This window comes from Sinobaca sp. H24, from assembly GCF_023845525.1.
Window position 1 is genome coordinate 1 of record NZ_JALBWT010000028.1, and the last position, 57,671, is coordinate 57,671.

The 57,671-nt window shown below is 46.6% G+C and carries 54 protein-coding genes, 9 pseudogenes and 3 riboswitches (1 of these 66 running past the window's edge); of the genes and pseudogenes, 58 read left to right on the forward strand and 5 right to left on the reverse strand.

The genetic code is table 11. From position 1 onward, the window contains the following. From liaF to MMY81_RS24505, 3 genes are all read left to right on the forward strand, one after another. A partial coding sequence (liaF, locus tag MMY81_RS24495; RefSeq protein ID WP_252314882.1) for a cell wall-active antibiotics response protein LiaF occupies positions 1-599 on the forward strand: 599 nt, incomplete at its 5' end. After that, on the forward strand, positions 596-1,642 hold the full coding sequence (locus tag MMY81_RS24500) for a sensor histidine kinase (protein WP_252314883.1): 1,047 nt from the start codon (positions 596-598) through the stop codon (positions 1,640-1,642). The genes liaF and MMY81_RS24500, both read left to right, overlap by 4 nt. Next, positions 1,635-2,276: a response regulator transcription factor gene (locus MMY81_RS24505; RefSeq protein ID WP_252314884.1), complete on the forward strand. Its 642-nt coding sequence runs from the start codon at positions 1,635-1,637 to the stop codon at positions 2,274-2,276. Before MMY81_RS24500 ends, MMY81_RS24505 begins: the two co-directional genes overlap by 8 nt. Before the next feature lie 34 nt (positions 2,277-2,310). On the opposite strand, the gene MMY81_RS24510 is transcribed toward MMY81_RS24505, so the two are convergent. Then, the gene (locus MMY81_RS24510; RefSeq protein ID WP_374562741.1) at positions 2,311-2,595 is read right to left on the reverse strand and encodes a DUF6176 family protein; all 285 of its coding nucleotides are present in this window, start codon (positions 2,593-2,595) and stop codon (positions 2,311-2,313) included. Positions 2,596-2,723: 128 nt separating this feature from the next. Between MMY81_RS24510 and MMY81_RS24515 the strand changes: the two genes are divergently transcribed. Both MMY81_RS24515 and MMY81_RS24520 read left to right on the forward strand, forming a co-directional pair. Then, complete coding sequence (locus tag MMY81_RS24515) at positions 2,724-3,911, forward strand: patatin-like phospholipase family protein (RefSeq protein ID WP_252314885.1); 1,188 nt, start codon at positions 2,724-2,726, stop codon at positions 3,909-3,911. A gap of 18 nt (positions 3,912-3,929) precedes the next feature. Then, complete coding sequence (locus tag MMY81_RS24520) at positions 3,930-4,112, forward strand: hypothetical protein (RefSeq protein WP_252314886.1); 183 nt, start codon at positions 3,930-3,932, stop codon at positions 4,110-4,112. 8 nt (positions 4,113-4,120) lie between these two features. On the opposite strand, the gene MMY81_RS24525 is transcribed toward MMY81_RS24520, so the two are convergent. Continuing rightward, on the reverse strand, positions 4,121-4,480 hold the full coding sequence (locus MMY81_RS24525; RefSeq protein ID WP_252314887.1) for a hypothetical protein: 360 nt from the start codon (positions 4,478-4,480) through the stop codon (positions 4,121-4,123). Beyond that, a complete protein-coding gene (locus MMY81_RS24530; protein ID WP_252314888.1) occupies positions 4,477-4,773 on the reverse strand; it encodes a hypothetical protein in 297 nt (98 codons plus the stop codon). Before MMY81_RS24530 ends, MMY81_RS24525 begins: the two co-directional genes overlap by 4 nt. A 203-nt stretch (positions 4,774-4,976) precedes the next feature. Between MMY81_RS24530 and MMY81_RS24535 the strand changes: the two genes are divergently transcribed. From MMY81_RS24535 to MMY81_RS24630, 23 genes and pseudogenes are all read left to right on the forward strand, one after another. Beyond that, positions 4,977-5,126: a hypothetical protein gene (locus MMY81_RS24535; protein WP_252314889.1), complete on the forward strand. Its 150-nt coding sequence runs from the start codon at positions 4,977-4,979 to the stop codon at positions 5,124-5,126. A 144-nt stretch (positions 5,127-5,270) separates the two neighbouring features. Then, a complete protein-coding gene (locus MMY81_RS24540; RefSeq protein ID WP_252314890.1) occupies positions 5,271-5,720 on the forward strand; it encodes a PAS domain-containing protein in 450 nt (149 codons plus the stop codon). Positions 5,721-5,746: 26 nt separating this feature from the next. Next, positions 5,747-6,928 carry a sigma-54 interaction domain-containing protein gene (locus tag MMY81_RS24545; protein WP_252314891.1) on the forward strand — a complete coding sequence of 394 codons (1,182 nt, stop codon included), beginning with the start codon at positions 5,747-5,749 and terminating at the stop codon, positions 6,926-6,928. A gap of 260 nt (positions 6,929-7,188) precedes the next feature. Beyond that, entirely contained in the window at positions 7,189-8,334 is a 1,146-nt protein-coding gene (locus MMY81_RS24550; RefSeq protein WP_252314892.1) for an acyl-CoA dehydrogenase family protein, read from the forward strand. Between the two features lie 77 nt (positions 8,335-8,411). Further along, a pseudogene (locus MMY81_RS24555) lies at positions 8,412-9,476 on the forward strand (AMP-binding protein); the annotation flags it as partial. A gap of 254 nt (positions 9,477-9,730) precedes the next feature. After that, entirely contained in the window at positions 9,731-9,970 is a 240-nt protein-coding gene (locus tag MMY81_RS24560; protein WP_252314893.1) for an AMP-binding enzyme, read from the forward strand. A 28-nt stretch (positions 9,971-9,998) separates the two neighbouring features. Continuing rightward, positions 9,999-10,832, forward strand: a complete 834-nt coding sequence (locus tag MMY81_RS24565) for a 3-hydroxyacyl-CoA dehydrogenase family protein (RefSeq protein WP_252314927.1) — start codon at positions 9,999-10,001, stop codon at positions 10,830-10,832. 31 nt (positions 10,833-10,863) lie between these two features. After that, a pseudogene (locus MMY81_RS24570) lies at positions 10,864-11,627 on the forward strand (enoyl-CoA hydratase/isomerase family protein). A 12-nt stretch (positions 11,628-11,639) separates the two neighbouring features. Beyond that, on the forward strand, positions 11,640-12,101 hold the full coding sequence (locus MMY81_RS24575) for a PaaI family thioesterase (protein ID WP_252314894.1): 462 nt from the start codon (positions 11,640-11,642) through the stop codon (positions 12,099-12,101). Next, positions 12,046-12,899, forward strand: a pseudogene (locus MMY81_RS24580) (3-hydroxyacyl-CoA dehydrogenase family protein). Before MMY81_RS24575 ends, MMY81_RS24580 begins: the two are co-directional and overlap by 56 nt. Next, positions 12,896-13,054, forward strand: coding sequence for a hypothetical protein (locus tag MMY81_RS35800; RefSeq protein ID WP_374562747.1), 159 nt, complete (start codon positions 12,896-12,898; stop codon positions 13,052-13,054). Before MMY81_RS24580 ends, MMY81_RS35800 begins: the two are co-directional and overlap by 4 nt. Then, a pseudogene (locus MMY81_RS35805) lies at positions 13,051-13,304 on the forward strand (acyl-CoA dehydrogenase family protein). Before MMY81_RS35800 ends, MMY81_RS35805 begins: the two are co-directional and overlap by 4 nt. Positions 13,305-13,338: 34 nt before the next feature. Next, positions 13,339-13,500: a hypothetical protein gene (locus MMY81_RS35810; protein WP_374562749.1), complete on the forward strand. Its 162-nt coding sequence runs from the start codon at positions 13,339-13,341 to the stop codon at positions 13,498-13,500. A 40-nt stretch (positions 13,501-13,540) separates the two neighbouring features. After that, a complete protein-coding gene (locus tag MMY81_RS35815; protein ID WP_374562751.1) occupies positions 13,541-14,035 on the forward strand; it encodes an acyl-CoA dehydrogenase family protein in 495 nt (164 codons plus the stop codon). Continuing rightward, entirely contained in the window at positions 14,035-14,811 is a 777-nt protein-coding gene (fabG, locus tag MMY81_RS24590) for a 3-oxoacyl-ACP reductase FabG (RefSeq protein WP_252314895.1), read from the forward strand. The genes MMY81_RS35815 and fabG overlap by 1 nt, the downstream gene beginning before the upstream one ends. Before the next feature lie 11 nt (positions 14,812-14,822). After that, a complete protein-coding gene (locus MMY81_RS24595) occupies positions 14,823-16,010 on the forward strand; it encodes a thiolase family protein (RefSeq protein WP_252314896.1) in 1,188 nt (395 codons plus the stop codon). Positions 16,011-16,048: 38 nt separating this feature from the next. After that, the gene (locus MMY81_RS24600; protein ID WP_252314897.1) at positions 16,049-17,683 is read left to right on the forward strand and encodes a TRAP transporter permease; all 1,635 of its coding nucleotides are present in this window, start codon (positions 16,049-16,051) and stop codon (positions 17,681-17,683) included. Beyond that, positions 17,659-18,018 (forward strand): hypothetical protein, encoded by a 360-nt coding sequence (locus MMY81_RS24605; protein WP_252314898.1) that lies wholly within the window; start codon positions 17,659-17,661, stop codon positions 18,016-18,018. Before MMY81_RS24600 ends, MMY81_RS24605 begins: the two co-directional genes overlap by 25 nt. A gap of 51 nt (positions 18,019-18,069) precedes the next feature. Beyond that, positions 18,070-18,552: an AMP-binding protein gene (locus MMY81_RS24610; protein WP_252314899.1), complete on the forward strand. Its 483-nt coding sequence runs from the start codon at positions 18,070-18,072 to the stop codon at positions 18,550-18,552. A gap of 20 nt (positions 18,553-18,572) precedes the next feature. Beyond that, positions 18,573-19,664 (forward strand): AMP-binding protein, encoded by a 1,092-nt coding sequence (locus MMY81_RS24615; RefSeq protein ID WP_252314900.1) that lies wholly within the window; start codon positions 18,573-18,575, stop codon positions 19,662-19,664. A 24-nt stretch (positions 19,665-19,688) separates the two neighbouring features. Next, the gene (locus MMY81_RS24620) at positions 19,689-20,711 is read left to right on the forward strand and encodes a TAXI family TRAP transporter solute-binding subunit (RefSeq protein ID WP_252314901.1); all 1,023 of its coding nucleotides are present in this window, start codon (positions 19,689-19,691) and stop codon (positions 20,709-20,711) included. Positions 20,712-20,902: 191 nt separating this feature from the next. Continuing rightward, positions 20,903-22,288: an acetamidase/formamidase family protein gene (locus MMY81_RS24625; RefSeq protein ID WP_252314902.1), complete on the forward strand. Its 1,386-nt coding sequence runs from the start codon at positions 20,903-20,905 to the stop codon at positions 22,286-22,288. A 159-nt stretch (positions 22,289-22,447) separates the two neighbouring features. After that, positions 22,448-23,389 (forward strand): 2-hydroxyacid dehydrogenase, encoded by a 942-nt coding sequence (locus MMY81_RS24630; RefSeq protein WP_252314903.1) that lies wholly within the window; start codon positions 22,448-22,450, stop codon positions 23,387-23,389. A gap of 1 nt (position 23,390) precedes the next feature. Here MMY81_RS24630 and MMY81_RS24635 read toward each other — a convergent pair whose 3' ends face one another. Together MMY81_RS24635 and MMY81_RS24640 are read right to left on the reverse strand one after the other, a co-directional pair. Further along, a complete protein-coding gene (locus MMY81_RS24635) occupies positions 23,391-24,167 on the reverse strand; it encodes a class I SAM-dependent methyltransferase (protein WP_252314904.1) in 777 nt (258 codons plus the stop codon). 52 nt (positions 24,168-24,219) lie between these two features. Next, positions 24,220-24,609 (reverse strand): hypothetical protein, encoded by a 390-nt coding sequence (locus MMY81_RS24640; RefSeq protein ID WP_252314905.1) that lies wholly within the window; start codon positions 24,607-24,609, stop codon positions 24,220-24,222. 236 nt (positions 24,610-24,845) lie between these two features. Between MMY81_RS24640 and MMY81_RS24645 the strand changes: the two are divergent. From MMY81_RS24645 to MMY81_RS24790, 30 genes and pseudogenes are all read left to right on the forward strand, one after another. Beyond that, a pseudogene (locus MMY81_RS24645) lies at positions 24,846-26,206 on the forward strand (sodium-dependent transporter). Positions 26,207-26,489: 283 nt separating this feature from the next. Further along, positions 26,490-27,455, forward strand: coding sequence for an AAA family ATPase (locus MMY81_RS24650; protein WP_252314906.1), 966 nt, complete (start codon positions 26,490-26,492; stop codon positions 27,453-27,455). Continuing rightward, entirely contained in the window at positions 27,452-28,648 is a 1,197-nt protein-coding gene (locus MMY81_RS24655) for a DUF58 domain-containing protein (protein WP_252314907.1), read from the forward strand. Before MMY81_RS24650 ends, MMY81_RS24655 begins: the two co-directional genes overlap by 4 nt. A gap of 12 nt (positions 28,649-28,660) precedes the next feature. Further along, the gene (locus tag MMY81_RS24660; RefSeq protein WP_252314908.1) at positions 28,661-30,784 is read left to right on the forward strand and encodes a transglutaminase TgpA family protein; all 2,124 of its coding nucleotides are present in this window, start codon (positions 28,661-28,663) and stop codon (positions 30,782-30,784) included. A 69-nt stretch (positions 30,785-30,853) separates the two neighbouring features. After that, positions 30,854-30,953, forward strand: a riboswitch (purine riboswitch). Between the two features lie 129 nt (positions 30,954-31,082). Then, entirely contained in the window at positions 31,083-32,621 is a 1,539-nt protein-coding gene (gene guaA / locus MMY81_RS24665; RefSeq protein ID WP_252314909.1) for a glutamine-hydrolyzing GMP synthase, read from the forward strand. After that, positions 32,618-32,718, forward strand: a riboswitch (purine riboswitch). It overlaps the preceding gene by 4 nt. 130 nt (positions 32,719-32,848) lie before the next feature. Beyond that, complete coding sequence (locus MMY81_RS24670) at positions 32,849-34,162, forward strand: NCS2 family permease (protein WP_252314910.1); 1,314 nt, start codon at positions 32,849-32,851, stop codon at positions 34,160-34,162. Positions 34,163-34,267: 105 nt separating this feature from the next. Continuing rightward, positions 34,268-35,263 carry an NADPH:quinone oxidoreductase family protein gene (locus MMY81_RS24675; protein ID WP_252314911.1) on the forward strand — a complete coding sequence of 332 codons (996 nt, stop codon included), beginning with the start codon at positions 34,268-34,270 and terminating at the stop codon, positions 35,261-35,263. A gap of 241 nt (positions 35,264-35,504) precedes the next feature. Further along, positions 35,505-37,049, forward strand: a complete 1,545-nt coding sequence (locus MMY81_RS24680) for a GGDEF domain-containing response regulator (RefSeq protein ID WP_252314912.1) — start codon at positions 35,505-35,507, stop codon at positions 37,047-37,049. Continuing rightward, positions 37,050-37,304: a hypothetical protein gene (locus tag MMY81_RS24685; RefSeq protein ID WP_252314913.1), complete on the forward strand. Its 255-nt coding sequence runs from the start codon at positions 37,050-37,052 to the stop codon at positions 37,302-37,304. It begins immediately after the preceding gene. Next, the gene (locus tag MMY81_RS24690) at positions 37,301-38,101 is read left to right on the forward strand and encodes a HEAT repeat domain-containing protein (RefSeq protein ID WP_252314914.1); all 801 of its coding nucleotides are present in this window, start codon (positions 37,301-37,303) and stop codon (positions 38,099-38,101) included. The genes MMY81_RS24685 and MMY81_RS24690 overlap by 4 nt, the downstream gene beginning before the upstream one ends. After that, positions 38,098-38,334, forward strand: a complete 237-nt coding sequence (locus MMY81_RS24695) for a hypothetical protein (protein ID WP_252314915.1) — start codon at positions 38,098-38,100, stop codon at positions 38,332-38,334. The genes MMY81_RS24690 and MMY81_RS24695 overlap by 4 nt, the downstream gene beginning before the upstream one ends. Next, a complete protein-coding gene (locus tag MMY81_RS24700) occupies positions 38,319-38,561 on the forward strand; it encodes a glycosyltransferase (RefSeq protein ID WP_252314916.1) in 243 nt (80 codons plus the stop codon). Before MMY81_RS24695 ends, MMY81_RS24700 begins: the two co-directional genes overlap by 16 nt. Before the next feature lie 8 nt (positions 38,562-38,569). Next, the gene (locus MMY81_RS24705) at positions 38,570-39,355 is read left to right on the forward strand and encodes a glycosyltransferase family 2 protein (protein WP_252314928.1); all 786 of its coding nucleotides are present in this window, start codon (positions 38,570-38,572) and stop codon (positions 39,353-39,355) included. 172 nt (positions 39,356-39,527) lie between these two features. Continuing rightward, positions 39,528-39,893, forward strand: a complete 366-nt coding sequence (locus MMY81_RS24710) for a response regulator (protein ID WP_252314917.1) — start codon at positions 39,528-39,530, stop codon at positions 39,891-39,893. After that, positions 39,886-42,714 (forward strand): ATP-binding protein, encoded by a 2,829-nt coding sequence (locus tag MMY81_RS24715; RefSeq protein WP_252314918.1) that lies wholly within the window; start codon positions 39,886-39,888, stop codon positions 42,712-42,714. Before MMY81_RS24710 ends, MMY81_RS24715 begins: the two co-directional genes overlap by 8 nt. A 148-nt stretch (positions 42,715-42,862) precedes the next feature. Beyond that, a complete protein-coding gene (locus MMY81_RS24720; RefSeq protein WP_374562766.1) occupies positions 42,863-43,366 on the forward strand; it encodes a DUF2179 domain-containing protein in 504 nt (167 codons plus the stop codon). Between the two features lie 9 nt (positions 43,367-43,375). After that, positions 43,376-43,531, forward strand: coding sequence for an NETI motif-containing protein (locus MMY81_RS24725; RefSeq protein ID WP_252314920.1), 156 nt, complete (start codon positions 43,376-43,378; stop codon positions 43,529-43,531). A 116-nt stretch (positions 43,532-43,647) separates the two neighbouring features. Continuing rightward, positions 43,648-43,749: riboswitch (purine riboswitch) on the forward strand. A 140-nt stretch (positions 43,750-43,889) separates the two neighbouring features. Further along, the gene (gene purE / locus MMY81_RS24730) at positions 43,890-44,378 is read left to right on the forward strand and encodes a 5-(carboxyamino)imidazole ribonucleotide mutase (protein ID WP_252314921.1); all 489 of its coding nucleotides are present in this window, start codon (positions 43,890-43,892) and stop codon (positions 44,376-44,378) included. After that, on the forward strand, positions 44,375-45,508 hold the full coding sequence (gene purK / locus MMY81_RS24735; protein ID WP_252314922.1) for a 5-(carboxyamino)imidazole ribonucleotide synthase: 1,134 nt from the start codon (positions 44,375-44,377) through the stop codon (positions 45,506-45,508). Before purE ends, purK begins: the two co-directional genes overlap by 4 nt. 31 nt (positions 45,509-45,539) lie before the next feature. Further along, a pseudogene (purB, locus tag MMY81_RS24740) lies at positions 45,540-46,832 on the forward strand (adenylosuccinate lyase). A 22-nt stretch (positions 46,833-46,854) separates the two neighbouring features. Further along, positions 46,855-47,574: a phosphoribosylaminoimidazolesuccinocarboxamide synthase gene (gene purC / locus MMY81_RS24745; protein ID WP_252314923.1), complete on the forward strand. Its 720-nt coding sequence runs from the start codon at positions 46,855-46,857 to the stop codon at positions 47,572-47,574. Beyond that, complete coding sequence (gene purS, locus MMY81_RS24750; protein WP_120193804.1) at positions 47,567-47,818, forward strand: phosphoribosylformylglycinamidine synthase subunit PurS; 252 nt, start codon at positions 47,567-47,569, stop codon at positions 47,816-47,818. The genes purC and purS overlap by 8 nt, the downstream gene beginning before the upstream one ends. Beyond that, positions 47,815-48,496 (forward strand): annotated as a pseudogene (gene purQ, locus MMY81_RS24755) (phosphoribosylformylglycinamidine synthase subunit PurQ). The gene purS and the pseudogene purQ overlap by 4 nt, the downstream one beginning before the upstream one ends. Continuing rightward, positions 48,480-50,704, forward strand: a pseudogene (purL, locus tag MMY81_RS24760) (phosphoribosylformylglycinamidine synthase subunit PurL). The pseudogenes purQ and purL overlap by 17 nt, the downstream one beginning before the upstream one ends. Then, a pseudogene (gene purF / locus MMY81_RS24765) lies at positions 50,680-52,099 on the forward strand (amidophosphoribosyltransferase). Before purL ends, purF begins: the two co-directional pseudogenes overlap by 25 nt. A gap of 19 nt (positions 52,100-52,118) precedes the next feature. Further along, positions 52,119-53,156: a phosphoribosylformylglycinamidine cyclo-ligase gene (purM, locus tag MMY81_RS24770; RefSeq protein ID WP_252314007.1), complete on the forward strand. Its 1,038-nt coding sequence runs from the start codon at positions 52,119-52,121 to the stop codon at positions 53,154-53,156. Beyond that, positions 53,153-53,734, forward strand: a complete 582-nt coding sequence (purN, locus tag MMY81_RS24775; RefSeq protein WP_252314006.1) for a phosphoribosylglycinamide formyltransferase — start codon at positions 53,153-53,155, stop codon at positions 53,732-53,734. The genes purM and purN overlap by 4 nt, the downstream gene beginning before the upstream one ends. A gap of 5 nt (positions 53,735-53,739) precedes the next feature. Next, entirely contained in the window at positions 53,740-55,278 is a 1,539-nt protein-coding gene (purH, locus tag MMY81_RS24780; protein ID WP_252314005.1) for a bifunctional phosphoribosylaminoimidazolecarboxamide formyltransferase/IMP cyclohydrolase, read from the forward strand. 14 nt (positions 55,279-55,292) lie between these two features. Then, positions 55,293-56,549 carry a phosphoribosylamine--glycine ligase gene (gene purD, locus MMY81_RS24785; RefSeq protein ID WP_252314924.1) on the forward strand — a complete coding sequence of 419 codons (1,257 nt, stop codon included), beginning with the start codon at positions 55,293-55,295 and terminating at the stop codon, positions 56,547-56,549. A gap of 251 nt (positions 56,550-56,800) precedes the next feature. Beyond that, positions 56,801-57,671, forward strand: the 5' portion of a protein-coding gene (locus MMY81_RS24790; protein WP_252314925.1) for an adenine deaminase C-terminal domain-containing protein. The gene runs 872 nt beyond the window's last position; 871 of the gene's 1,743 nt are visible here — the first part of the coding sequence; the start codon lies at positions 56,801-56,803; the stop codon falls past the right edge of the window.

Here is a 57,671-nt window from a genome sequence, read left to right on the forward strand (position 1 = left end):
CTTCTTTTTATAGGGAAAAAGGTAATAAAAAGAACGCTGGGAAAAATTTTTTTTGGATAGGGGCTGTGGGCCTTGGACTGTCGGCATTAAGTACGATTTCAATACGATTTGCGATTGTCGCTTTTTTGGTGCTGCTTCTGATTCAAAGTCATAAAACACGAGAGCGTCCGGATGAGCTGTCCCCATCCTTTTTTCAGGAAACGCCGGACCGGCAGAAAGAAACCGAACGGCCGCTGCTGAAAAACAGGTTTCTCGGCCGCGAAAAGACGCTCGAACAGCCTTACGGCTGGAAGCATATTAATATTACCGGAGGGCTCGGGGACCGCATTATTGATACGACAAACACGGTTCTGCCGGAGGAAGCCGTTATTGTTATCAGGCACGGCATAGGAAAAGTGACGATTTATGTGCCGTATGAAGTTAAATTCAGCCTGTACCACAGCGCGGTATTCGGTCATGTGGTTTTACCCGGTAGAGATAAAGAACGACTGTTCAACAAATCGATGATCTATCATTCTGAAGAAAAGGAAACAGAAGCGGTGCATCTGCAGATCTTTACTTCCATTTTGTCCGGAGATCTGGAGGTGAAGCGGAGATGACCTTATTGATAAAGCAGATGGTTATGGGGATGGCGGCTTCCCTTCTTATAGGGCTGCTCATCCTTTTTATAACCTTCCGCGTGTTTGAGCCTGTGTCTCTCCGTATTCTCTGGGAGGCACGAATAGCGGATCTGCCTTACGCATTAATGATTCCTGCGGTACTTGTTACAGCAGGGGCAGCTATTGGCCTTGCTTCCGGCTTATACTGGCAGCATAAATGGCAGAAGGCGATTATAGAGGTCTCTTCGTTAGTCAGAGGAGAAAGGCTTCCGAAACTCGACCAGGAAGCACTGCCTGAATTAAAACAGCTGCAGCAGGCCTACAGGGAGCTCGAAGCACAGGCTGACCTTCAGGCCGAACGAAGCCAGAAGATTGCCACGGAACGAGCGGAAGAACGCCAGCAGAGTCTACAGGAAGTAATTGAACAGGAGCGCACCCGTATCGCAAGAGAACTGCATGACTCCGTCAGCCAGCAGCTGTTCGCCGCGTCTATGATGGTATCTGCTATAACAGATGAGGAAAATGAAAGAACGGACGCTGTTAAAAAGCGCTGGATGCTCGTAGAAGACATGATTACCCAGTCGCAGGTGGAGATGAGGGCGCTGCTGCTGCATCTAAGACCGGCGGCTCTACAGGAACAGTCTCTACAAACGGGAGTCACCAGGCTTTTAGAAGAGCTGAAGGAAAAAGTGCCGCTTGATATTCATGTGAAGACGGAGGAATTTCCGATTGAAAAAGGAGTCGAGGATCAGCTGTTCCGTGTCGTCCAGGAAGCAGTATCCAATACGCTTAGGCACGCGGGAGCCCGGACACTTCACGTTCTGCTGATTGAAAGGGATCAGACGATTATTCTGCGGATCAGCGACGACGGGGTCGGGTTTGAACCGGCCCAGCCTCGTGCAGACAGCTACGGGCTGACGAATATGAGAGAACGGGCAGAAGAAGTCGGCGGACGCTGCAAAATTGTGAGCATTCCCGGAGAGGGAAGCCGGATAGAAGTAAAGGTGCCGCAGCTGCGGAAGGAGGAACAGATCGGTGATTAGAATACTATTTGCAGATGACCATGAAATGGTACGAATCGGTGTGACTGCCTACTTATCTTCACAGCCTGACATGGAAGTAGTCGCCGAGGCGTCCAGTGGAAAAGAAGCGGTGGCAGAAGCGTTTAAGCACCGGCCGGACGTTATTCTAATGGATCTGGTGATGAAGGATATGGACGGCATTGAAGCAACGCAGGCGATCATAAAAGAGTGGCCGACGGCAAAGGTTATTATTGTTACGAGTTTTCTGGATGATGAAAAAGTTTACCCGGCTCTTGAAGCAGGGGCGATGAGCTATATGCTGAAAACATCAAAAGCCGGAAGAATCGCCGAAGCGGTTCGTGCAGCATACAATGGGGAATCCATTCTAGAACCGGAAGTGACCGAGAAAATGCTTCATAAAATGAGACAGCCGGTACAGGCTGATCTGTATGAACAGCTGACGGCCCGGGAACAGGAAGTACTGCAGCTTATGGCAGAAGGGAAGAGCAATCAGGAAATCGCTGATCAGCTGTTTATCGCGCTGAAAACGACGAAGGTCCATGTCAGCAATATTCTCGGAAAGCTGCAGGTTCATGACCGCACCCAGGCTGTTGTCTATGCATTTAAACACGGTCTTGTAAAAGAAGACAACTAACGTTTCGTCATCGCCTCAGCCACACGAGGGGAAATCATAGAAACGTCGGGGACATAGTGGTGGACGGCCAGCTTTCATCGATGCATTCTTCCCAGTATCGCAGATGAACCTGATCAACATAATGGGCGGACTCTTCTACCGGGGTACCGTCTTTTCCTTGTATAGAAAACCAGTATAAGAATTCTCCCTGCATTTCCTGCCCGCGGAAAATGGCCTCTACATACATTTTTTCCTGCTCAAGCGTAAGCAGCACTTCTTCTTTATTGTCCTGCAGAAAAGAAAGCCATTCCTCTACTTTTTGAGATTTTCCTTCCTTCACTTTAAAACACTCCATTCTATTTGCATGCGGATTCCTCCTTTTTGATTCAATGTACCATATTCTGCCTTTTTTTAAACCAGCACTGCTATAATTAAGTTACACACTATCGGTAAAGGAGGCAGCGGCAGATGAAACAGGAGGGGTTGAACATCGGGTTTTCCGGTGGAGGACTTCGTGCATCCTATTATTGTCTCGGCGGCTACCGGAGGCTGGTGGAGCTCGGACTTGATCATAAAGTGCAGGGGATTACGTCTGTTTCCGGTGGAAGTATCACGGCCGGAGCAGTTATGACGGCACTGGCAGAAGGGGCTTTTACAGGGGTGGATGACTTTGACAAAAGAGTAACAAAACCAATGACTGACGTGGGATTGATTAATATAAGACGTAAGCTTTTCTGGAGAATTCTGCGCCATCCCCACAAGCTGTGGGCTCCTCGTCTAAACCTAAGCGCAATGTTCCCGGACGTATTGAAAAAAGAGCTCTATGGGGATATAAAGATGATCGATCTTCCCCGTGCTCCTCTATGGAACTGCAACGCTGCCTGCCTGAATACAATGAAAGGTTTCTATTTTAATTCCTATTCAATGGAAGGAGAAAAGATAGGACGGAGTACAGATATTGATGACATTTCCGTGGCCTTTGCTGTAGCGGTTTCTGCAGCTTTTCCGATGATTTTTGCGCCCGTACGACTATCAACGAGACCGCATTCTTTTATAGATCTGGATGGAACGAGCAGTTACCCAAAAGGACCTCCTGACGAACTGTATCTCACGGATGGTGGGGTTTTCGACAATTTAGGAACAAATAGTATTCTGCAGGAAAATGGGGATTTTATCACGATGGATGCGAGCGACAGGTCACGTGTGTGGCCGTATGGATATAAATCGTCCTTTCCCACGCGAACCCTGAGAATACTTAATATAAGCATGAGCGAAATGATTTACTTACGAAGAGAAATATTAGACAAAGAACACAACAGGCGTGGGATTCAGCTTATTTTGGAACATAAAATGGAACAAGTGCTGAATGAGCAGCTTGGTAAATTGGGGATCCAACGACTGTCATGGGATTATGAGAAATATGAAGTGGTGGAAGAGCGTGCTTCTTATCTGCGGACCGATTTGGATGCATTTAACGAAATAGAAATGGCTGTACTGCGGTGGATGGGAGAAGTTAGAATGGATGCAGCGCTGAAGTCGCTTTATCCAGAGCAGATACCAGCTGACAAACGAAACAAGGTTCCCGTTTTTCCTTACGAAGATCTAAAGGGTGTGGAAAACGTGTTAAAAAAAGGAGAGAAGCGGGTATTCTGGTGATAAAGGGAGGTTATTATAATGCGGAAGCCTTTAGTAATGGCAGCCGGTGCAGTTATGGCCGGAATTGGTTCTGTATATTTATCCTGGAATGAAAAGCGTAAATTCGAACGGGATCTGCAGCACGCCCATAAGAATTATCAAAAGCAGGCAGAAGAAGATCTGCAGGTGATTCAGGAAGAGTGGAAAAAAGAAAAAAAATAAAGCGCCCTTTATTTACGTGTGAACGTAATAACCGGGGCGCTTTCTTGTTCTGTTACATCTATATGATAGGCAGTAAAGAGCTTATGCAGGCCGGTAAATCCTTTCAGCTTAATAATAAATACAATGTCCTGAACCGTTACAGAGGTTCCGGTCACCTTTTTAACCGTCAGGCGCGGCGTCCAGCTTGTATCAAGTGTATCTGCTTCCTCTTTGCTTATATTCTGAAAGGACAGTACTTTTTTAAAATCTTCGGCAAGCTCGCCCTCCACTACAAACCAGGGAGATTTCTTCCGGCGGGCTTTATTTAATTTGGAAGCTGTTTCAGGATGGGTGATGGGTTCTTCTTTCCTCCGGCTGCGCAGTATCATCGATCGAGATACGTATAGAGGCCGGTTACTACATATTTGGACCCCTGTTCGCGCATCTTTTCCGGTTCAAACGCATACACCTTTTTATTCATTTGAATATAATAGGTGGATCCGTAGCGGAGTTTTTCTGAAGTTAGAAAAGAAATCCGGCCGGGAAGCATAGGGCCATCTTCAAATGAAAAAACACCTTCTTCATCAAAGGATCCTTTCTTCTGTGTCTGCGGACGAAACAGTCTTGCTACTACTTGAATTGAATATGTTTTTTCCGGAACTTTAAAAAGCAGTGCCTTCATCGTAAGCCATCTCCTTTGTTTCTATACTATATACTGGTTTCCCTATCTGCCTTTGTTTGTAACCCGCTTCGGTTTATTCCTTTCAGGTTAATGTTCAGAATATTTTGTTTGTAAACAAGAACTGGCCGCGTTAAAATGAAGACAAGAAAATAGAACGTGCGGAAACAAAGCAGGATTTTTTATAAGAGGAGGAATGATTCAAGGTGAGCACCGAAAAGAAGAAGCCGACTCATCCGGACCGCCTGAAAAAGTCAAACAAAGTCCTCTATATGGGAGGGTATACAGACGATCGAAAAGAAACGACCCGGCAGTTGATGGAGAAATACTTTTTTAAAAAAGGTAAACGAATGTAGTGCAGGCACTCCTATGAAAATGGAGTGCTTTTTTATTCTCTGTAAAGGATATATTTGCGGCGGATAGATCAATAATATAAAGGAGTTATTCAATATATACCGAAACGATGTAATAAAGACTACACGTTCAGAAGGAGTCACTATATGATAAACGTAAAGAGTATACCTCTGCCCTGCGCCCTTGTCTCTAAAGATGGAAAAGTTGTGCAGGCCAATGAAGATGCAGCAAAGTGGCTTGAGGAGACATCTGTAGAAAATAAGTTATGGATAGAATTGATGCCTTCTGAAAAAACCCTTGCAGAAAACTGGTCCTTTGGAGAAATCAAAAATAAAAAGGTACTGCTGCACAAAATAAAAAAAAGGGAAGGCTTCACGTATGTTTTGTTTTTCTGCGGAAAAGAGTATACCGCCCTCCTCGAAGAAGCCGAACAGCTGCGCCAATCCAACAGGGCACTGGATGCTATTATAGAAAGTTCATATGACGGAATATATATTACAGACAATAAAGGCAATACGTTAAAAACCAACTCGGCGATTGAGAGAATCACTGGTATTCCGAAAGAATACTACATAGGGAAAATATTAATGACTTAATTAATAGAGGAATACTAAAGGAGTCTGTGAGCGATAAAGTTATTAAAACAAAAGGAACAGTGAATATAGTACAAAAGAATTTTAATAAAAAAGAAACAATGCTGACGGGAAGTCCTATTTTTGATACAGATGGGGAAGTCGAAAAAATCGTCACAAACATTCGTGATCTTTCGGAATTGAATGAACTTCATGAGGAATTAAACAAAGCGAAAGAGCTGAATCAAAAATATGAACAGGAAATTCAAAAGCTTATTCAAGTGTCAAACCGGGATCCCAATATTATTTTGAAAAGCAATAAAATAATGGAGCTTTTTGAAGCGGCGGACAGGCTCGCAGATGTTGACGCTACTATTTTTATAAGCGGAGAAACAGGTGTAGGCAAGGAAATTGTAGCGAAGCATCTTTACAAAAAAAGCGACAGGTCGGAAACAGGGCAATTTATAAAAATAAACTGCGGCGCACTTCCGAAGGATTTGCTGGAGGCTGAACTCTTTGGGTACGAGCAGGGGGCCTTTACCGGAGCAAGCAAAAAAGGAAAAGCCGGCGTATTTGAACAGGCAGATCAGGGAGTGCTGTTCTTGGATGAAGTAGGGGAAATGCCTGAAAACCTGCAGGTGAAAATGCTGAGGGTGCTGCAGGAAAAAGAGGTACAACGAATTGGCGGGACTCAAACACTACAGGTGGATACAAGGATTATTACAGCCACGAATAAAGATTTAAAGCAGATGGTGGAAAAAGGAGAGTTCCGGGAGGATTTATACTATAGGCTGCATGTGATTCCATTGAATGTACCGCCATTAAGAGAAAGAAAAGATGACATTCTTCCTCTTGTTCATCATTTTCTGCATGAATACAATGAAAAGTATCATATGTCAAAAGTGATTTCGAAAGACTTGAAAGATTATTTCTACTACTATCATTGGCCCGGTAACGTAAGAGAGCTGTCCAATATGATTGAGCGACTTGTTTTAACAGTGCCTTTAAAGGAACTAAGTATGAATGATCTGCCGGAAGAGTACCGTAGAGAGATGACCTCGGCACAGACATCAGAAGGAATGTCGTTAAAAGAAGCTGTTGAACAGGCGGAATACCGCGTATTAAAAGAAGCGCTGGATACATGTAAAACGACGTATGATGCAGCCATCTATTTGAGAACCAGTCAGGCGACGATCGTAAGAAAGCTTCAAAAATATAATTTATCCACATAAATAGTACAATGATTCATATTTGGATCTTCATTCATTTTTGAATTATATGTATTGTAAGCGTTTACAAAATAAATGATTCATTTCTGCATTAATAAAAGAATAAAAAAGGAAGCTGGTCTTATCCAGTTTCCTTTTTTGAGTGGAATTAACAAATAGAAATGGCGGTAAAACAGGGATCGCCCACTATTGTCACGCTGATTCTGTAAAGTTGGCATAATAATTGCTTTAGTAAGGAGTAGATAGAAAAAGGAGGGCTTAAATTGACAGTAATTGCTGAAGAGGTAGCGCAGATGAAAGTAATGATTCGTAATTTTGTAGAAAACGAAGTAGAACCACTTGCCCAGCAGATAGAAGATGAAGATCGGATTCCGGATCATTTAGTCGAAAAAGCAAAAGAGCTCGGGTTATTTGGCATCAGCATTCCAGAAGAATACGGCGGCATCGGTCTTAACTCAACAGGTAAAGCAATTATATTGGAGCAGCTCGGACGGACACATAATGGATTTGTTTCTTTAATCAGCGCCCACACAGGGATAGGAAGCACAGGGCTCGTGAAAATGGCAGGAGAGGAGTTAAAACAGAAATACTTACCGCGCATGGCAACCGGGGAGCTGTTAGGAGCTTTTGCATTATCGGAGCCGGGGGCCGGATCGGATGCTACCAATTTATCGACCCAGGCGGAAAAAAAGGGAGATAAATGGATATTAAATGGAATGAAGCATTATATCACCAATGGCCCTATTGCCGACGTAGTAACAGTGTTTGCCCTTACAGATCGTGAAAAAGGAGCGAAGGGCGGCATTACAGCATTTCTTGTGGAGAAAGATTTTCCCGGTTATATTGTTGGCAAGCAGGACAAAAAAATGGGACTCCGCGGCTCTTATACATGCCAGCTGATTTTTGAAGACTGTGAAATTCCAGAAGAAAATGTGATCGGCGAAGTGGGGATGGGATATGTGAATGCTCTTCGTATTCTTGCAGAAGGCCGCATCGGACTGGCAGCAAGAGCGGTAGGCTCCTGTGATAAGTTAATCGAAATGTCCGCCACTTATGCGAAAGAAAGAATTCAATTTAAAAAGCCTATCTCTGAAAATCAGGGCATTCAATGGATGCTCGCTGATATGGCAACGGAAACGGAAGCCGCCCGCCAGCTTACGCTGAAAGCCGCTTCTTTAATTGATGAAGGCAAAAAAGCAATTAAGGAAGCATCGATGGCGAAGATGTTCGGCTCGGAAGTATTTAACCGCGTAGCCGATAAAGCAGTCCAAATTCATGGAGGCATGGGATACATTGCCGAATATCCCATTGAAAGGTTTTACCGGGACGCAAGGATCACCATGATCTATGAAGGGACAAACGAAATACAGCGGATCATCGTAGCGAAGCAGGTACTAAACGAAGTGTAAGGAGGGAAAGCATGGAAGTCCAGCCGTGGCACCGCTTTTATGGAGAAGGGGTACCGGCAGAAGTAGAAATTCCAACGATGGAAGTTTTTAAGCTGCTGGAACGCTCCTATAAAGATTATCCGGAATACACAGCTATTATAGACGGCGAACGAAGGTGGTCCTATAAAGAGCTGTACGAAGAGGCCATCTGTCTTGCGGTTTCTATGAAAGAGCAGGGATTCAAAAAGGGTGGACGGGCCGCTTTAATGCTCCCGAATTCGGCAGAATATATTATTTCCTATTTTGCTGTTCAAAAACTCGGCGGTATTGTTGTGCAGGTGAACCCTATGTATCAACCGGCTGAAATTCAATATTTAATAGAGGATTCCCAGCTGTCCTGGTTTATTTTACACGAGCAGCAAAGGCCAAAATTCTCCTCTCTGGATGCGGCGTATATTCAGTTTGTATATGTTCGTCCGGATGAGAGGGAACCAGCATTCACCGGACATGATTTCCGGACAATGGTGGAACGGCCTTTCCAGCCGGAAGCACTGCCTGATGCGGACATTGATCCGCGGGAGGATGTCTGTATTTTACAGTATACGGGAGGCACGACAGGACGCAGTAAAGGCGTCATGCTCACCCATTACAATATTATAGCTAACGTATACCAGACGTTTACCTTTACAGTAAGAGACTTAAAGATACCGGGAGAAAAAGTACTGGCGGTGGCTCCGTTTTTTCATGTATATGGATTAACTACGGTATTAAATGTAAGCGTATTCAGAGCGGCGGCTATTATTTGTGTAGAACGGTTTGAAGCTGAAAAATTAATCGACATTATTAAGAAGGAGCGGCCGACGATGTTCTCGGGAGTTCCCACCATGTATATCGGGTTATTAAATGAGCCTGAAGCGACCCCGGAAGTGATGGAAAGCTTAAAAATCTGCATCAGCGGGTCGGCGCCTATGCCGCTCGAACGAATGAATGAATTCGAACAGAAAACAAAAGCCCCGATAGTCGAAGGATACGGCCTGTCCGAATGCTCACCTGTGTCGCATCGAAATCCAATGGGGGCAAAAAGAAAGCCTGGCAGCATCGGCCTGCCTATTCCCAATACAGAGGCTAAAATAGTAGACCAGGAAAATCTTCACAGAACACTGCCCGCCGGGGAAGTCGGTGAGCTTCTTGTCCGTGGGCCTCAGGTAATGAAGGGCTACTGGAGGAATAAAGAAGAAACAGCAAAAGCTTTATATGACGGCTGGCTGCTTACAGGGGATCTTGCAAAGATGGATGAGGATGGCTATTTCTACATTGTCGGCAGGAAAAAGGATTTAATTATTGCCAGCGGATTTAATATATATCCAGCAGATATTGAGGCTGTCCTTTATGAGCCCCGGCTGTACTGGAAGTCTGCGTGTTCGGAGTACCAAACTCCTATAGAGGAGAAACCGTTCATGCAGCGGTTATTCCGAGAAAGGACGCTGATTTCAAGAAAGAAGAGCTGCTTGCTTTCTGCAGAGAACGAATGGCTGCGTATAAAGTGCCAAAACAGATCAGTATCCGGGAGGAGCTTCCTAAAACGACGGTAGGAAAAATTTTAAGAAGAAAGCTGATAGAGGAAGAAATAAAAAAAGGAGTTCAACTGAAGGGGTGAGGTAGTGAATATACAACATATCAGCGTAATGGGTTCGGGAGTGATGGGTTCACAGATTGGGCTGGTTGCTGCGTTGGCAGGGTTTGACGTTCATATTTATGATGTGAAACAAGAGCCCTTTGATAAAGCACAGCAGGAACTCTTAAAGCGGCTGGACCGCCGGGTGGAAAAAGGAAAGCTTACCAAAGCAGATAAAGATGCCGCCTGGGAGCGGATAACGTGGACGACTTCTTTAGATGAAGCTGTAGGACAAACCGATTACGTTATCGAGGCCGTAGTGGAAAATGTGGACATCAAGCGTTCCTTGTTTGAGCAAATCGATGGGCTGGCGCCGGCACACGCCATTTTAGCAACCAACAGCTCTACTATTGTCAGCTCTAAAATAGCTGATGCAACCAATAGAGCCGATAAAGTATGCAATTTTCATTTTTTTAACCCGGCTTTAGTAATGGAAATGGTAGAAGTCGTAAAAGGACCGCATACTTCGCAGGAAACAGCAGATCTTTCGATGGAGCTTGCCGGGGCTCTTGGGAAAACGCCTATTCTGCTCAAAAAAGAAATTTCTGGATTTATAGCTAACAGAATACTCGGAAAGTTAATGAATGAGGCGCTGTATTTATATGAAAATGACTATGCTACTGCAGAAGAAATTGATTTAGCCTGCACTAAAGCGTTAAATCATCCGATCGGCCCCTTTGCCCTTATTGATCTCACGGGTCTGGACATCCACTATCATGTGCGGAAGCAGCGTTTTGAAGAATCGGGTGACGAAAGTGACAGGCCGGCCAGAATAATCGAGGAAAAAGTGAACAAAGGAGAACTGGGACGCAAAACCGGAAAAGGATTTTACAGCTATACGTAAAAGGGAGTGGGATATATTGGAACAGTCTAATATGATTCTTTCACAAGAAGGCGGGCTGGCTTACCTTACAATAAATCGCGAATCAGTCCGCAACGCACTGGATCAGCCTACCCTGGAAGAAATGGTAGAGAAGCTGGAGGAAATAAAGAAAAATGATGCAGTGAAATGCGTGATCTTTACAGGAGCCGGGGAGAGATCATTTGCTGCCGGGCAGATATAGGAAAACTGGCTGAAAAAAATGCACTGGATGCGCTGAATCCGGAAAATATGCAGAAAGTATACGATTATATTGAAGCCTTTCCGAAGCCGACAATCGCTATGATTAATGGATATGCACTGGGCGGGGGCTGTGAACTGGCGATGAGCTGTGATATTCGAATCGCAGCCGAACACGCAAAGCTCGGACTTCCGGAGCTGAATCTTTCTATTATACCGGGAGCCGGGGGAACGCAGAGGCTTTCAAGGCTCGTTGGGAAAGGAAAAGCAATGGAATGGATTATGACTGGAAAAATGATTAAAGCAGAAGAAGCAGAACGTTTTGGACTGGTCAGTGAGGTTGTCCCTGCAGAAAAGCTGAAGAAGACGGTCGAAGCCCTTGCTGAAACGATTTTATCCAAAGGCCCGCTTGCTTTGAAAATGGCAAAGCTGTCTATTCACGCAGGATATGAGACAGATCAGAAAACAGGCCTATTAATTGAACAGCTTGCGCAGGCGGTTCTGTTTGGATCTGAAGACAAAAAGGAAGGAACGAACGCCTTTTTGGAAAAAAGGAAACCTGAGTTTGCAGGAAAATAGGAGGCCGTGCGGATGAACAATGTGTCAGCTATCAAACAGCGGTTCAATGAAAGTCCTTTTTTCCAGCACATTGGATGTCATTTAATTACCGGCCGGGATGGAGAAATGGAAATTCATCTGCCGATAACAGCAGAGTTGATTAATACAAATGGCAGCCTGCACGGCGGCGTGTACGCTACGGTGATCGATAATGCTATGGGTGCTGCGCTGCGCCGGGCGGTACCTGCAGATGTTGTAACAGTATCCATGAACGTGCATTTTTTAGCAGGAATTAAAGAAGGAACGTGTATTGGAAAAGGAAAAGTGATTCAACAGGGATATAACCTGGCTGTCTGCGAAGCAGTCATGGAAGACCAAAACGGTACACTGCTGGCTACTGGAAGCGGCACCTTTAAAATGTTAAGAAAGGGGTCCGGGGATGAAAACGATCGCCATAATCGGAGCAGGAACGATGGGGAGAGGGATCAGCTTTGAAGCGGCAAAAGCCGGAATGACTACGATGCTGCATGATGTTTCGGATGCCTCTCTTAAGGAAGCTGCCGACTACATCGAGTTCTATGCCGGCAAGTCAGTGGATAAAGAAATACTGTCGGAATCGGAAGCGCAGGCGCTCCGCTCCAGAATTCATTATACAAGCTCCCTGCAAGAAGCGGTGAAGCATGCAGATATCATTATCGAAGCAGTTCTGGAAAGAATGGATCTAAAAATCCATTTTTCAGCAGGCAGATCAATACGCACCGCCAGAGGCGGTAATTGCCTCTAATACATCAACGATGAGCCCGACAGAGATGGCAGCGCAGACGGGAAGGCCGGAGCAGTGCCTGGCGATGCATTTCTTTAATCCGGTTCCCAAAATGAAATTAATTGAAGTGATCAGAGGACTGGAGACCTCTGATGAAACGGTTCAGAAGGCAAAGGTGCTGGCAGCGGCATTAAACAAAACGCCTGTCGAGGTGAATGAGTTTCCGGGCTTTGCAGTGAGCCGCATGAATTGTCTGATAGGTAATGAGGCAATGACGATGGTCATGGAAGGAGTCGCCTCCATTGAAGATGTGGATACGTCGATGAAGCTTGGTTTGAATCATCCCATGGGTCCGCTCGAACTGGCTGATTTAGTCGGACTGGATACGCGGCTCGCAATATGGAATACCTGCATCAAACGCTCGGGGAAAAATACCGTCCCTGCCCGATTTTAGTGAAGTATGTGAAAGCCGGAGGCTGGGAGAAAAACAGGGCGGGTTTTATGAATACGAGAAAGGAGGGAAAGCATGAACTTCGAATTAGATGAAGACATCCTTCTGTTCAAAAAAAATATTAAAGATTTTATCTCAAAAGAGGTGGACCCGCAGAGCCAAATTATTGAAGAGAATGACGCCATTCCTGACGACTGTTTAAGCAGTCCTGTGAAATGGGCTTGTTCGGAATGAGCATTCCGGAGAAGTATGGCGGGCTCGGGATAGGCATGGTCGGAAGTGTGCTTTATATGAAGAAATAGGAAAAACACATAACGGCTATACAACACTTGTTGGAGCGCATACCGGTATAGGTTCAGTTGGGATTGTGGAAATGGGAAGCGAGGCGCAGAAGGAAAAGTATCTGCCGGATATGGCAGCAGGGACATCCATCGGGGCGTTTTGCTTAACAGAGCCGGCGCAGGCTCCCATGCGACCAATTTAAAAACGACAGCTGTCAAAAAAAGGCAGTAAATATTTTGAACGGCACCAAGCACTATATTACGAACGCTCCTATCGCAAATATTTACGGTAATGGCGGTTACGGATCCTCCAAGGGAGCAAAGGGAATTACCTCCTTTATTGTGGAAAAAAGCTTTCCGGGAATATCAATTGGGTCAATGAGAAGAAAATGGGATTAAAGGGGTCTTATTCGCAGAGGTAATCTTTGAAGACTGTGAAGTGCCTCAGGAAAACGTTCTCGGAGAAGAAGGAGAAGGATATATCAATGCCCTGAAAATTCTTGCCAACGGCCGGGCGGGACTTGCAGCAAGAAATCTTGGGTCCTGCCAGAAGCTGATTGATTTATCCATGGCTTTTACAGAGGAAAGAGAACAATTTAACGTGCCGATTATTGAGCATCAAGCAGTGGCCCATATGATCGCCGAAATGGCGATGGATACAGAAGCCCTCCGCTCTTTCACCTACCGCATTGCGTGGATGGTGGATCAGAAAAAGAAAGTAATAAAGGAAGCCGCTATGCTGAAATTATTCGGATCAGAAGTGTATCAGCGGGTTGCAGACAAAGCGGTGCAGGTACATGGAGGAATCGGATATATGCAGGAGTATCCGATCGAACGCTATTATCGTGACGCCAGAATCACGCGGATCTATGAAGGGACTTCTGAAATCCAGAAAAATATTATAAGCGGCCAGCTTCGAAAGGAATACAGCTGATGGCTTATTCTCCGCGTTATTCATTAGAAGGCCGGATTGCATGTGTGACAGGCGGCGGGAAGGGTATTGGACGCGCTATAGCAGAGCGGTTTGCCAAAGAAGGAGCGCATGTCTGCATCATGGACCGGGATTCCCTCGTCATAGAAGAAGCAGTGACAGCTATTCAAAGTCAGGGGGGAGCCGCCAGCGGTCATCATTTAGATGTAAAGGATCAAAAGAAAGTAGAAGAAGTGTTTCAAGCAGTAGAAGAACGATACGGACGTGTGTCTATATTAGTCAATAATGCAGGAATCACAAGAGATCAGCTTCTTTTCCGCATGAGCCAGGAAGAATGGGCGAGCGTTATTGGAGTGCATTTGAATGGGGCGTTTCATTGTACACAGGCTGCACAGAAGCAGATGGTGAAAATCGGATATGGGAGAATTATTACTATTTCTTCTGTATCGGCACTTGGCAATAAGGGGCAGGTAAACTATGCCACGGCTAAAGCAGGACTTCAGGGCTTTGTGAAATCTGTTGCACTGGAGCTCGGGCCGTTTGGCATTACGAGTAACGCTGTAGCACCCGGCTTTATCGAGTCGGATATGACAAAAGCAACAGCACGAAGGCTGGGTAAGCCTTTTGCAGATTTTGTAGAGGAGAAAACAAAGGTAATTCCAGTCGGACGAAGCGGGAAGCCGGAGGACGTTGCCGGCGCTGCCCTGTTTTTCGCAGGAGAAGAGAGTTCGTTTATATCAGGTCAGGTTCTCTATGTAGCAGGCGGGCCTAAAGCATAAGGAGGGAAAGAATGAAACAGGATCCGGTAGTGATAGTCAGTTCCGTAAGAACGGCAATAGGAAGATATGGAGGCTCCCTGAAATCTCTGGACTCGGGATATTTAGCCTCTATTGTTATTAAAGAAGCGTTAAACAGAGCTTCGGTCGTACCTGAATTAGTAGATGAAGTCATTATGGGGGAAGTGCGGCAGACGACGAAGTCCTCCAACGTGGCAAGAGTAGCTGCTCTGCGTGCAGGTATACCCGTGGAAGCGCCGGCGTTTACGATTAATAGATTGTGTGCTTCTTCCATGCAGGCCGTAGGCTCAGGGGTCCAGCAGCTGATGACCGGACATGCGGAAATAGTCGCCGCAGGCGGAACGGAAAATATGAGCGATGCTCCTCATTACCTTCGCCAGGCAAGGTTTGGAGACGGTCCCCCCGCATTGGTTGATCCCAATTCGGAAAACGGCCAGCAGCCTATGGAAACATACGGTCCGGATTTAGGAATGGGGATGACCGCGGAGAATGTAGCGGAGCGTTATCATATCAGCCGGAAAGAACAGGATGCGTTCTCCCTGGAAAGCCAGAGAAGAACAGCAGAAGCCCAGGAAAAAGATATATTTCAGGATGAAATTACAGAAGTGGAAGTTCCGGGCAGGAAAAGCACGTTTGTATTTAATAAAGATGAACATCCGAGGCCTTCCACAACGGCGGAAGCATTAGAAAAGCTCCGCCCGGCCTTTAGAAAAGAAGGTTCGGTTACGGCAGGCAATGCCTGTGGAAGAAACGATGGGGCCGCTGCCCTGATTATGATGAAGGAGTCTAAAGCAAAAGAGCTCGGATTAAAACCAACGGCTAAAATTATTGACTGGACCGCCGTTGGGGTAAGCCCGGAAATCATGGGGATGGGTCCCGTACCGGCCGTAGAGCGGTTATTAAAAAAAACAGGCAGAACCCTCGATCAGATAGGGCGGGTTGAGTTAAATGAAGCATTTGCCTCTCAGGCACTTGCTGTGATGAAAGAATTAAATCTGCCGCAGGAAAAAGTAAACGTTAATGGCGGAGCGATAGCTCTTGGACATCCTCTGGGAGCGACAGGCGCCAGAATTTTAACCACCCTGATTCATGAACTGAATCGAAGTGAACATTCATTAGGTATAGCGACATTATGTGTAGGCGGCGGCCAGGGAATGGCAATGATGATTGAACGTATGTAAATAAAGCAATCCAATACAGGCATAGAGGGGGGAATAAAATGGCTTCTCACGAAAAAATAGATTTGGATACACCGGAAAAAGAAAGAAGTGATTTAGAGAAAGCATTGGATAAACAAACAGAATGGACTTCTCTCTTTCGGGTGTGGCGTCTGTTTTTATCACTCGTCAGTATAGGACTCGCCGTTTATATTATTTACTCTGCTGCTTTTGGCGGCATGCCGGCCTGGCAGCACCGAGCGGTTTTCACCTCTATTGCACTGTTGTTGTGCTTTAGCTACGTGCCATTCAAGAAAAACGGAAAAGGCATGCACCCTCTGTTTGATATCGTGCCGCTTATATTATCAGGCGCCCTGGTCGTCTTTACGTTTCTGGCCTATCCGGAGATTACGTTTAGAGGCAGTTCCATGCAGTGGTATGACATTACAGCAGGATTTGTCATGATGGGGTTAATTGTAGAAGGAGTAAGGCGGACTATTGGCACAGCCATGGCAGTCATTACTTTATTCTTCACCGTGTATGTATTCATAGGACCGTGGTTTCCCGGTCTTGCAGGGCATCCGGGTTTCGGAACAGATCGATTAATCAATACGATGTTTATTTCTACAAATGGTATCTTCTCGGATCCAATTTATATTGCTTCCACCGTTCTGATTATGTTCCTGCTGTTTGCTTCTATCCTGCTGCGGACAGGAGCCGGCCAGTTTTTTATTGATTTTGCTTTTTCCCTGACCGGCCGTATACGCGGCGGTCCGGCACTTGCTTCTGTGCTGTCGAGCGGAATGATGGGAACGATTACCGGAAATGGTGTAGCCAATGCCACCATGACCGGGCCGTTTACGATTCCGCTGATGAGAAAAGTTGGATATTCCCGGAATTTCGCAGGCGGAGTGGAAGCCGTAGCTTCGCAGGGCGGCCAGATTATGCCGCCGATTATGGGTGCCGCCGCTTTTATTATGGCAGAATACACTGGTATCCCGTTTATACAAATTGCCGCTTATGCCCTGGTGCCGGCTGTTTTATATTTTTTCATGGCAAGTGTAATGATCTACCTGCAGGCCAGGAAGCAGGGTCTTGAAGGGATGTCTAAAGAACAGCTTCCCAACTTTTGGGATGTGATTTTAAAAAGAGGTTATTTAATCCTCCCTCTCGTGCTGATTATCGGAATGATGGTACAGGGTTACAGCCCTATGCGTGCTGGAATGTGGGCTATTATATCCCTTCTTCTGATCAGTCTGATCCGTAAAGAAACCAGATTATCCTTTCTGAAAATGCTCGGAGCCATCGAGACAGGCATTCGAAATTCGATCGCAACGGTTATGGCCTGTGCGGGAGCAGGGATTATTACAGGGTCTGTTATCATGACCGGCCTGGGCACACGGTTTTCAAGAATGGCGGTTGATCTTTCCGGCGGAGAACTGCTTCCAATGCTTTTAATGATCATGGTAGCTTCTATTATTTTAGGAATGGGAATGCCGACTGTATCAGCATATGTCATTCTTGCAACGGTAGCGGTCGGAAGTCTAACGCAGATTGGCGTACCGGTGCTGGCAGCGCATCTGTTTGTATTCTATTTGGAATATTTTCAGGCATTACCCCTCCGGTTGCCATCACCTCCTATATTACGGCGGGGATTGCAGGCGGACAGCCCATGCAGACGTCGTTTCAGTCATTAAGGATAGGTATTGCTGCTTTTCTGCTTCCTTATATGTTTATTTACAATCCTACGCTGCTTCTTGAAGGAGACAGCCTGTTAACGATCATTTTAGGAATTACGACGGCTACGATAGGACTTTTAGCTTTTGCCTGCTTCATCCAGGGACACGCGGTGACCCATGCATCATTATGGCAGCGGCTTTTATTTCTTACTTCAGCTGTATTGCTGGTCGTGCTCGACCCGGTTACAGATGCCATCGGTGTTGTCCTCTTTGTCGGCATTCTCTTTATTCAATGGCCGAACCGTAAAAGCAAAACCATCATCTCTTCAGAAGAAAAACGTGCTTCTTACTGATTCTCATCAATAAATGAACAGCTGGCTGCACACAGGAAGGAGAGGCAGTAAATGAGAACAAAACCCTGGTTAGCCTGGTATCCGGACGATGTGGAACATGAGATAGAGATTCCAAAAAAGTCCCTTTTTTCCATGCTGGAAGAGTCTGCTTTTAACTCTCCCGAAAAAGAGGCGGTGATCGAAGAAGATGTTCGCTGGACATATGGAACGCTTTATCAAAAAGTGATCGATCTGGCGGACAGTTTACAAAAGCTGGGGTTTAAAGAAGGAGACAGGGCTGCGCTTCTCTTCCTCAATACAAAAGAATACATAGTCACCTATTTTGCTGTGCTTTACGCAGGAGGGACTGTGATCCAGGTGAATCCTCTTTATACAAGTGCAGAAACCACCGGGATTTTTAAGGATGCGGAGCCCGAATGGGCGTTTGGAACAGTGGACCAGGAGATTAAAATGGCGGAGGCCTCCGCCGGTTTACGGACAAAATGTATTATTTCAAAAAAAGCACAGCTGGTTTCGGAAGCCTGGAGCATTTAATAGAGAAGGGGAAAGGACCATTGTCTCATCCGCCGGTATATAATCCTGATACAAAAACAGCTGTTCTGCAGTACACGGGAGGCACAACAGGGCTGCCGAAAGCGGTCATGCTGACTCATCAGAATATTTTCTCCAATATATTTCAAAATGTTCATTTTACCGTTAAAAATATCAGCCGGGAAAAGGAAAAGCTGCTTGGCGTAAGCCCCTTTTATCATGTATATGGAATGACGGCCGTGCTGCTGCTGGGGATTTTCAGAGGATCCGCCGTTATATGTGTTCCGCGTTATCAAACAGAATCCTTTTTACATCTGATAAAAAAAGAACAGCCAACGTTGTTTTCTGCTGTGCCAACAGTATATATTGCTATGCTGCAGCATCCTCTCGCTGTGCCGGAGACGATGCAGTCATTGAAACTCTGTATGTGCGGATCGGCGCCGATGCCGGTAGACGTAATGGAGCAGTTTCAGGAGAAAACAGGGGCCGTCATTCTCGAAGGATACGGGTTATCTGAAACATCACCGACCACACACCGCAATCCTGCGAGCGGCAAAAGAAAAATAGGAAGTATAGGTATTCCGATTCCTAATACAGACTGTATGATTGTGAGCCCGGAGGATGAAAAAACAGAGGTAGTGCCTGGAGAAGTAGGAGAGCTTCTAATAAAAGGACCACAGGTAATGAAGGGCTATTGGAACAGAGCAGAAGAAACAAAGCATGCCCTGCGGAATGGATGGCTGTACACCGGCGACTTAGCCAGAATGGATGAGGAAGGCTATTTTTATATCGTTGGAAGAAAAAAAGAGCTGATTATTGCAAGCGGTTACAATATTTATCCGGTAGAAGTGGAGCAGGTGTTATACACGCATTCTCAAGTAAAGGAGGCCGTGGTATTCGGAGTGCCTGACACGTACAGAGGAGAAACCGTATATGCCGCCGTGACGTTAACAAAAGACGCACAGACGACCCCTGAAGAGCTGAGAGAGTGGCTGAAAGAATACGTGGCAGTATACAAAGTACCGGCAAAAATTGAAATTAGAGAAAGTCTTCCCCGAACCAGCGTAGGAAAGATACTGCGGCGCAGGCTGAGCGAGGAAAAGCAGAATAGATAAAAATAAAGAAATGGGGAAAATGAGATGAAAAAATGGAGATACCTTATTGGAATGACGGGAATAGCAGTGCTGACAGGCTGCGGCGGCGGCGGAGACGGTGAAAGTGAAGGGGAAACAGGCGGCGAGGATTTGATGCATTCTCATATATCCGGACCGACGGCGTCCGGGTGGTATCCGTTATCTACACTGATGACGGATATATGGATGGACGATATTGAAGGGGCGAGCGTAACGGTCGTTGAGGGCGGCGCCATCAGTAATATTCGGGATGTGAATGACGGGTCTGAAATGAAAACAGGAATGGCTTTCGCATCCGATTTTGCTGACGCCGTTGAAGGAAGAGGGGCATTCGAAGGAGATCCTCAGGAGAATATTAAGGGAATTGCTGTATTATATCCAACGCTTTGGAACTTTGCTGTCCTGGACAGCAGTCCGTATAATTCCATTGAAGAAGCGCTCGAAGGCGGGGCAGATATCGTGCCCGGCCAGGCCGAGGATGCCAGTTCGCAGACAGCGGAAAGAGTGTTTGAAGCAATGGGCTACACCATTGAAGATATCGAAGCGAATGGAGGAAGCGTCACGTACAATGGATATGGCGATGCAAACAATCAAATGAGAGACGGCGGCATTGATATGGTAGTGCAGGGTGGATCTCCCTATGTGACAGGGCTGAACGAACTCGACTCAACCAATGCGATTAAACCGCTGCCAATTCCGGATGACGCTCTGGAAGAGCTGGGAGCAGGGGATTATGGATATGATATCGACATGAGTATTCCTGCCGGCTCTTATTCGAATCAGGAAGAAGACGCTCCAACGGTATCCACCATGGCGATGCTTATTGTTCATGATGAAGTGGACGATGAAACGGTATACGAACTCACCAGGTCTCTCTGGGAAAACGAAGACCGTTTTGTTGAAGAGCAGCCTAACCGCGGAGAATATTTTGATATAGAAACCGGCTACCACGGCCTTGTGAATCCGGAAGAAAATATACATGCCGGAGCAAGTCAGTATTATGAGGAAGAAGGCGTAGTAGACGAATAAATAATTTTAACAAATCAGTAAGTATTTCTTCAAAAATAGATAAAGATGAAGCGAAAGCGCTCCTGTAAAAAGGAGTGCTTTTTTATGCGTGCAGTTATATTTAATGTTAGATTATCTTCCGTGTTGATTACCTTTCGTAATGGAAACTGCTACAGTAATGAGAACGTTCTATAATAAAAGGGGGAGCATGAATGAATGATCTGACGAAAAAAATAGGGACAGGCTCTATGGCAGTATTAATGAGCCTTCCATTTGCAGCTGGCGTATCTGCAGAGCAGGAAGCATCATTTACAAAGAACACAATCACTCCGGAAGAAGCTGATGGGGATCATTACATACCGTCTACAGTAGAAAATATACAATGGGGGGACCTGCCGAATTTAGATAGTGAAGCAATAAAGACCATTGAATCAGGTGAGACTGTAACGTTTGATACAGTCTCCCATGAAGGAATCATGGAAGATCAGGGAAGGGATCCTGTAGAGTATTTTAAAGAATACGGAATCGAAGAAGATGAAATTTTACAAGAAGCAAAAGACATTGCTGAATCTGATATCGACCATGACTTTGATGAGCACGGCCCTCATGTTGTTACCGGTCCGGTGGCAATTGAAGGAGCAGAGCCCGGCGATGTGCTGAAAATTGAAGTGCTGGACCTGGAACCTCGTGTTCCTTACGGTGTCATATCCAATCGTCATTATAAAGGAGCGCTTCCCGGCGAGTTTCCTGAAAATGAAGGGCCTCAGGAAGGAGCAGATGAGGATAATCCCGAGCTTTACAACAATATATCTACATTTACTCCGATTGAAAAAGTCGATGGGGAATGGATTGGGGAAATTCCGGGTGAAGACGTCACATTCCCGCTGGATCCGTTTATGGGGATGATGGGAGTAGCTTCTGCAACAGAAGAATATGTGAGTTCCGTTCCGCCTTCAGAAACCGGCGGCAATATTGATATTAACGAACTTGGAGAGGACTCTTCTCTTTATCTGCCTATTAAAGTGGACGGTGGAATGTTCTACACCGGCGATCCTCATTTTTCACAAGGTGATGGAGAAGTGGCATTAACAGCGCTGGAAGGGTCCCTTCGTGGAACGTTCCGGCTGACCGTTCTGAAAAAAGGAGAAGATGAGATTCCGGGAGACTCTGAAGATTTCACCCAGCCATTTGGAGAAACGGAAGATTTTTGGATTCCGATTGGTTTGAATGAGGATCTTGATGAAGCAATGAAAGAAGCAACGAGAGAATCCATTGACTTTTTGGACGAAGAATTTGGAATGGACCGTGCCAAAGCACTGGCGTATTTAAGCGCCGCAACTGACTTTGAAGTATCGCAGGTAGTGGACCAGACAAAAGGTATTCATTCATTAATCCGCAAATCGGACTTTGAAAAGAAAATAGCCTTAAATGCTGCAGAAATGGCTGCTGCAGAAGATGAAGAGAATACTGAAATGGAAGAAGGCGGTGTGCTGCCGAATACAGCCTCCAATATGCCGCTGTTTGCTTTAATTGGAGCATTGACTGCTTTTGGAGGAGCGGTGTTTCTGATTAGAAGAAAAAATCGCAGCGTCTCATAAATTTTAAATCACTAAGACTTTCTGAGAAAATCAGAAGGTCTTTTTTATTTAAAAAGGACAAACAAGAATAATAGAGATAAAACAAAAAGCAGGAATAGCGGAAGCGGTTATGGAAAGAGTGCATAGTAACCAGAAATAAGAAAAGGGAGAGAAAACAAAATGCCTACAATTGTAGCCTATACGAAACCGCCGGAGCATGTTCTGGCTTATTTGGAAAAACATGCGGAAGTCAAAGTATACCCTGCCCATGAAGACGAGGACGCTTTTTTGAGAGCGCTACCAGAAGCAGATGGCTTAATTGGGGCGGGGTATCCAATTAACGAAAAGCTGCTGGAAAAAGCGCCGAGGCTGCAGGTAGTCAGCAACGTTTCCACCGGCTACGATAATTTAGACATGCCGGCTCTTACAGCAAGAGGTATTACGGCGACCAACACGCCTTATGTACTTATTGATACAGTGGCAGATACTATTATGGGAATGATGCTTGCAGCAGCCAGAAGAATTCCGCAGGCAGATAAAGGTGTAAAGGAAGGACGCTGGACAGACAAGCGCGATGAAACTTTCTTTGGAGTAAATGTCCATCATAAAACGCTCGGTATTATTGGGATGGGGAAGATTGGAGAAGAAGTGGCGCGAAGAGCTTCTCTCGGGTTTCATATGGACGTACTGTATCATAACCGTCGTGAAAAGCAGAACGTAGAGGCCAAATACGCTGATCTGGATCAACTGCTGAAGGACTCTGATTTTGTGCTCGTCATGACTCCTTTAACAGAAGAAACGAAGCACTTTATTCGTAAAGAGCATTTTCAAAAAATGAAAAAGACAGCAGTCTTTTTGAATGCTGCCCGTGGAGCTGTCGTAAAAGAAGAAGACCTTGTAGAAGCGCTGGAAACAAAAGAAATCCTGGCAGCCGGTATTGATGTATACGAGCAGGAGCCGACAAGTCCGGACAATCCGCTGCTTGCTCTGGACACTGCAGTTACGCTCCCGCATATCGGATCTGCTACGAGAGAGACAAGAGAAGCAATGTATCAGGATGCAGCTGAACAATGCGCGGCTGCTCTTGCAGGAAAGGTCCCGGAACATAAAATAGAAGGATAAATTACCGGCGCCCGATCCAGATAGTCCAGCGGTCTTTTTCGATTATTTTCTCTTCAGGAGGCAGTTTGGAGGATAGGAAGGTAATAAACCTTTCTATTTCCCCATCGCTGACTTCGTGGAGAATGGAACGTCCGGTTCTGGCGCGTAAGTCCTCAAACAATGCTTCGGGAGTATTATATTCTTTTCTTGTTTCCCACAAAGAGCGCGTTTCAATAGAAGAAAAGCCGGTTTCTTTCATGTTATCGGATAAATAGGAACGGGAATGACGTCTTTTCTTTTCCTGCAGAGCAAGCTGTGGAAAGAATTCCATCAGCCAACCGCGGATATGGGTGGTGGAGCCGCTGACAAAACAGTCTTCAGGCGTTCGGTCCTGTACGATAAAAAATCCCCCGGGCTTAAGAATGCGTGACGCTTCACTAAAACAGATATGAATATCGGATAAATGGTGGGTGACGGCGCGAAGAAGTACCAGATCTGCATCATCATCCGGCAAATTAGTCTGATAAGCGCTGCCAGTCTGGAAATGAACACCTGGACAGCTGGTGCTGTGTGCTTCTGCCTCGGCAATCATCGGCTTTGAAAAGTCTATTCCTGTAACCTTCGGAATGGAAAGCGCCTGTAATGCCCGGCTGTAGATTCCGCCTCCGCAGCCTATATCGACTGCATGATCTATAGATTGGCCGGCTGTAATAACGGCTGCCTCATTAAGCCAGGCACTGCCGGCTTCTCTAGTAGAATAGGAATGTTTGTTATCCTGACTGTGAAAGTCCATGCTCATTAGTATCCCCTCCTGTCTTGACTTTATAAGAAATGAAGAAGGGGTGCAACGGTCAGCAAGTAGAATGAAGATCAACGAAAAAGCTGTTATTTCCCTGAGTATAGAAGCTGGCGAGTTCAGCCAGCTTCTTATTTACTATATTGTCCTGCATAATAATTTTCTCTTCACATTCACGATACATAACGGTGAAAAATAGAGCTTGTCTAATAGCGTGATAATCAATAATAATGGCAATATTCAGGTGGTCAAGGGTCCGCTCCAGCTCCAAAATATCACGTTCAAGCAAAAGCTGACAGGCAGGTTTCCAACTGGTTGAATAAGAAAAAGCAGCAGGAGCAGGGGCAGGAGACACAGGCTTTGGTTCGGTATCAAGCAGCACTTTGGAGAGGACATAACGTTCAGCGAGCTTAAATGCAGAAGGGTCTATCGTACCGAATTCCATCTTATTCCTCCTATTTCATACGGTTACCTTTTCTCAAATTATACAACATAATAAAGGAAAGTCATGGGTATAAAGTTATAAAAAGATAAAGAGGGTCAGAAGGAAGCGTAAAAAATCAGAAAATTATTTAGAATAATTGCTGAAAAAAGCGCTCTAATGCTTTAATATAGAAAAGATAAAATGCGTTAATGAGATAAAGCAGGTTCTCAATAAGGCACATATAAAAAGGGGAGTAGATGACGGTGGCACTACATACGAACAAACCACGCGAGCAGTGGGCTTCTAGGACTGGTTTTATTCTGGCGGCAATGGGATCAGCTGTCGGACTTGGAAACATATGGCGTTTTTTCTATGTAGCCGGAGAAAACGGTGGAGGCGCCTTTCTTTTGATTTATCTTTTATGTATTCTGGTTATCGGTATTCCGATTATTATGGCTGAATTTACCATCGGCAGGCGCTCCCAGCAGGACGTTGTGGGATCGTTTGAATCATTATCCTCCGGTGGTGCATGGCGGTATGCCGGGCTGCTCGTGTAACAGCAGCATTTATGATTTTGTCCTTTTACGCCGTTATATCCGGCTGGATCATGCACTATTTTATTCAGTATCTGAACGGCAGCTTCTGGAGCGCTCCGGCTGAAGGGTATGAAGGATATTTTGTCTCCTTTACCGGCAGCTTTTCGCAGTCGATTCTCTGGCATTTTCTTTTCATGGCGCTCGTGATCATTATCGTCATGCTTGGAGTGAAAAAGGGAATAGAGCTTTCCAATAAAATCCTTATGCCGCTTCTTGGCGTACTTTTGATTGTGCTGGCCGGGTACAGCTTAACGCTCGGAGGCGCTTCGGAAGGTCTTTCCTTCCTGTTTACGCCGGACTGGTCGGCTTTCTCTGATCCGGCGGTTTATCTTGCAGCGCTGGGTCAGGCATTTTTCTCGTTGAGTCTTGGAATGGGTACGATGATTACGTACGGAAGCTATCTTTCTAAAAAAGAACAGCTTCCGGGCGCTGCTTTCAGCGTAGCTGGACTGGATACGGGTTTTGCTATTCTGGCGGGTGTAATGATCTTCCCGGCGGTTTTCGCTTTTGGCATTGATCCAAGTTCGGGACCGGGACTTGTATTTATGGTTCTGCCTGATATATTCAATAATATTGCTGCCGGCGGTATTGTCGGTCTTGGTTTCTTCTTTCTGCTGGCGGCAGCGGCCCTTTCTTCCGCTATTTCCATTCTGGAAGTCGCTGTAGCTTTCTTCATGCGGAAGTTTAACTGGAGCCGGGTTCGTGCAGCTCTTGTTATAGGAACGATTATTTTCTTGATTGGTATTCCTTCTTCTCTCGGCTTTGGTCCGTGGTCGAACGTAACGATTATTGGCGACAATGGTATTTTGGATTCTGTTGACTTCATTGCATCTAATATTTTCCTTCCGCTCGGCGGACTGATTATTGCTTTGTTTGTCGGCTGGAGCTGGAAGACAGTCGATGCGCTGCGTGAATCTGATTTTGGTCAGACAACGATTGGGTATATCTGGCTGTTTATCCTCCGCTTTATTGCACCGATTGCGATTTTGTTGATCTTCCTCAGTGCGATAGGCATATTTTAAATAGAAAAGGAGCTATCCCGAATGCGGGACAGCTCCTTTTTCGTATTATAAAAGAATGATTAAAAGAATAATCCCTATTACAACACAGGCTCCTATAAAAGTAAGGCATCCCCGGATCATCGAATCACTCCTTTCAGCCCTATACATAATGCATGGCAGATAGAATAATATTCCCTCTCATTCGCGGTCTGAAACAAGTGTCATATCAAGGGGATTCTATCTCTGGAAAGCGGATATGTGATATTATAAAAGAGGATAAATGAAGCTGTAAAGTATTGGGGGAATGAACGTGACAGTCGAGCGCGCCGCCTTAAATAGAGTAATGGAAAACATAGAACGGGTTGTCGTTGGAAAAAGAGAAGAAATTGAACTTAGCTTAACGGCCTTACTGGCCAAAGGGCATGTTCTGCTTGAAGATGTGCCGGGAGTTGGTAAAACGATGATGGTTCGGGCTATTGCCCGGTCCATCGGAGCCGAGTTCAAGCGTATTCAGTTTACGCCGGATCTGCTGCCGTCGGATGTGACGGGGGTATCGATTTACAATCAAAAAACGATGGAATTTGAGTTTCGTTCGGGTCCGATTATGAGCCATGTCGTGCTGGCTGATGAAATAAACCGGACTTCGCCGAAAACCCAGTCCGCTCTTTTAGAGGCATTGGAAGAGAGCAGTGTAACCGTGGATGGAATAACCAGAAAGCTCCATGAGCCTTTCTTTGTGATGGCGACACAGAATCCAATTGAGCATGGGGGTACTTATCCGCTGCCGGAAGCGCAGCTTGACCGCTTTCTTTTAAAAATGAAAATGGGCTATCCATCGGGGAGCGAAGAGCTTGAGGTGTTAAATAGAGTAGAGAAGCGTCACCCGATTGAAGAATTGGATCATGTACTGTCACTCGAAGAAATACTTGCCATGCAGTATGAGGCGGGTCGTGTATTCGTTGATCAATCCATCAAGCAGTACATCGTTAATCTGGTAAGAGAAACGAGAGAGCACTCTGAAGTATATTTAGGAGTGAGTCCGCGGGGATCGATCGCTTTGATGAAAGCGGCACAGGCCTATGCATACCTGCAGGGCAGGGACTTTGTCGTGCCGGATGATGTGAAATACCTTGCTCCTTACGCGCTTGTGCACCGAATGATGCTGAGGTCTGACCTGCAGGTTATGGACAGACAGGGAGCCGATGTGATTAACGAAATTCTTTCCAGGCTCCGTGTCCCAACGTCCTCCTCGGAAACGGTAAATAAATGAGAAATGTCTGGTACGGAGTAATAAAATATGTAAAGCTTCTGTTTGTGCTTGCGCTGGCAGGAGCTTTATATGCGTACGCTATGTTTCAGGGCGGCTTTGTGTCCTGGTTTTTGTTTTACAGTATTATGACGGTTATTTTATTTAACCTTTTGTTTGTGCTGTTTCCGCTTAGGTGGATTCATATAGAGCGGACTTCCAGTAAAAAGACGCTGGCCCATGGAGAACAAATTACCGTGGACCTGACGATGACGAAACGATTTGCCTTTCCGCTCGTATTTATCAGCATATGGGATCATGTGCCATATGGATTGGAAGGGACCGGCAGACCCTCCGGCACCATTTATTTTTTTTCGATGGCAAAAACAGTCTCCTACCAGTATGACGTAAAAGGAGTGCGCAGAGGAGAGTACCGTTTTAAGCAGATTCATCTGCAGGCCGGTGATTTGTTCGGCTTTTTCACAAAGGACTATGAAAGCCCGGTAAAGAGCAATATCCTTGTTCTTCCTAAAATACAGCCGCTGCTCGGATGGAAGCCGTCATCCGACGAACAGTCCGATGACGTAGCGGTGTCCCGCCGGACCACAGAGGAAGCCTATTCTATCGCAGGCGCCAGGGATTATGTTCCGGGAGACCGTATGACAAGCATTGACTGGAAAGCAACAGCCAGGGGTGGAAAGCTTGTGACAAAAGAGTTTGAATCCCAAAAAGGAGAAGGCTACCTGTTAATTGTTGAGAATCTGCTCCAGGAAAGGGACCAGGAGGCATTTGAGTCTGTTATTGAATGCGCGGCTGCGTTAGCCAATGAAAATCGGACCAGAAGTATTTCCACCGGTCTGGCGTTTTCTTCCGAGCCACATATTGCTATGGAGGAAGCCGGAAGCATGGTTCACTTTAAAGCTATGTACGAAAGGCTTGCTTTAGCCGATATTGATACGGGTAAAAAAGGAGGCGCTCCTTTCTTTCAAAAAGTACCTTCTTCCAACTCTCTGCTGTTTGTTACTTCTTCTTTATCTTCTGAAAGAATAGAAGAGCTGCAGTCTTTTTTATGGTATGGCCGTGAAGTAACAATCTGTCTTGTAGAAACAAGCGTCTCTGATATGGAGGAGACCCGTAATATGTTAACGAATCTTAGAAAGCAAGGCATACGTGTCCTTATTGCCCGTCCCGGGACGGACGGGATTAATCTCATATAAAGGGGGAAGGGCATGAATCTTTCCGAACGAACGCCAAAGATGTTCGCTATGTACGTACTGGGATATATTCTATTAATGGAATGGCTGCTTCCCCTTCCCGACATATCCGATACAGGATTTGTTCCGATGTTTATGGCAGCCTCGGCGTTTTTCTTTATTGTGACGTTCTTCCGATTTCCATGGTGGCTGCATGTAATGCTGATTGGAGGAAGTATTTTATACGCGCTTCATTCTGTATTTTTTGAAACGAGCTTTTTGAGTCCGGCGTGGTGGCTCAACTTTTCAAATGAAATTTCGGTAAATATCGAGACAATGCTGGCTGGACAGTGGCATGCGCTGACAGATCCATTCCGGACTTTTTTATTTCTGCTGCTGCTGGCCGTGATGAGCTATCTTGTCTATTTTTGGGTGATTCAGGCGAAACGGATTTTATTCTTTTTTGTTTTTACCATTATTTATATAGGTATTATGGACACATTCCTTCCTTATAATGGAAGCGGGGCCATTATCCGCATTTTTGCAGTCGGATTTGTACTGCTGGCTCTTCTGCAGTGGGATCGTCTTTCTGAATACTTTCCAGGAGAAAAAAGAGGAAAGGTCTGGCTCCGCTGGGCTGCACTTACATTGGCAGTCCTCGTCACGGCTGCTGGAATCGGCATTGCCGCTCCTAAATCAGAGCCGCAGTGGGCGGACCCTGTGCCGTTTCTTCAGGCGAGAACCGGCGTGGACGGAGACACCGAAGACGGAAGCGAAACGCAGCGGATCGGCTACGGTGCCAACGATGAGCGCCTTGGCGGCGGATTTGAAATGGACGACAGTCCAGTATTTACAGCTGCAGGTACTGGAAGCGGCTATTGGCGCGGTGAATCAAAAGATGAATACACCGGCCTGGGGTGGGAAACTGCTACTCCTTCAGAAGGAACGCTCTCGAGCTCTTTTTACGCGGAAGAGACGCCGACAGAAGAACAACAGATGAGCATCACCATGGCAGAAGGCCGGACAAATGATTTTGCTTTTTATCCGGGATCGGCTGAAGAAATAAATGCTGCCGATGACGTATCTTTCTCCTTTGACCGCTATACCGGCAGGGCAGATGCCAGCCGGAATGGAGAAAGCTTTCCTCTCTCCTCCTATGATGTCGTTTACGAAGAAGCTTCTTTTCCGGTAGAAGAGATGAGGCAGGTAACTGGAGGCGGGGAGGATGAAGTCGATGAAGCTTTTCTGCAGACTCCGGATGATCTTCCGGCCTCTATCGGTGAACTGGCAGAGGAATTGACGGCGGAAGAGGATAACCGGTATGACCAGGTGAAAGCGGTAGAAAGCTACCTGCGCGGTCCGGAATTTACGTATAACACACAGGATGTAGCGGTGCCGGATGAGGACACCGACTATGTGGAACAGTTTTTATTTGAAACACAGGTTGGCTACTGCGATAACTTTTCTACTTCTATGGCCGTAATGCTCCGGACACTCGATATCCCAACCCGCTGGGTAAAAGGCTACACGGGCGGGGAAATGGTGGAGTCCTCTGAAGACGAATCGGTTTATGAGGTAACAAATGCCAATGCCCATTCCTGGGTGGAAGTATATTTTCCGGGAACGGGCTGGGTGCCGTTTGAACCAACCCGCGGATTTGATGCAGAAGCAGACTATCAATTTGCAGATAGTGAAGAAGCAGAAGTGGAACCCCCGGAGGACGAAGAGGATCATGAGGAATTAGAAGAAGAGCAGGAAGAACCGGAAGAGAATCAGCAGGCAGCCGGAGATTCGTTTACGATGCCGCTATGGCCTTTCCTCCTTCTGGCCGGGATAGCTGCTGTGCTTGGATTTGTATTTCGCCGGAAATTGATTACGGCTTATATATTGGCTAAATATCGTCATATGGATGATACAGGGACTTTTGTTAAGTCTTTCTATTCACTGCTCTGGCTTCTCGGCTACGCCGGCTGGAAAAAAGAAGATAGTGAGACGCTGCGTGAATATGCAGAACGAATGGATCATCATTATCAGACAGATGATATGAGATTTTTAACCCGGGAATTCGAGAAATATTATTACGGGGGACGTGCAGAGCTGACGGACGTTGAAAAAGCCAGCAGCATATGGAAAGAAATGGTTCATCGAATAACATCTTGACCGCTTGTAAGGCTGCTGATAAAATGAAAGGCATGTTTTCATCGTACGCAGCGGCAGGCAGCCGAACCGTATTACAAACAATAAATACTTCGTATATCCCCGGTAATAGGTCCGGGAGTATCTACCCGGGCACCTTAATGACTGGACTACGAAGGCCGTCTTTATAGAAGAGCAGCACGTGCTCCGCTATCCGTAAGACAGCCTTCGTTTTCTATGTATAATGAAGGGGTTTTACGGATTTTTTTATGCTTTGAGAGTGTTTTGATGCATTGTATTAATAGAAAATGGGGTGGCAGGTGTGGAATTAGAACATGAAACAATTGTGGTTCTCGATTTTGGAGGCCAGTACAATCAGCTGATTACAAGAAGAATTAGAGATTTAGGGGTTTACAGTGAACTGCATTCCAACAAAATTACAGCAGATGAAATTAAAGAACTAAATCCAATCGGTATTATTTTTTCCGGTGGACCGAACAGTGCCTATGTAGAGGGAGCACCGAGCTGCGATCCGGCCATATTCGATATGGGAATTCCGATTCTTGGCATCTGCTATGGTATGCAGCTGATGACTCACCATTTCGGAGGGAAAGTGGAGGCGGCTCATCACAGAGAGTATGGCAAAGCGATGATTACTGTGCAGAATGGATCGTCTCTTTACCACGACCTTCCAAAAGAACAGTCCGTCTGGATGAGCCACGGTGACTTGATACTTGCTCCGCCGGAAGGATTTGTTGTGGATGCTGTCAATCCATCATGCCCGGTAGCCGGAATGAGCGATGCCGGCCGGAAAATGTACGGCGTACAGTTTCACCCGGAAGTACGGAACACCCAGTTCGGCGACGACATGCTGAAGAATTTTGCGTTTGAAATCTGCGGCGCACAGGGTGAATGGTCAATGGCGAATTTCGTAGAAGAACAGGTGGAAATTATCCGCGAGCAGGTAGGAGACAAGAATGTTCTCTGTGCTCTCAGCGGCGGCGTTGATTCTTCTATCGTAGCGGCATTGATTCACCAGGCTATCGGCGATCAGCTGACGTGTATGTTTATTGATCACGGCCTTCTTCGAAAAGGAGAGGCGGAAAGCGTGATGGAGACATTCGCAGGCGAGTTCTCCATGAACATTGTTAAAATCGAAGCGAAAGACCGCTTTCTCAATAAACTGGACGGCGTATCCGATCCAGAACAGAAGCGGAAAATTATCGGAAATGAATTTATCTACCTGTTTGAAGAGGAAGCCGGCAAGCTGGAAAATATGGACTTTCTTGCGCAGGGAACGTTATATACAGATATTATTGAAAGCGGAACGGATACAGCCCAGACGATTAAGTCCCACCATAACGTCGGCGGCCTTCCGGAGGATATGCATTTTGAACTGATCGAGCCGTTAAAAACCTTGTTTAAAGACGAAGTGCGTAAACTTGGGGAAGAGCTTGGCGTGCCGGAAGAGATCGTCTGGAGACAGCCATTTCCAGGGCCGGGTCTTGGTATCCGCGTGCTTGGAGAAATAACGGAAGAAAAACTTACGATTGTAAGAGATTCCGATGCGATTCTCCGCGAAGAAATTAAACTTGCCGGACTGGATCGTGAAATCTGGCAGTATTTCACGGCGCTTCCAAACATGAGAAGTGTCGGCGTAATGGGAGATGCGAGAACCTACGATTACACGGTAGGAATCCGTGCCGTAACTTCCATTGACGGTATGACATCAGACTGGGCGCGTATCCCATATGATGTGCTTGAGAAAATATCCACCCGAATCGTAAATGAGGTATCACATGTCAACCGCGTCGTGTACGACGTGACGTCTAAGCCGCCTTCCACTATCGAGTGGGAATAAAATAATTATTATCTTTTCGTATAATTGCGGGAATAAGGCCCGCAGGTTTCTACCAGCTGCCATGAACAGCTTGGCTACGAAAAGGACAGCAGGGAGCGGAGCGATCCGCTTTTTTCTGCGCTGTCTTTTTCTATGTCCAGCTTCGGCAGAGTTCCTTTCTGTCGAAGCTTTTTCTTTATAATAGAGAACCGCTTTCAGGCGGAAACAGAGAATAAGGGGTATAGAGAATGAATCGATATTTTGAATTTGCGAAACAGGGTACCACGTTAAAAAAAGAAAGCCTGGCCGGGTTAACGACTTTTCTTTCCATGGCTTACATACTTTTTGTCAATCCGTTAATTTTGTCAGATGCAGGCATGGACCAGGGCGCGGTGTTTACGGCAACAGCGTTGTCCGCAGCGGTCGGTACGCTGATTATGGGGATTATTGCAAAATATCCGATTGCACTGGCGCCGGGGATGGGTCTGAACGCCTTCTTTGCCTACACGGTAGTCATTGGGCTCGGTATCCCATGGGAACTTGCGCTGTTTGGCGTATTCATGTCGGGTATCATCTTTATCTGCATTACCCTGCTGGGAGTAAGAGAAAAAGTAATTAATGCCATACCGGCAGAACTAAAATATGCGGTAGCCGCCGGTATTGGTCTCTTTATTGCTTTTATCGGTCTCAAGGGCGCAGGTATTGTCGTTGGAGACGAAGCGACCCTCGTTGGGCTGGGCTCCATTACGTCCCCGTTAACGCTTCTGGCAAGCTTTGGACTGATTGTTACTGCAATACTGATGGTAAAGGGTATTCATGGCGGTATTTTCTACGGCATGCTGATTACAGCAGTTACCGGCATTATTTTCGGCCTTATTGAGCTGCCTTCAGGTATTGTAGGAGCGGTACCCAGCCTTGCGCCGACGTTCGGCTCTGCTTTCAGTATTCTCGGAGAAGTGGAGTGGACAACTCAGCTGACTGTCCAATTAATTATCGTTATTTTAACGTTTCTGTTCGTGGATTTCTTCGATACAGCAGGAACATTATATGCGGTTGCCAACCAGGCAGGCTATGTGAAAGACAATAAGCTTCCAAGAGCAGGACGTGCGCTTCTTGCCGACTCTTCTGCTACGTCGATAGGAGCCATTCTTGGTACGTCAACGACGACGGCCTATATCGAATCCTCGGCAGGGGTAGCTGCGGGAGGACGAACCGGCTTTACTTCCGTCGTGACAGCACTGCTGTTTCTAGCAGCTATGTTCTTCTCGCCGCTGCTTGTGGTTGTTACCGAAACAGTAACAGCACCGGCACTGATTATCGTTGGGGTGTTAATGGCCTCATCGCTTAGGCTGATCGAATGGAACAAACTCGAAATTGCCCTTCCCGCCTTTTTAACGGTAGTAGCGATGCCGCTGACCTACAGCATTGCAACAGGTATTGCTATCGGCTTTATCTTTTATCCGATTACGATGCTTGTTAAAGGACGCGGCCGGGAAATTAATCCAATTATGTACGTCTTGTTCTTTGTCTTTATTGCTTACTTCGCCTTTTTGGGAGAGTAAATGAAAAGCATGCTTCCGATGGGAGGCGTGCTTTTTTGATTAGAAATCTTTTTCCGGGGGAATAGAAGCGAAGGAAGCAAGAACCAGCCAAAGGAGGAAATCAAAATGAATGCATTTAAAGCCCTTGTCGTCGATCAGACGGAAGACGGCCACGTGTCAAAAGAGATTCGGGAACTGTCCGAAAAGGACCTTCCGGAAGGTGATGTGCTGATAAAGGTTCATTATTCAAGCGTGAACTTTAAAGACGGCATGGCCGCGATGGAAAATGGAAATATCGTTAACGACTATCCAATGGTTCCGGGAATTGATCTGTCCGGCACGGTTGAAAAATCGAATGATCCGGCTTTTACAGAAGGCCAGGAGGTCATTGTTACAAGCTATGAGCTGGGTGTTTCCCATTACGGAGGATACAGTGAATATGCGAAAGTTCCTTCCGAATGGATCGTACCGCTGCCGGAAGGCCTGTCGCTTAAAGAAGCAATGATTTACGGAACGGCTGGATTTACAGCGGCCCTGTCTGTGATGAAGCTGCAGGAAGAAGGCGTCACGCCGGATAAAGGAACCATTCTTGTCACGGGTGCTACAGGCGGTGTTGGAAGCATGGCGGCTGCCATGCTGGCCAAACTTGGATATAACGTAGCGGCAAGCACCGGTAAAAGCTCAGAGCATGATTATTTAAAAAAGCTGGGTGTGAAAGAAATTATCGCAAGAGAAGACCTGGTCCCGGAAAAAATCCGGCCGATTGACAAAGAACGATTCGCAGGAGCAGTCGATCCAGTCGGCGGTGAAACGCTATCCTACATTTTAAGCTGCCTGCAGTATGGAGGAGCAGTGGCCGTAAGCGGTCTTACGGCCGGCACAAAGGTTCCGACTACCGTATTTCCATTTATACTACGGGGCATTAACCTCGTTGGTATTGATTCTGTCAACTGCCCGATGGAACGGCGCAGAGAAGTATGGAACCGGCTGGCAGCGGATTTAAAAACAGAAGATTTATTATCCGAAATAGGCAGTGATATCACTATCAATGAACTTTCTGAGACCTTGGAACAGATTATTTCCGGGAAAATCCGTGGAAGAAAAGTGGTCACATTTGCATAACGGCAGGAACAGAGCGCTCATAATCATTTATGAGCGCTTTTTTTATTGTCTGCCTATACTGCCGGAATATCCTATTACCAATTAATTACTCTACAGGAGAACAAATTTCAGATATAATAGAGTAATAGTCGCAGTAAATTGTAAATTATTGTATAAGTACTTGGTTCGGGAGGCAAAGGAATGGAGAATTATCAAGCATTGTTTTTTGAAAAAAACAAGGCAGACATGGCAGTCATTTCAAATGCGGAATACGATTGAAAATGATGAAGTGTACCGATGGCTGCATACGTTGAAAGGTACAGGCGGCACACTTGGACTTAGTGAGCTTTCTGCGATTTCTGAAGAGAAAATGGGAAATTTGAATGACAATAAAGATGCAAGGTGGAGTATTGAACAGCTATCGGATTTTCTGGCACCTCTTATCAGAACATTTCAAGAGGAGGAAGCAGAAAGGAATACGATGCCGGCTGTCGTAAAAGAAGACGTCAGCCATGGACCGCTTCTCCTGCTTGTAGATGACGATGTTGACTTTGCCAATTACATAAAAGACCAGTTTCAGGAAGAGGGTTATCTCGTCCTGCTGGCACCTGATAAAAAAAAGGCTCTTGAAATGTATCATCATTATCATCCGGACTGCCTGCTCGTGGACATTTTTGTTCCGGATAAACAGGATGGATTTTATTTATTGAATACTGTTTCACAAATTGCAGAAGCTCTTGTAACACCGGTTATAGCGGTAACATCAGATGCTACACCCGAAACAAAATATGAAGCATATAAGCATGGTGCCTCTTTTGTGCTGCATAAACCTTTTGATATCCGCGAGTTAAAGCATATTTTATCAAACCAGCTCATTCGAAAAGATAGAATCCAAAACGCCATTACCATTGATGAGCTGACCGGTGTATTTAACCGCAAGATCCTTGTAACAGCAAGCGAACGGTTTTTCGGAGCCTACCGGAGAGACGGCTCTGAATTTTCAGTAGTGCTTCTGGATCTTGATCATTTTAAAGCAGTAAATGATACATTCGGCCACGAGCAGGGAGATAAAGTATTGAAGCACTTTGCCTCGTTTCTTGATGCCCAGAAGCGGCCTCAGGATATGCTGGTCCGGCTGGGCGGGGAAGAATTTCTAATTGTTCTTCCTAATACGAATAAAGCGCAGGCCGTTAAAGCGGCAGAGCGGTGGTGCAAGAATTATTCAGAGATGACTGTTGATGCTTTAGATGATATGGCGCTGACGTTTTCAGCAGGCATTTCTACTGTAACGCCTGAAACCGCCTCACTGGATGTTCTGCTAAATGAGGCAGACCAGGCGATGGCAAAAGCTAAAGAAGAAGGCAGGAACCGGATCCGGACATTTCAGCGGGGGAATGAAGTAGTACGCAAGATGCCGATGAATATCATCGTAGTAGACGATGATGAAGTAATGGGGGGGTTTCTGCTGAATCGCTTTCAGCGGATGGAACTGCCAAAGTACAGTGTGAATGTCTCTCATTACCGAGAAGGGGAAAGCTTTTTGCAGAATGACTGGTACAAACGTTCTCAGAAATTTTTTATTATCCTGGACGTGACGATGCCCAGAATGAACGGATTCGAAGTATTGACAGAGCTTCGTGCAAACTTTCCGGCCTCGGACATCGTTGTATTGATGCTGACAGGAAGCAAGGCAGAAAAAGATGTTATCCGGGCTTTAGAACTGGGAGCTGATGATTACATGGTAAAACCATTCAAAGTAGAAGAACTGCTGGCCAGATCGAAACGCTTAATTCAGAGGATATTGTAAATGGAGCCGATAGTAGCGGTACTGCTCATCGGCCTGATTCTATTTCTTGTCTTTCTTCTTTGTTTTTACTTTTACCTGCGGTTGATTAAAATAAAGCGGTTTAAACAAGAAGAAAAGCTGGAGCGGGTAAAAAAGAAGTTCGTCCGGGTATCTCTGCGGCGCTTGAAGGAGAAGCGGAGTGGGAGACAGGACTGCCTGAATCACGAACAGACACATCGCAGGCTGCCATTCAGGAGGTGCTGCTTGAGTATATGAACTGGATGAATGATGAATATACGATGGCAGGCATCCATAAGCTCGCGGCCGAAGAGCTGACAGAAACCTACCGGAAACAGCTTCATTCCAGAAAAATAAGCGACCGTTTAAATGCTTTATACTTTATAGAAAACTTTCATTTAAAGGAGCTTGAGCCGGAAGTACTTAACCTATACAAAGAAAATAAAAACAAGGTTGATCTGCATCCGCAGGCATCCCGTACGCTGGCTTCTCTTAAATCTACGGCCTTTATGGAAGATTTTTTTCATGCGGATTCCAACGAACCTCGTTATTTATATAAAGAGGTCATTCGCCGACTGGATGACACTATTTTTTCCCATTGGATGGAAAGACTCGGACATCCTAACCAGAAAGTAAGAGAAGCTGTCCTGGCGATTGCAGCTCAAAAAGGGGACTGGAACACGATTCCTTTGTTTGAAAAAGCCGCAGCGGATGAAGACCTGGAAGTGCGGCTGCAGGCTTACAAAGGGTTTGAAAGGCTTGGTGTGGTTCCCGATACAATCGTTCCAGCAGATATTGCTGTGTCCGAACACTGGCCGGAGCGGATGATGGCCGCACGGTTGTGGAAAGTCAGCCATTCCCGCGGCGTACAGTATTTTATCAGGGAATTAATTAAAGATTCCTCCTGGTGGGTCCGATACTATGCAGGAGAGGCACTCAGCCATCACCCAAATGGAGAGGAAGAACTGCTTTTTATTCAGCATGCCAGTAACGATCCCTTTGCAAGGGATATGGCCGGACAGTGGCTGGATACCATGAAGGGAGGGGAAGTATGACGGCTGTATTAAACTTTATTTTTTTCATGCTCATTGCCGGCTTTATAAGCTACACCTTTCTTGTGCTCATATGGTACATCGTAACGGCTGTAACGGCTATGCGCGACATGAAAAAATCAGAAGGCATTCATGAAACGGACCATACCAGGACAGGCTGCAGGCCGATGACATACCTCCGGTTTCGATTCTCGTTCCAGGCTACAACGAAGAAGTATCTGTGGAAGGAACGGTGAAATCCCTTCTCGGCCTCCGCTATCAGGCATTCGAGATCATCATTATAAATGATGGCTCAACAGACAACATGCTGCATACAGCAATTGATGCATTCCGCATGAAAAAGGTAGAGCAGGTCGTACGACGCTATGTGCCTTCCAAGCCGGTAAAAGCGGTGTATCAGTCGGAGATACACCCTAATGTGTATCTTATTGATAAAAAAATGGGGGCAAGGCTGATGCACTAAACGCGGGCATCAATGCATCCAATTATCCTTATGTCTGTTCTATAGACGCAGACTCTGTATTGGAACGTGATTCTCTTATTAAAGCAGTACAGCCTATTATTAACGGAAATGGCGATGTAATAGCAGTGGGGGGAAGCATCCGAATTGCCAATTCTTCTTCCATTGAGCGGGGCGAGATGATGAAAGTCTCGGTATCGAGACGGCCGATTGTGATTATGCAGGTGATTGAATATTTCCGCGCCTTTTTAATTGGCCGCCTTGGAATGAGCCACTTTAATATACTGCTGATTGTATCGGGCGCTTTTGGTCTGTTTGAAAAAAGTGCCGTCATTGCAGCCGGTGGCTACCGGACTGATACCGTCGGTGAAGATATGGAGCTTGTCGTCCGAATGCACCGGACAGCGCGGGACAATAATAGAAAATCAAAGATATCCTACATACCTGATCCCGTCTGCTGGACGGAGGCGCCGGAAACCGCTGCTGTTCTTCGTAAGCAGCGAAGACGCTGGCATCAGGGACTGACAGAAACATTCTGGATGCATAAAAGTATGTTTTTCCGCAGGAGATATGGGGCGCTTGGATGGATCGGCATGCCTATTTTTTTCCTGATTGAATGGTGCGGACCGGTTCTTGAATTGTTAGGGTATGGTCTGCTTTTATGGGCATTGTTGTTTGGAGATATTAATACAATGTTTGCGATTATCCTGTTTCTATTAATGATTATGATGGGCTCACTGCTCTCTGTTACATCCGTCCTTTTGGAAGAACAGGGCAATGGAAGCATACAAATGTAAAAGATCTAGACAGGCTGTTCTGGTATGCCTGGACAGAATCCTTCTGGTACCGCCCGCTTACGGTAATCTGGCGTGTGGAAGGAATCTGGAAAGCTATCCGGCGCAGCAAAGACTGGGCAAAAGCAGAAAGAAAAGGTATTTCATCCTAAGGTGATGAAAGGCGGGAGACTTTATGAAAAAGATATTAGTAGCAGACGACGAAGATGTGCTGAGAATGCTTATAGTCGATACGCTCGAAGATGAAGCATATGAAATAGAAGAGGCGGAAAATGGCACAGAGGCTCTCCAGATGGCTTCTGAAAAAGAATATGACTTGTTGGTTGTGGATTACATGATGCCGGGGTATAACGGAGTCGAGGTACTCAGTCATTTAAAGGACCGGGGAAGGCTTAAGCAGATGAAAAGCCTGATGCTGACGGCGAAAAGTCAGGAGTCTGATAGAGAGAGCGCCCTGAAGGCAGGAGCGACCGAATTTTTAACAAAGCCTTTCAGCCCTGCGCTTCTAATCAGCGTGGTAGAGGATCTTCTTGATGATTAAATATATTCTGGAAAAGGCACACCGCAGGTTTTTATTAATCTTCGTGTGCCTGCTTCTGCTTGTCGGTGCCGGGGCTGTCATACAATTAAATCACATAAGCAGTGAGCAGGAAAATATTCGAAGTGAGTCTATTGAACTGCGAGAACTCGACGGTCTGCTATTTGATATTGAAACGACCCTTCAGCAGGTAGTCATCCAGGGACGCGGCTATTATATTTATCAGGAAGATGCTGTTCTCGACAGCCTGAATGCAGAAATAACAGAACTGGAGTCTATTCTCGAAGAGTACAGGGCACTTGGAAGCGACCGCAAAAATGAAACGCTTGCGAATGAAATTGATACATTTACCACGCAATATTCCGAGGAATGGATTCCTCAGGTTACAGCTCAAATCGAGAATGGCGGAGGAGAAATAGACGCCATTACTTCAGGAGAAATCAATGAACAGGCCAATAGCATTATTGATCAGACGACGGCAGAATACAATGCGATTGAGATCGACCGTGCTAGTGCAAATGATGATTATTTTGCCTCTACCATTCAGGCGAATAATTCCATCCTGCTTTACTTTTTTCTCATTCTTCTTGTGCTTGGAGTGAGCGTCTGGACATTATTGTACTGGTTAACGAGACCGCTTCAGAATTTAGAGGAATCAGCGGACAAAATTGAAGCCGGAGAAACCATCGACCTGAAATATACCAGTCGAAAAGATGAAATGGGATCGCTCAGCCGTACGTTCTCCCAAATGGCCGCAAGCATCCAAAGTAATCAGGAAATGCTGACCGACCGTAACGAGGAGCTGGAAATTCAGCAGGAAGAGCTGGAATCGCAGCGGGAGCGTCTGCATCAAATGAATGAATTTAATTCCTCCCTGTCTGCTGTATCAGAGAAAAAAGAGCTGCTGAATACTATTCTTGCACATTTTCAAGCATTGTTTCCATTTGAAAAAGCATTAATATTGACTATGCAGCCGGAATGGATGACGGCAAGCCTCGGAATGACCGATGCCAGAGTCAAGTGGATAACAGAACATATTGAAGAAACGCCCGCGATGATAACGTATGAAACAAAAGAGCCTCACATGGTGAAAGTGCAGGCAGATTTGTCAGAACAGGGACTCTCGGAAGATAAGAGGGACTTGTACGAGCTGTACATGCCTATTTTTTCCGAGGGAGAACATTTAATCGGCATCTGCTGCATGTACCGGATCGGACGTCCTTTTTCAAAAGAAGAGCAGCATACGATGTTCGGCCTGCTGAGCCAGTCCAAAATTTCCTTTGAACGTATTATTCTTCACGAAACGACAGAAAAGGACAGCGCCCTTTATCAAGCGATAATTGACAATGTAAACGAAGGTATTCAATTTATTGACGAAAAAGGAAAAATGATTCACAGCAACAGCAAGATGGATCAAATAGCAGGAAAATCCGGCTATCAGAAACACCAGCAGGCGCCTTTTGAAAAATGGACCACGGGACTGCTTTCTCATGTGGCTGAAGAAGACCGCTCCATGCTTGAAGCTTATTTCCACTCCTATCGTGAGGGGGAAAAGCCGAACATTGAAAGAGTGTACTATCATATTCATGACGGAGAAGAAGTCCGCGTGTACGAAGTATATGGCGAGCAGCTGTTCAATGACGGAGAGCTGCAGGGCACTATTTTTGTACACAGGGATCAGACGAGAAGCTATGAGCTCGATAAAATGAAGTCGGACCTTGTCAGCACCGTCAGCCATGAGCTGAGGACTCCGCTTTCCAGTATTCTCGGTTTTGCCGAGCTTATGCTGATGAAAGAGTTAAAGCCGGAAAAACAGAGAAAATACATTGAAACGATTCATAAAGAGGGCAATCGTCTGACGCACTTGATTAACGACTTTCTGGATCTGCAGCGAATGGAGTCCGGAAAGGAAACGTATGAAAAAGAACGGGTGGACGCTGCTGAAATTGTAATGAATGTCGTGCATACGATGGAGCCGGGCCAGCCGGACCATTCATTTATAATAGAAGACAAGCTGCACTCCGGGAAAATCTTCGCGGATGAGGATAAACTTGTACAGGTGATGACCAACCTTATCAGCAATGCAGTAAAGTTCTCGCCGGATGGCGGCACGGTTACGATCAGCATGAAAAATTATCAGGATAATGTGATGGTGTCTGTTGCAGACCAGGGTCTTGGCATTCCGGAAAAAGAACTTCCGAAGCTGTTCAGTAAATTCCACCGTGTAGAAGGCGAAAAGCGTCAGAAAATCCGTGGGACGGGTCTTGGGCTTGCAGTATGTAAAAAAATACTCGAAGACCATAACGGCAAAATAATGGTAAGTTCCGAAGAGGGTAAGGGAAGTACGTTCACGTTTTATCTGCCGGCTCTTGATGGAGAAGAACTGCTTCAATACCCGCTCTCGGACTCCACGTTAACAGCGCTGGTGCTCGAGGACGACAGAAGCCTTGGCATGCTTTTATCAGAGGAGCTGCGCCATGCAAAGTATGAGGTGGCTTTTCACTTTAACCCGAAAGCGGCTCTTGCTGCGATTGATAACGGTCTGAAGCCGGACGTATTTATTGTCGATGTCATGCTTGGCGATGAAATGGACGGATGGACATTTATTAAGCATATAAAAGCAAGGGACGAGTTGAAAAATATTCCTATCATTGTTTCTTCTGCTTTAAATGAAGATACGGAAAAAATGCAGGAGCTGGAAGTGCATCACTATTTAACAAAACCGTATCCGCCTCAGAAATTGTCCCAGCAGGTTCGTTACCTATTGAAAAAGACAAATCCGGCCGGAGAAATTTATGTCCCTTCCTCGGAAGACGACGCATAAAATAAAAGAAATGTATAATGAAACTGTCCTGAAAAGGGCAGTTTTTTTCTTTCCCGGTGACTTAATGGATATGCGATAATGAGAAAGTGAGCAAAAGAAGGGGGTCATATGCTTGGTAAGTATACTGCTCGCTAATGTCTGGACATTTATGGCGATTGTGTTTGTTATTAATATTTTGTACGTGACGTTATTAACGCTGCGGCTGATTTTTACATTAAAAGGTCAGAAATACTTTGCCGGTCTGTTTGGTATTATTGAAACACTGGTCTATGTTATCGGTCTGGGACTGGTTCTTGAAAATCTGGATAACTATTTAAATTTAGTCGCTTATTCGGTTGGATTTGGAACAGGTGTACTGGTTGGTATGAAAATCGAAGAAAAGCTGGCTTTAGGATATATAACGGTCAATGTTATAACGAAGGAATATGAACCGGACATTCCCAACGCGCTGCGTGATAAAGGATATGGAGTAACGAACTGGGTTGCCTACGGACGGGAAGGCGAACGAATGATGATGGAAATACTAACTTCCCGAAAATCTGAGGCTCGTCTTTACCGGACAGTAAAAGACCTTGATTCCAAAGCCTTCATTATTTCACATGAACCGAAAGCATTTTTCGGCGGCTTCTGGGTAAAGGGAATACGACGATAGGAGTAGAGGATGGCTGCTAAAAAAACATTTGAAGTGAAGGATGGAGAAACGATCGCTGCCTGCCTTGACCGGATACAGCAGGAAGGCTTTGTTCCTGTGCGGAGAATAGAAAAACCAGTATTTACTGAAACCATGATAAATGGCAAAAAAGAGATACCGTATTAAAACAGCAAATCATTTTTGAAGCAAAGCCCCAATAACCGAACATTAAAACTTAATACAATTATAATGTTCGAATTCCGTTGACAGATTTCATGACAACTTGTTAAGCTGTAATAGGAATAAAAACGACATATAACCCTCATATAAAATCGGGAATAGGGCCCGGACGTTTCTACCTGGTGACCGTAAATCGCCGGACTATGAGGAAAGAGCATCCCAAGGCGCTGCGTCTGTGGTTTGTCCTTTCCGCCCCGGCAAGTCTGACAGCTTTCTAATAGAGAAAAGTCAACCTACCGGGGCTTTTTTCGTGGATTTTTAACACATAGAACATAATGGAGCAAAGCCGTAGAGGAGTGGAAGAATGAATCCGCAGGTTGGAGTAATTATGGGAAGCACATCCGATTGGGAAACGATGAAGAACGCATGTGATGTGCTCGATGAACTAAATATTGCCTATGAAAAACAAGTCGTTTCCGCCCATCGGACACCGGATTTAATGTTCGAGTATGCAGAAACAGCCAGGCAGAAAGGTCTGAAAGTGATTATTGCAGGAGCCGGAGGCGCTGCACACCTCCCGGGTATGACCGCAGCAAAGACGACCCTTCCAGTTATTGGGGTGCCTATACAATCAAAAGCACTGCAGGGAATGGACTCGCTTCTGTCGATTGCGCAGATGCCGGGCGGCGTGCCCGTAGCTACTGTAGCTATAGGGAAAGCAGGGGCAGTCAATGCCGGTCTGCTTGCCGCACAGATTCTCTCGGCATTTGATAAAGAGCTTGCGGAAAAAATGGATGCCAGGCGCGAAGAGATGCGCAGCAAAGTAATAGAAACGGGGGACCTTCCATCATGACGCTAATTCCTCCAGGCAAAACAATTGGTATACTCGGCGGCGGTCAGCTGGGCCGTATGATGGCTATCGCTGCACGTCCGATGGGCTACCGCACAGCCGTACTGGAGCCTTCAACAGGCTCTCCTGCCGGCCAGGTATCGGATGTGGAAGTAGAAGGGGCATACGACGACCGCAGAGCGGCAGAAGAGCTTTCTTCCCACTGCAGCGTTCTGACCTATGAATTTGAGAATATTGATGCAGAAACGGCTTCGTTTCTGGAAGAAACGATGTATCTTCCTCAGGGCGGTGCACTTCTTCATACAACGCAGCACAGGCTTCGCGAAAAGAAAGCAATTGAAGCTGCCGGCGTTCCTGTAGCGCCTTATAAGCCGGTAACAGACTATGAGTCTCTCAAGGCTGCAGTTAAAGAAATCGGACTTCCTGCTGTCTTAAAGACATGCCGGGGCGGATATGACGGCAAGGGTCAGGAAGTACTGAAAAAAGAATCGGATCTGCAGGAGGCTTACACTCGTCTTGCAGAAAAGAATCCGGCTGATTTTGTGCTGGAAGCCTGGATACCTTTTGAAAAAGAAATTTCCGTTATTATTACGAGAGCGACGACAGGAGAAACAGCTGTATTTCCCGTCGGCGAGAATATCCATGAAAATAATATTCTTCACCAAACAATCGTTCCAGCCCGGATTCCGGGTACTTTAGCAGAGAAAGCTTATGCACTGGCTGAAACATTAGCCGGACATTTACAGCTAGTCGGCACCCTCGCGATTGAAATGTTTGTTATAGATGAAGAAACGATCTATGTAAATGAAGTGGCACCGCGTCCGCATAACTCCGGACACTATACAATTGAAGCCTGTGAAACCTCCCAGTTTGAACAGCATATCCGTGCTGTCTGCGGGCTGCCTCTCGGGCCGACCGGGCTGCTTAAGCCGGTTGTAATGACCAATATATTAGGACAGCACGTAGAGCCGGTAATGGACGGGCTGTTCGACTTTTCGAAAGAGCATCTTCATCTTTATGGAAAAGCCGAAAGCCGTCCCGGCCGGAAGATGGGGCACTGGACCGTGCTGCGCGACAGCGTGGAGCAGGCGCTTGAAGACAGCAATACCGTATGGAACACCTATATAAAATAAAGCAGCAGATAGAGAGAGTGGAGGAATCAACATGATCGAACGTTACACCCGCCCGGAAATGGGAGAAATATGGACAGAGAATAACCGCTTTAAAGCCTGGCTCGAAGTGGAGATTTCTGCCTGTGAAGCATGGTCCGAACTAGGAGATATTCCAAAGGAAGACGTGGAAAAGATTCGTGAGAATGCAGGATTTGATGTAGCGCGTATTAATGAAATTGAGCAGGAAACGCGCCACGACGTTGTAGCCTTCACAAGAGCTGTCTCAGAAACCCTCGGAAAGAACGCAAGTGGGTGCATTACGGCCTGACTTCCACTGACGTGGTGGATACTGCTCTTTCCTATCAGCTGAAGCAGGCGAACGCCATTCTGCTGAAGGATCTGGAGAACTTCACTTCTATATTGAAAGAAAAAGCAAAAGAACATAAATATACGGTTATGATGGGCCGTACGCACGGAGTTCACGCGGAGCCGACTACCTTCGGCCTCAAGCTTGCCCTCTGGTATCAGGAGATGCAGCGCAATCTGGAACGTTTCCGTGCAGCTGCAGAAACAGTACGGGTCGGCAAATTGTCCGGTGCTGTGGGAACATTCGCTAACATTCCGCCCTATATTGAAGAGCATGTCTGCCGCGAGCTTGGATTGGAAGCAGCACCCGTTTCCACTCAGACGCTGCAGCGCGACCGCCACGCCCATTACATGAGCACGGTGGCTCTTATTGCCGGATCGATTGAAAAAATGGCTGTTGAAATCCGCGGTCTTCAGAAAAGTGAAACACGCGAAGTGGAAGAGTTTTTCGCGAAAGGGCAAAAAGGATCGTCCGCCATGCCGCATAAGCGCAATCCAATCGGCTCAGAGAATATGTCCGGACTTGCCCGCGTTATCCGCGGCCATATGCTTACGGCTTACGAAAATGTACCGCTCTGGCATGAACGTGATATTTCCCATTCTTCAGCGGAGCGTATCATCCTGCCGGACGCCACGATCGCGCTTAATTATATGCTCAATCGTTTTGGCAATATCGTCAAAAACCTGACGGTATTCCTGAAAATATGAAAGCCAACATGAAAAGAACATTCGGTCTTATATATTCCAGCGCGTCATGCTGACATTGATCAACAAAGGCATGGCACGGGAAGAAGCCTATGATCTTGTCCAGCCTACTGCAATGCAGGCATGGGAAGAGGGCGTTCAGTTCCGGACCCTCGTTGACCAGCAGCCGCGGATTACGGAAGTACTCACGGAAAAAGAGATCGACGAGTGCTTTGACTATAACCATCATATGAAGCAGGTAGACACGATCTTTAAACGGGCAGGTATTGAGTAAACAAACCAGGGAGGCGTTTTGAGTGGAAAAGCAGGATCTTCTGTATGAAGGAAAAGCTAAACGGCTTTATGAAACAGATACACCGGGACTTCTCTGGGTGGAGTATAAAGATGAAGCGACAGCATTTAACGGAGAAAAAAAAGACACGCTGAAAGGAAAAGGAGAGCTGAATAACGTTATCTCTTCTCTTCTTTTTGAAAAGCTGACGTCGCTTGGCATCCGCAATCACTTTGAGAAAAAAATTTCCGCGACAGAACAGCTCGTCCACAAAACAACCATTATTCCACTCGAAGTCGTGGTCCGCAATGTAGTAGCCGGCAGTCTGAAAAAGCGTACCGGCATTCCAGAAGGTACGGAAGTGGATGTGCCAATTGTGGAATTTTACTATAAAGACGATGAACTGGGCGATCCGCTGATTAACGATGATCATATCCGTCTTCTGCACGCGGCGGAGCCGGAGCAGACAGCGGAAATGAGAAAGCTGGCGCTGGAAGTCAACGATGCGATGAAAAAGCACTTTGATGAATGTGAGCTGATTCTGGTCGACTTTAAGCTGGAATTCGGCACGACAGAAGATGGAGCCATCCTGCTCTCTGATGAAATTTCACCGGATACATGCAGGCTCTGGGATAAAACAACACGTGAAAAATTTGATAAAGACCTTTTCCGTTATGGACTTGGCTCGCTGCAGGACGGCTACACGGAGATCTTAAAAAGACTGGGAGGCACTATTCATGGTTAAAGTACAAATTTACGTAACGTTAAAGGCCGGCGTATTGGATCCGCAGGGAAGCGCCATTAACAACGCGCTTCACACGATGGGATATAACGAAGTAAGCGAAGTGCAGACTGGTAAGTTTATCGAACTCCATATGGAAAAAACAGACGATGTGCAGGAAAAAGTCGAAGAAATGTGCCATAAGCTGTTAACCAACCCTGTTATCGAAGACTATACGTACAATATGGAGGAGGTTGTTTCCTCATGAAGTTCGCCGTAATCGTATTTCCCGGTTCCAACTGTGACGATGACATGTTTTACGCCATCAAGACGGTCTTGGAGAGGATGTAGAAAAAGTATGGTACACCGAGAAAAGCGTTGCAGCATATGACGCTATTCTGATTCCGGGAGGTTTTTCCTACGGGGACTATCTCCGCTCCGGTGCGATTGCCCGTTTTGCTCCGGTAATGGAGAGCGTGATCGAAGAAGCATCTAAAGGCAAGCCGGTTTTGGCATCTGCAACGGTTTCCAGGTTCTGCTTGAAGCCGGACTTCTGCCGGGCGCTATGCAGCGGAATAAATCGCTGAAGTTTATCTGCCGTCATACCACGCTGCAGGTGAAAAACAACACAACAGCCTTTTCTGAAAAATATAAACAGGACGAAGAAATCACGATTCCTGTCGCCCATGGAGAAGGCAATTACTTCTGTGATGATGCAACCCTGAAGGATCTGCAGGACAATAATCAGATTGTGTTCACATACAAAGAGAATATTAATGGATCGGTCGGAGATATTGCCGGCATCGTAAACAAAGAAGGAAATGTGCTGGGCATGATGCCGCACCCGGAAAGAGCCACCCTTGACCTGCTTGGCAGCGCTGATGGTCTGCCGCTGTTTCAATCTATTCTCAATCATTGGAGGAAATCCCATGTCGTTACTACTTGAACCATCCCCAGAGCAAATTAAGAAAGAGCATATTTACAAAGAAATGGGCCTTAAAGAGCAGGAATTTGCGATGGTGGAAAAAATTCTCGGACGTCTGCCGAATTATACAGAGACGGGGCTTTTTTCCGTTATGTGGTCCGAACACTGCAGCTACAAGCACTCTAAAGTCGTGCTGAAAAAGTTTCCGGTTACCGGAGAAGAAGTCCTGCAGGGACCTGGGGAAGGTGCCGGCATCATCGATATCGGTGATGAACAGGCAGTAGTATTTAAAATCGAAAGCCACAATCACCCTTCCGCCATTGAGCCTTATCAAGGCGCGGCGACAGGTGTGGGCGGTATTCTCCGTGATGTGTTTTCCATGGGAGCCCGTCCTATTGCACTTCTGAACTCCCTGCGCTTCGGGGAGCTGGAAAACCCGCGCGTTCGTTATCTGCTCGAAGAAGTAGTTGCAGGTATTGCCGGTTACGGTAACTGTGTCGGTGTACCGACGGTCGACGGAGAAATTCAATTTGACCCGTGCTACGAAGGTAACCCGCTTGTTAACGCTATGTGCGTAGGTTTGATTGACCATAAAGATATTCAAAAAGGCCAGGCTAAAGGGGTAGGGAACACGGTTCTATACGTGGGAGCCGACACCGGCCGCGACGGCATACACGGTGCCACATTCGCTTCAGAAGAGCTGAGTGAAGAGTCGGAGAGCAAGCGACCGGCCGTTCAGGTAGGTGATCCGTTTAAAGAAAAGCTTCTGCTGGAAGCATGTCTGGAGCTTGTGAAATCAGATGCGCTTGTTGGTATACAGGATATGGGGGCAGCCGGACTGACTTCGTCTTCTGCTGAAATGGCAAGCAAGGCAGGGTCTGGAATTGAAATGAACCTTGATCTTGTGCCTCAGCGGGAAACAGGCATGACACCTTATGAAATGATGCTGTCCGAATCCCAGGAGCGGATGCTGATTGTTGTAGAAAAAGGCCGTGAACAGGAAATTATTGATATATGTGATAAATGGGGACTTCTTTCCGCTAACGTCGGGGAAGTAATTGAAGAGCAGGTGCTGCGCCTGATTCATAACGGCAAAGTAGTGGCAGATGTGCCTGTTGATTCGCTTGCAGAGGATGCACCGGTTTATCATCCGGCTTCTTCAGAGCCTGCTTACTATCGGGAAAATCAGGGAATTAACTGGCTTCCTGATGTAGAAGACACCCAGGGCACTCTGCTTCGACTGCTGGAGCAGCCGACGATTGCAAGCAAAGAATGGATTTACGACCAGTATGATTATATGGTGCAGACAAATACAGTTGTGCAGCCGGGATCAGATGCGGCTGTAATTAAAGTGAGAGATAAAAATAAAGCACTAGCCATGACGACGGACTGCAACTCGCGCTATATTTACCTGGATCCGGAAACAGGCGGGCGTATTGCGGTGGCAGAAGCCGCCCGTAACATTGTCTGCTCAGGAGCCCGTCCTTTAGGTGTGACTGACTGCCTGAACTATGGCAGCCCGGAAAACCCGGAAATTTTCTGGCAGATTGAAAAATCGACAGACGGAATGAGTGAAACCTGCAATGTGCTCTCTACCCCGGTTATCGGCGGTAACGTATCTCTTTATAACGAGACAAATCAGGGAGCTGTTTATCCGACTCCGGTTATCGGCATGGTAGGTCTGGTCAAGATTTAAAGCATATTACCACCCAGACATTCAAACAGGCGGGCGACGCCGTCTATGTAATAGGTGAAGCCGCCCCGGAGTTTGGCGGAAGCGAGCTCCAGAAAATGGAACAGGGATTTATCTCCGGCAAAGCGCCGAATCTGGATCTGGCCGTAGAGAAAAAACGCCAGCATCAGCTTTTGGAGGCAATTAAAGTAGGCATTATTTCATCCGCACATGATATTTCAGAAGGCGGACTTGGCGTCGCATTGACAGAAAGCTTAATAGGTACATCGCTTGGAGCAGATATCACACTTTCCCAGCATCCGATCAAAGAATTGTTCTCTGAAACCCAGTCCCGTTTTGTTATCAGCGTACCGGCCGACGAAAAGAAACTGCTCGAAGACATGATCGAAGACGCTCAGCTCATTGGCACAGTGACGGACAATAGTCAGCTGCATATTGCATCAGCAACAGGAGAAACGGTGGTACAGGCTCCTCTAAAGACATTGGAAGAGACCTGGAAAGGAGCAATTCCATGTTTGGTGAAATCAAAGGCTTAAATGAAGAATGCGGAGTTTTTGCAATCTGGGGACATAAAGACGCAGCGCAGGTAACGTATTACGGTTTGCACAGCCTTCAGCACAGGGGCCAGGAGGGTGCCGGCATCGTTGTAAGCGACGGGGATAAGCTGAGCACTCATAAAGGACTCGGCCTTGTAACAAAAGCATTTAAAGAAGGCGAACTGGAGAAGCTTCAGGGGCATGCAGCCATAGGGCACGTGCGTTATGCTACTTCCGGCGGAGGCGGACTTTTAAACGTACAGCCGCTTTTGTTCCAGTCTCAGACAAGTGGACTGGCGCTCGCCCATAACGGAAACATTGTAAATGCAAACGGCGTGAAAAGTGACCTGGAACGGGAAGGCAGTATTTTTCAGTCGACATCTGATACAGAAGTAATAGCCCACCTGATTAAACGAAGCCCTCATCCAACGCTTGAGGAACAGTTTAAAGATGCACTCTCCACTATTAAAGGCGCTTACGCGCTGGCCGTTCTGACCGAAGATAAGCTGATGGTGGCAATGGATCCAAACGGCCTGCGTCCGCTTTCCATCGGACGGATGGGGATGCGTACGTCGTAGCATCGGAAACATGCGCATTTGATGCCGTGGGTGCTGTGCATGAACGGGAAGTGCAGCCTGGAGAAATTGTTATTATCGATAAAGACGGCATGCGCTCGCAGCTGTTTTCCAAACCGGCAGACAGACAGATCTGCAGCATGGAATACGTTTATTTTGCAAGACCGGATTCGGATGTAGACCAGATCAATGTGCATACCGCCCGGAAAAGCCTCGGCAAGCAGATGGCTAAAGAAACACCGGTAGAAGCGGATGTTGTAACCGGGGTTCCGGACTCTTCTATCTCTGCGGCTATCGGTTTTGCAGAGCAAAAGCGGATTCCATACGAGCTTGGCCTTATTAAAACCGCTATGTCGGCCGCCCTTTACTTCAGCCGACCCAGGAACTGCGGGAGCAGGGCGTGAAATGAAGCTGTCACCGGTCCGTGGTGTAGTCGCCGGCAAACGTGTCGTAATGGTAGATGACTCTATCGTCCGCGGCACGACAAGCCGCCGAATCGTCCAGCTTTTTGAAAGATGCAGGCGCACTTGAAGTACACGTGCGGATCACGTCACCGCCGATCACGCATCCTTGCTTTTACGGCATCGATACGTCAACCAAGGCGGAGTTGATCGCTTCCACTCACACAACCGAGGAAATGCGCGAAAAAATGGGAGCTGACTCCCTGGCCTTTATATCCATCGACGGCATGCTTGAAGGTATCGGAAGAAGCAGCCAGGACAAGAACTGCGGCCAGTGTCTGGCGTGTTTTACAGGGAATTATCCAACGGAAATTTACGAAGACACCGTTCATCCCCATGACAAAGTGATGAACAGCTAGAATAGAAAGGGGCTTGACGATGTCTGATGCATATAAACAAGCTGGTGTTGATGTAGAGGCCGGCTATGAAGCAGTAAAACGGATGAAAAAGCATACGAGCCGTACAATGCGTCCGGAAGTAATGGGAGGTCTTGGAGGATTCGGCGCCATGTTTGATCTTTCCGCGCTTCCATATAAAGAACCTGTGCTCATTTCGGGAACAGACGGCGTCGGCACGAAGCTGATGATTGCTTTTCAAATGGATAAGCACGATACCATCGGCCAGGATGCGGTCGCGATGTGTGTAAACGATATTGCCGTGCAGGGTGCAGAACCGCTGTATTTTCTCGATTATCTCGCGTGCGGCAAGGCTGTGCCGGAAAAGATTGAAGCGATCGTAAAAGGAGTGGCCGACGGCTGTGAGCAGTCCGGCTGTGCCCTGATCGGCGGGGAAACGGCAGAAATGCCGGGCATGTATGATGCGGATGAGTATGACCTTGCCGGATTTGCGGTCGGTGCGGCGGAAAAGAAAGATATTGTCACCGGCGAAAATATCAGGGAAGGGGACGTGCTTATCGGACTCGAATCCTCCGGTATTCACAGCAACGGACTTTCTCTTGCCCGAAGCGTCCTGTTTGATAAAGGAAATATGGAACTGCAGGAAACTTACTCCCCGCTTGAAAAAAAGCTCGGGCTTGAATTGTTAACACCGACAAGAATATATGTAAAAGCAGTGCGCAACTTAATGAACGCGGTAACCGTCCAGGGAATGGCCCATATTACCGGCGGCGGATTCTACGAGAATATTCCGCGGATGCTTCCGGAAGGACTTGGAGCCTCCATTCAGACATCAGCCTGGAACAAGCCGGATATTTTCTCTTTGATACAGTCTACCGGCGGCTTGTCTGATAAAGATATGTACGGCACTTTTAATATGGGTATCGGTCTTATTGCGGCGGTCCGCCCGGAAGATGCGGAGGCAGCCCTGCAGGCACTTCAGTCAGAGGATGAGCCTGCTGTAAGAATTGGAACGGTTACAGCTGGAGGATCGATTGAACTGGATGGCACTGTTTCATGAAAAAAATAGCAGTATTTGCTTCAGGCAGCGGCTCGAATTTTGAAGCTATTGTCCGGGCAGAACAGGAGGGGAGACTCGGCGCAGCAGTCTCCCTGCTTGTATGCGATCAACCGCAGGCGGCGGTTATTCAAAAAGCAGAAGCGCTGAATATTCCCGTGTTTTCCTTTCTGCCGAAACAGTACAGCTCCAAACAGGCGTTTGAAGAAGAAATAGTTCAGGAATTGGTGCACTATGGCATCTCTTTTATCTTTTTGGCAGGGTACATGCGTTTGATCGGTTCCGCTCTGCTTCATGCATTTGAGGGAAATATTATTAATATTCATCCCTCGCTGCTGCCGGCTTTTCCAGGAAAAGATGCGATCGGGCAGGCATGGGAGGCTGGCGTGAAAATTACCGGGGTGACCATCCATTACGTAGACGAAGGAATGGATACCGGCCGTATTATTGCGCAGGAAGCGGTAAATATCCGCCGTACAGACTCCAAAGAGACATTAACAAATGCCATTCAGGCGATAGAGCATAGATTGTATCCGGAAGTCATCGATGAACTCGCTGGAAAATTGGAAAGGAGCTTTTAACAGATATGTACACAAAAAGAGCACTGATCAGCGTATCAAACAAAGAGGGCATCGTCCCGTTCGCCAGGAAACTGGAAAGCCTCGGCATTGAAATTATTTCTACAGGAGGCACGAGCCGCGTTCTCAAAGAAGGAGGCGTTAACGTCATTGGAATATCCGACGTTACCGGATTTCCGGAAATTCTGGATGGACGGGTCAAAACCCTGCATCCTAACATTCACAGTGGACTTCTTGCGATGCGTTCGGAAGAAACCCACATGAAACAGCTTGAAGAACATAATATCGCGCCTATTGACTACGTGATCGTTAATTTATATCCATTTAAAGAAACCATTGAGCGACCGGAGACGACGTTTGAAGAAGCGATTGAAAATATTGATATCGGCGGGCCCACAATGCTTCGCGCCGCTTCCAAAAACTATCAGGATGTAGCAGTTGTTACAGACCCAACCGATTATGAAGAGCTTGTACACGAATTAGAGCAGCACGGGGAAATCAGCGTGGAGCGCCGTAAAATGCTGGCAGCGAAAGTATTCCGCCACACAGCAGCTTATGACGCGATGATTGCTAACTACTTAACAGAGCAGACGGGAGAACTTTATCCGGAAACATACACGGTAACGTATGAGAAGAAGCAGGATCTGCGTTATGGGGAAAATCCTCATCAGAAAGCAGCTTTCTACAGAGAGCCGATAGGCCCGATCAGCTCTATTGCCAACGCGCTGCAGCTGCACGGTAAAGAGCTTTCCTACAATAATATTAATGATGCCCAGGCAGCACTTGAAATGGTAAAAGAATTCTCCCAGCCTGCGGCAGTAGCTGTTAAGCATATGAATCCCTGCGGTGTCGGCGTTGGGGAAACAATCGCCGAGGCTTATCAAAAAGCCTATGAAGCAGATCCTGTGTCTATTTTCGGCGGTATTGTAGCATTAAACCAGGAAGTGGACACAGCTACAGCGGACCAGTTGAAGAATATCTTTCTAGAGATTGTTATTGCTCCACATTTCTCTCAGGAAGCGCTGGACATTCTGTCAGCTAAAAAGAATATCCGTCTTTTAAGCGTATCGATGGATGAAGTCCCAATGGAGCGTTCGGTAATGACTTCCATCTACGGAGGAACGCTTGTTCAGGAACAGGATGCCAAAGGGTTTTTGGATGCAGATGTACGTGTCGTAACCAAAAGAGAGCCTTCCGAGCAGGAATGGCAGGATCTTAAACTGGCCTGGAAAATAGTCAAACATGTGAAATCAAACGCGATCGTACTGGCTAAAGGTGACAAAACAATTGGAATTGGAGCGGGACAGATGAACCGCGTCGGTTCTGCAGCTATTGCGGTAGAACAGGCAGGCGAGGAAGCCGTCGGTTCCGCGATGGGATCTGATGCCTTTTTCCCTATGAAAGATACGGTGGAAGCTGCAGGCGAAGCCGGCGTAACCGCTATTATTCAGCCGGGCGGCTCTATCCGTGATGAAGAATCGATATCGATGGCTGATGAACTGGGTATTGCGATGGTATTCACAGGCATCCGTCATTTTAAACATTAAAAGGAGCGATTCTTATGAATGTACTCGTTATCGGCGGAGGCGGCCGGGAGCATGCTCTCGCATGGGCGTTCTCCAAAAGCCGTAAAACCAATAAAGTGTTCGCAGCCCCCGGTAATCCGGGAATGAAGGAAGTGGCAGAATGTACAGCGATCAATGAATCAGATCACGACGGTCTTATATCTTTTGCCAAAAAAGAAGATATCGGACTGACTGTGATCGGTCCGGAAGTACCGCTGTTAGAAGGACTGGCTGACCGCTTTCACAAGGAAGGACTGACCGTATTCGGTCCTTCCCAGGCTGCTGCTAAAATTGAAGGCAGTAAATCATTCGCTAAGGATATTATGAAGCGCTACAATATTCCGACCGGTTTTTATGAAGTGTTCTCTGATTACGATAAAGCGTCAGCGTATGTGCAGAAAATCGGTGCTCCTATTGTAATTAAGGCAGATGGTCTGGCAGCAGGGAAGGGCGTAACCGTTGCCCTTACAGAAGAAGAAGCACAAGACGCGCTCCACGATATACTGGTGGACAGTAAATTTGGCGGTGCCGGGGCGGAAGTTGTGATTGAAGAATATTTAAGCGGGGAAGAACTGTCACTTATGGCGTTTGTGAACGGCGAAACGGTCATTCCAATGGTAGGAGCGCAGGATCATAAGCGCGCCTATGATCAGGATCAGGGTCCGAACACCGGCGGAATGGGGGCATACAGTCCTGTGCCGCAGTTTAAAGATAAGCAGGTTCAGGAAGCAGTAGAACAGGTGCTGGAACCTGCTGCGAAAGCTCTTGTACAGGAAGGGCGCTCGTTTACCGGCATTTTGTATGCAGGCCTGATGATGACGGACAGCGGAGCCAAAGTGATTGAATTTAATGCTCGATTTGGGGACCCGGAAGCGCAGGTCGTGCTTCCTCGATTGGAATCCGATCTGGCGGAAGTAATGTTGGAACTGCTTGCCGGCAGCAGGCCTGAGCTTTCCTGGTCCGACGATGCGGTTCTCGGTGTAGTAGCCGCTTCCAAAGGCTATCCAGGCTCTTATGCAAAGCATCAGCCGATTGCAGCAGTACCGTCGTCTGATATGCTGTTTTTTGCAGGCGTGGAAGAAGAAGACGGGGAGTATAAAACGGCAGGCGGCCGTGTACTTTTACTTGCAGAAAAAGCTTCTACGCTTGAAGAGGCGCAGACAAAAGTCTATGCCAAGCTTGAAGAGCTCGATACGACCAACTTGTTTTACCGTAAAGATATTGGCCATAAAGCCGTATCAGCTTCTTCCTGATGTATTTGAGTCCTCTGCCGGTCAGGCGGAGGGCTTTTCTATTACCGGGGATGAAATTCAATGGGAGATTTCTTCTCAATGATACAAAGCAGAACCTCCCTTTTTGTTACAGTAGTAGAGGCGGCGCACCCCGGTAAGCCGGGAGATAGTTCCCACAGTTGTCACTTCCTTTCGTAGAGTACAGGAGCAAAGTATGATACGATAGAATCAAACATTCAGCAAATAAAAAATCCAGCAAAGCAGGTGAAAACATGGCATCCCGGTTATTTAGATGGAACAAACAAACACTTCGAAATCAACTTTCCGTTATCAGAGGACAGCGTTCACCTGATGTAGTACTAAAAAACGCAACATACTTGAGCAGTGCACGGAAAAAATGGCTGGAAGGCCATATATGGATATCAGACGATCGCATTATATACGTAGGAGACAGCCTTCCTGATAATACAGACCAGGCAGAAGTAGTAGACTGCACAGGTCAGTTTCTTGTGCCAGGTTATATAGAGCCCCATGTCCATCCGTTTCAGCTCTACAACCCCCATACATTTGCAGCTTACGCATCCCAGCGGGGAACAACGACACTGGTAAATGACAATATGTTCTTCTTTCTGCATGTTGATAAAAAGAAAGCGCTTACTTTAATAGAAGAGCTGGATAACCTCCCGACTTCCATGTACTGGTGGGCACGATACGATGCCCAGACGGAGATGGAGGAAGAAGACTCCATTTTTTCTCCTTCCAAAATGATGTCCTGGGTAGAGCATCCTCTTGTCGTACAGGGCGGGGAATTAACGGCATGGCCGCGGGTCATGACGGGAGATGATACGATTCTTCACTGGATGCAGCAGACAAAAGAAGCAAACAAACCGATTGAAGGTCATCTGCCCGGTGCTTCTGAAAAAACGATCATTCAAATGGCGCTTCTGGGCGTTTCAGGCGACCATGAAGCCATGACAGCAGACGAGGCGTTAATGAGACTGGATGCCGGGATGACTACCTCCCTGCGTTATTCTTCCATCCGCCCGGATCTGCCGGAAATGCTGGAAGGGCTGCTTGAGGCAGGTATTACTGATTTCAGCCGGTTTACGATGAACACAGACGGCTCCACGCCTTCTTTTTATA

Coding starts and splice junctions, on each gene's coding strand:
- MMY81_RS24680 (WP_252314912.1), top strand. CDS start 35,505: ATGCGGAATACGATTGAAAATGATGAAGTGTACCGATGGCTGCATACG.
- MMY81_RS24565 (WP_252314927.1), top strand. CDS start 9,999: ATGGGTTCGGGAGTGATGGGTTCACAGATTGGGCTGGTTGCTGCGTTG.
- MMY81_RS24660 (WP_252314908.1), top strand. CDS start 28,661: ATGAATCTTTCCGAACGAACGCCAAAGATGTTCGCTATGTACGTACTG.
- MMY81_RS24725 (WP_252314920.1), top strand. CDS start 43,376: ATGGCTGCTAAAAAAACATTTGAAGTGAAGGATGGAGAAACGATCGCT.
- MMY81_RS24630 (WP_252314903.1), top strand. CDS start 22,448: ATGCCTACAATTGTAGCCTATACGAAACCGCCGGAGCATGTTCTGGCT.
- fabG (WP_252314895.1), top strand. CDS start 14,035: ATGGCTTATTCTCCGCGTTATTCATTAGAAGGCCGGATTGCATGTGTG.
- purD (WP_252314924.1), top strand. CDS start 55,293: ATGAATGTACTCGTTATCGGCGGAGGCGGCCGGGAGCATGCTCTCGCA.
- purH (WP_252314005.1), top strand. CDS start 53,740: ATGTACACAAAAAGAGCACTGATCAGCGTATCAAACAAAGAGGGCATC.
- MMY81_RS24670 (WP_252314910.1), top strand. CDS start 32,849: ATGAATCGATATTTTGAATTTGCGAAACAGGGTACCACGTTAAAAAAA.
- MMY81_RS24540 (WP_252314890.1), top strand. CDS start 5,271: ATGATAAACGTAAAGAGTATACCTCTGCCCTGCGCCCTTGTCTCTAAA.
- MMY81_RS24575 (WP_252314894.1), top strand. CDS start 11,640: ATGAACAATGTGTCAGCTATCAAACAGCGGTTCAATGAAAGTCCTTTT.
- MMY81_RS24515 (WP_252314885.1), top strand. CDS start 2,724: ATGAAACAGGAGGGGTTGAACATCGGGTTTTCCGGTGGAGGACTTCGT.
- MMY81_RS24620 (WP_252314901.1), top strand. CDS start 19,689: ATGAAAAAATGGAGATACCTTATTGGAATGACGGGAATAGCAGTGCTG.
- MMY81_RS24525 (WP_252314887.1), bottom strand. CDS start 4,480: ATGATACTGCGCAGCCGGAGGAAAGAAGAACCCATCACCCATCCTGAA.
- MMY81_RS35800 (WP_374562747.1), top strand. CDS start 12,896: ATGAACTTCGAATTAGATGAAGACATCCTTCTGTTCAAAAAAAATATT.
- MMY81_RS24635 (WP_252314904.1), bottom strand. CDS start 24,167: ATGAGCATGGACTTTCACAGTCAGGATAACAAACATTCCTATTCTACT.
- MMY81_RS24690 (WP_252314914.1), top strand. CDS start 37,301: ATGAACTGGATGAATGATGAATATACGATGGCAGGCATCCATAAGCTC.
- MMY81_RS24595 (WP_252314896.1), top strand. CDS start 14,823: ATGAAACAGGATCCGGTAGTGATAGTCAGTTCCGTAAGAACGGCAATA.
- MMY81_RS24685 (WP_252314913.1), top strand. CDS start 37,050: ATGGAGCCGATAGTAGCGGTACTGCTCATCGGCCTGATTCTATTTCTT.
- MMY81_RS24605 (WP_252314898.1), top strand. CDS start 17,659: ATGCAGACGTCGTTTCAGTCATTAAGGATAGGTATTGCTGCTTTTCTG.
- MMY81_RS24625 (WP_252314902.1), top strand. CDS start 20,903: ATGAATGATCTGACGAAAAAAATAGGGACAGGCTCTATGGCAGTATTA.
- MMY81_RS24500 (WP_252314883.1), top strand. CDS start 596: ATGACCTTATTGATAAAGCAGATGGTTATGGGGATGGCGGCTTCCCTT.
- purK (WP_252314922.1), top strand. CDS start 44,375: ATGACGCTAATTCCTCCAGGCAAAACAATTGGTATACTCGGCGGCGGT.
- MMY81_RS24520 (WP_252314886.1), top strand. CDS start 3,930: ATGCGGAAGCCTTTAGTAATGGCAGCCGGTGCAGTTATGGCCGGAATT.
- MMY81_RS24655 (WP_252314907.1), top strand. CDS start 27,452: ATGAGAAATGTCTGGTACGGAGTAATAAAATATGTAAAGCTTCTGTTT.
- purE (WP_252314921.1), top strand. CDS start 43,890: ATGAATCCGCAGGTTGGAGTAATTATGGGAAGCACATCCGATTGGGAA.
- MMY81_RS24530 (WP_252314888.1), bottom strand. CDS start 4,773: ATGAAGGCACTGCTTTTTAAAGTTCCGGAAAAAACATATTCAATTCAA.
- MMY81_RS24675 (WP_252314911.1), top strand. CDS start 34,268: ATGAATGCATTTAAAGCCCTTGTCGTCGATCAGACGGAAGACGGCCAC.
- MMY81_RS24600 (WP_252314897.1), top strand. CDS start 16,049: ATGGCTTCTCACGAAAAAATAGATTTGGATACACCGGAAAAAGAAAGA.
- MMY81_RS24720 (WP_374562766.1), top strand. CDS start 42,863: ATGGCGATTGTGTTTGTTATTAATATTTTGTACGTGACGTTATTAACG.
- MMY81_RS24715 (WP_252314918.1), top strand. CDS start 39,886: ATGATTAAATATATTCTGGAAAAGGCACACCGCAGGTTTTTATTAATC.
- MMY81_RS24610 (WP_252314899.1), top strand. CDS start 18,070: ATGAGAACAAAACCCTGGTTAGCCTGGTATCCGGACGATGTGGAACAT.
- purS (WP_120193804.1), top strand. CDS start 47,567: ATGGTTAAAGTACAAATTTACGTAACGTTAAAGGCCGGCGTATTGGAT.
- MMY81_RS24640 (WP_252314905.1), bottom strand. CDS start 24,609: ATGGAATTCGGTACGATAGACCCTTCTGCATTTAAGCTCGCTGAACGT.
- MMY81_RS24650 (WP_252314906.1), top strand. CDS start 26,490: ATGAACGTGACAGTCGAGCGCGCCGCCTTAAATAGAGTAATGGAAAAC.
- purN (WP_252314006.1), top strand. CDS start 53,153: ATGAAAAAAATAGCAGTATTTGCTTCAGGCAGCGGCTCGAATTTTGAA.
- purM (WP_252314007.1), top strand. CDS start 52,119: ATGTCTGATGCATATAAACAAGCTGGTGTTGATGTAGAGGCCGGCTAT.
- MMY81_RS24695 (WP_252314915.1), top strand. CDS start 38,098: ATGACGGCTGTATTAAACTTTATTTTTTTCATGCTCATTGCCGGCTTT.
- MMY81_RS24710 (WP_252314917.1), top strand. CDS start 39,528: ATGAAAAAGATATTAGTAGCAGACGACGAAGATGTGCTGAGAATGCTT.